General features: G+C 66.3%; 55 protein-coding genes and 1 pseudogene (1 of these 56 running past the window's edge). 20 read left to right on the top strand and 36 right to left on the bottom strand.

The annotated features are described in order from the left end of the window. A protein-coding gene (locus IU459_RS25995) for a selenium-binding protein SBP56-related protein (RefSeq protein ID WP_195132193.1) crosses the window boundary here: on the bottom strand, positions 1-1217 show its 5' portion. The gene continues 190 nt to the left of window position 1, outside the view; 1217 of the gene's 1407 nt are visible here — the first part of the coding sequence; its start codon is at positions 1215-1217; the stop codon falls past the left edge of the window. A 219-nt stretch (positions 1218-1436) separates the two neighbouring features. Next, complete coding sequence (locus IU459_RS39790; RefSeq protein WP_195132192.1) at positions 1437-2558, bottom strand: PucR family transcriptional regulator; 1122 nt, start codon at positions 2556-2558, stop codon at positions 1437-1439. A 238-nt stretch (positions 2559-2796) separates the two neighbouring features. On the opposite strand from IU459_RS39790, the gene IU459_RS25985 reads away from it, so the two are divergent. Both IU459_RS25985 and IU459_RS25980 read left to right on the top strand, forming a co-directional pair. Next, a complete protein-coding gene (locus IU459_RS25985) occupies positions 2797-3183 on the top strand; it encodes a nuclear transport factor 2 family protein (protein ID WP_195132191.1) in 387 nt (128 codons plus the stop codon). Positions 3184-4114: 931 nt separating this feature from the next. After that, positions 4115-4354 (top strand): hypothetical protein, encoded by a 240-nt coding sequence (locus IU459_RS25980; RefSeq protein ID WP_195132190.1) that lies wholly within the window; start codon positions 4115-4117, stop codon positions 4352-4354. A 42-nt stretch (positions 4355-4396) separates the two neighbouring features. Here IU459_RS25980 and IU459_RS25975 read toward each other — a convergent pair whose 3' ends face one another. From IU459_RS25975 to IU459_RS25965, 3 genes are all read right to left on the bottom strand, one after another. Beyond that, positions 4397-4987 (bottom strand): LppA family lipoprotein, encoded by a 591-nt coding sequence (locus tag IU459_RS25975; protein ID WP_195132189.1) that lies wholly within the window; start codon positions 4985-4987, stop codon positions 4397-4399. Positions 4988-5460: 473 nt separating this feature from the next. Then, positions 5461-5829 (bottom strand): hypothetical protein, encoded by a 369-nt coding sequence (locus IU459_RS25970; RefSeq protein ID WP_195132188.1) that lies wholly within the window; start codon positions 5827-5829, stop codon positions 5461-5463. A 220-nt stretch (positions 5830-6049) separates the two neighbouring features. Further along, on the bottom strand, positions 6050-6454 hold the full coding sequence (locus tag IU459_RS25965) for a DUF732 domain-containing protein (protein ID WP_195132187.1): 405 nt from the start codon (positions 6452-6454) through the stop codon (positions 6050-6052). Positions 6455-6813: 359 nt separating this feature from the next. Between IU459_RS25965 and IU459_RS38710 the strand changes: the two genes are divergently transcribed. The 3 genes from IU459_RS38710 (at position 6814) to IU459_RS25955 (ending at position 8794) form a co-directional block, all read left to right on the top strand. After that, positions 6814-7122: an IS110 family transposase gene (locus IU459_RS38710; RefSeq protein ID WP_228838520.1), complete on the top strand. Its 309-nt coding sequence runs from the start codon at positions 6814-6816 to the stop codon at positions 7120-7122. 13 nt (positions 7123-7135) lie between these two features. Further along, the gene (locus IU459_RS25960; RefSeq protein ID WP_324199027.1) at positions 7136-8050 is read left to right on the top strand and encodes a transposase; all 915 of its coding nucleotides are present in this window, start codon (positions 7136-7138) and stop codon (positions 8048-8050) included. Between the two features lie 156 nt (positions 8051-8206). Next, on the top strand, positions 8207-8794 hold the full coding sequence (locus IU459_RS25955) for a VanZ family protein (protein WP_195132186.1): 588 nt from the start codon (positions 8207-8209) through the stop codon (positions 8792-8794). Between the two features lie 5 nt (positions 8795-8799). Here IU459_RS25955 and IU459_RS25950 read toward each other — a convergent pair whose 3' ends face one another. Further along, complete coding sequence (locus tag IU459_RS25950; RefSeq protein ID WP_195132185.1) at positions 8800-9048, bottom strand: helix-turn-helix domain-containing protein; 249 nt, start codon at positions 9046-9048, stop codon at positions 8800-8802. A 174-nt stretch (positions 9049-9222) separates the two neighbouring features. Between IU459_RS25950 and IU459_RS25945 the strand changes: the two genes are divergently transcribed. Continuing rightward, entirely contained in the window at positions 9223-9375 is a 153-nt protein-coding gene (locus tag IU459_RS25945) for a hypothetical protein (RefSeq protein ID WP_195132184.1), read from the top strand. A 54-nt stretch (positions 9376-9429) separates the two neighbouring features. Here the strand turns inward: IU459_RS25945 and IU459_RS25940 are convergent, their stop codons facing one another. The 3 genes from IU459_RS25940 to IU459_RS25930 all read right to left on the bottom strand — a co-directional run bounded on the left by IU459_RS25940 (position 9430) and on the right by IU459_RS25930 (position 11749). Beyond that, positions 9430-10491 carry a DUF3068 domain-containing protein gene (locus IU459_RS25940; RefSeq protein ID WP_195132183.1) on the bottom strand — a complete coding sequence of 354 codons (1062 nt, stop codon included), beginning with the start codon at positions 10489-10491 and terminating at the stop codon, positions 9430-9432. A 545-nt stretch (positions 10492-11036) separates the two neighbouring features. Then, entirely contained in the window at positions 11037-11201 is a 165-nt protein-coding gene (locus IU459_RS25935) for a hypothetical protein (protein ID WP_195132273.1), read from the bottom strand. 296 nt (positions 11202-11497) lie between these two features. Then, complete coding sequence (locus IU459_RS25930; protein ID WP_195132182.1) at positions 11498-11749, bottom strand: hypothetical protein; 252 nt, start codon at positions 11747-11749, stop codon at positions 11498-11500. 18 nt (positions 11750-11767) lie between these two features. Here IU459_RS25930 and IU459_RS25925 point away from each other — a divergent pair, with 18 nt between their 5' ends. Then, the gene (locus tag IU459_RS25925; RefSeq protein WP_195132181.1) at positions 11768-12424 is read left to right on the top strand and encodes a hypothetical protein; all 657 of its coding nucleotides are present in this window, start codon (positions 11768-11770) and stop codon (positions 12422-12424) included. A gap of 189 nt (positions 12425-12613) precedes the next feature. Beyond that, positions 12614-13456, top strand: coding sequence for a glutamate ABC transporter substrate-binding protein (locus IU459_RS25920; RefSeq protein ID WP_195132180.1), 843 nt, complete (start codon positions 12614-12616; stop codon positions 13454-13456). Between the two features lie 368 nt (positions 13457-13824). On the opposite strand, the gene helR is transcribed toward IU459_RS25920, so the two are convergent. Both helR and IU459_RS25910 read right to left on the bottom strand, forming a co-directional pair. Then, positions 13825-16020 (bottom strand): RNA polymerase recycling motor ATPase HelR, encoded by a 2196-nt coding sequence (gene helR, locus IU459_RS25915; protein ID WP_195132179.1) that lies wholly within the window; start codon positions 16018-16020, stop codon positions 13825-13827. Positions 16021-16537: 517 nt separating this feature from the next. Next, positions 16538-17137, bottom strand: coding sequence for an SLATT domain-containing protein (locus IU459_RS25910; RefSeq protein ID WP_195132178.1), 600 nt, complete (start codon positions 17135-17137; stop codon positions 16538-16540). Between the two features lie 213 nt (positions 17138-17350). On the opposite strand from IU459_RS25910, the gene IU459_RS25905 reads away from it, so the two are divergent. Continuing rightward, positions 17351-17848 (top strand): DUF7161 family protein, encoded by a 498-nt coding sequence (locus IU459_RS25905; protein ID WP_195132177.1) that lies wholly within the window; start codon positions 17351-17353, stop codon positions 17846-17848. Positions 17849-17960: 112 nt separating this feature from the next. On the opposite strand, the gene IU459_RS25900 is transcribed toward IU459_RS25905, so the two are convergent. The 7 genes from IU459_RS25900 to IU459_RS25870 form a co-directional block, all read right to left on the bottom strand. Beyond that, entirely contained in the window at positions 17961-18497 is a 537-nt protein-coding gene (locus IU459_RS25900) for a F0F1 ATP synthase subunit B family protein (RefSeq protein ID WP_195132176.1), read from the bottom strand. Continuing rightward, positions 18484-18951 carry a F0F1 ATP synthase subunit B family protein gene (locus tag IU459_RS25895; protein ID WP_228838519.1) on the bottom strand — a complete coding sequence of 156 codons (468 nt, stop codon included), beginning with the start codon at positions 18949-18951 and terminating at the stop codon, positions 18484-18486. The genes IU459_RS25900 and IU459_RS25895 overlap by 14 nt, the downstream gene beginning before the upstream one ends. Positions 18952-18955: 4 nt before the next feature. Next, positions 18956-19216 (bottom strand): ATP synthase F0 subunit C, encoded by a 261-nt coding sequence (gene atpE / locus IU459_RS25890; RefSeq protein ID WP_067464659.1) that lies wholly within the window; start codon positions 19214-19216, stop codon positions 18956-18958. Between the two features lie 57 nt (positions 19217-19273). Then, a complete protein-coding gene (gene atpB / locus IU459_RS25885; protein WP_195132175.1) occupies positions 19274-19996 on the bottom strand; it encodes a F0F1 ATP synthase subunit A in 723 nt (240 codons plus the stop codon). After that, complete coding sequence (locus tag IU459_RS25880; protein ID WP_195132174.1) at positions 19993-20346, bottom strand: hypothetical protein; 354 nt, start codon at positions 20344-20346, stop codon at positions 19993-19995. The genes atpB and IU459_RS25880 overlap by 4 nt, the downstream gene beginning before the upstream one ends. Positions 20347-20607: 261 nt before the next feature. Further along, positions 20608-21849, bottom strand: coding sequence for a glycosyltransferase (locus IU459_RS25875; protein WP_324199026.1), 1242 nt, complete (start codon positions 21847-21849; stop codon positions 20608-20610). Positions 21850-21852: 3 nt separating this feature from the next. Continuing rightward, entirely contained in the window at positions 21853-23142 is a 1290-nt protein-coding gene (locus IU459_RS25870; protein ID WP_195132173.1) for a glycosyltransferase, read from the bottom strand. 115 nt (positions 23143-23257) lie between these two features. On the opposite strand from IU459_RS25870, the gene IU459_RS25865 reads away from it, so the two are divergent. After that, the gene (locus IU459_RS25865; RefSeq protein ID WP_195132261.1) at positions 23258-24247 is read left to right on the top strand and encodes a Gfo/Idh/MocA family protein; all 990 of its coding nucleotides are present in this window, start codon (positions 23258-23260) and stop codon (positions 24245-24247) included. Here the strand turns inward: IU459_RS25865 and IU459_RS25860 are convergent. Genes IU459_RS25860 through IU459_RS25850 form a run of 3 tightly spaced genes read right to left on the bottom strand, consistent with a single transcriptional unit; the run spans position 24230 to position 37748 of the window. After that, the gene (locus tag IU459_RS25860) at positions 24230-25306 is read right to left on the bottom strand and encodes an alpha/beta hydrolase (RefSeq protein ID WP_195132172.1); all 1077 of its coding nucleotides are present in this window, start codon (positions 25304-25306) and stop codon (positions 24230-24232) included. The two genes, IU459_RS25865 and IU459_RS25860, sit on opposite strands and share 18 nt — an antisense overlap. Beyond that, positions 25303-27651, bottom strand: coding sequence for a thioester reductase domain-containing protein (locus IU459_RS25855; protein ID WP_324199025.1), 2349 nt, complete (start codon positions 27649-27651; stop codon positions 25303-25305). The genes IU459_RS25860 and IU459_RS25855 overlap by 4 nt, the downstream gene beginning before the upstream one ends. Then, positions 27648-37748: a type I polyketide synthase gene (locus IU459_RS25850; RefSeq protein ID WP_195132171.1), complete on the bottom strand. Its 10101-nt coding sequence runs from the start codon at positions 37746-37748 to the stop codon at positions 27648-27650. Before IU459_RS25850 ends, IU459_RS25855 begins: the two co-directional genes overlap by 4 nt. A 254-nt stretch (positions 37749-38002) precedes the next feature. On the opposite strand from IU459_RS25850, the gene IU459_RS25845 reads away from it, so the two are divergent. Then, complete coding sequence (locus tag IU459_RS25845) at positions 38003-39331, top strand: cytochrome P450 (RefSeq protein ID WP_324199024.1); 1329 nt, start codon at positions 38003-38005, stop codon at positions 39329-39331. Positions 39332-39426: 95 nt separating this feature from the next. Then, positions 39427-39897, top strand: coding sequence for a YfbM family protein (locus IU459_RS25840; RefSeq protein WP_195132169.1), 471 nt, complete (start codon positions 39427-39429; stop codon positions 39895-39897). Between the two features lie 31 nt (positions 39898-39928). Here IU459_RS25840 and IU459_RS25835 read toward each other — a convergent pair whose 3' ends face one another. The 7 genes from IU459_RS25835 to IU459_RS25805 all read right to left on the bottom strand — a co-directional run bounded on the left by IU459_RS25835 (position 39929) and on the right by IU459_RS25805 (position 43741). Beyond that, positions 39929-40912, bottom strand: a complete 984-nt coding sequence (locus IU459_RS25835) for a hypothetical protein (protein WP_195132168.1) — start codon at positions 40910-40912, stop codon at positions 39929-39931. Positions 40913-40988: 76 nt separating this feature from the next. Beyond that, positions 40989-41225: a hypothetical protein gene (locus tag IU459_RS25830; protein WP_195132167.1), complete on the bottom strand. Its 237-nt coding sequence runs from the start codon at positions 41223-41225 to the stop codon at positions 40989-40991. A 22-nt stretch (positions 41226-41247) separates the two neighbouring features. Further along, positions 41248-41748 (bottom strand): metallophosphoesterase family protein, encoded by a 501-nt coding sequence (locus IU459_RS25825; RefSeq protein WP_195132166.1) that lies wholly within the window; start codon positions 41746-41748, stop codon positions 41248-41250. Positions 41749-41835: 87 nt separating this feature from the next. Beyond that, a complete protein-coding gene (locus tag IU459_RS25820) occupies positions 41836-42255 on the bottom strand; it encodes a VOC family protein (RefSeq protein ID WP_195132165.1) in 420 nt (139 codons plus the stop codon). A 170-nt stretch (positions 42256-42425) separates the two neighbouring features. Further along, a complete protein-coding gene (locus IU459_RS25815; protein ID WP_195132164.1) occupies positions 42426-42632 on the bottom strand; it encodes a DUF397 domain-containing protein in 207 nt (68 codons plus the stop codon). 27 nt (positions 42633-42659) lie between these two features. After that, a complete protein-coding gene (locus tag IU459_RS25810) occupies positions 42660-42866 on the bottom strand; it encodes a DUF397 domain-containing protein (RefSeq protein WP_195132163.1) in 207 nt (68 codons plus the stop codon). Continuing rightward, a complete protein-coding gene (locus IU459_RS25805) occupies positions 42863-43741 on the bottom strand; it encodes a helix-turn-helix domain-containing protein (protein ID WP_195132162.1) in 879 nt (292 codons plus the stop codon). The genes IU459_RS25810 and IU459_RS25805 overlap by 4 nt, the downstream gene beginning before the upstream one ends. 246 nt (positions 43742-43987) lie before the next feature. On the opposite strand from IU459_RS25805, the gene IU459_RS25800 reads away from it, so the two are divergent. The 3 genes from IU459_RS25800 to IU459_RS25790 are packed head-to-tail and all read left to right on the top strand — an operon-like array spanning position 43988 to position 44932. Beyond that, positions 43988-44470: a DNA-directed RNA polymerase subunit beta gene (locus IU459_RS25800; RefSeq protein WP_195132161.1), complete on the top strand. Its 483-nt coding sequence runs from the start codon at positions 43988-43990 to the stop codon at positions 44468-44470. Continuing rightward, positions 44463-44696: a hypothetical protein gene (locus IU459_RS25795; RefSeq protein ID WP_195132160.1), complete on the top strand. Its 234-nt coding sequence runs from the start codon at positions 44463-44465 to the stop codon at positions 44694-44696. The genes IU459_RS25800 and IU459_RS25795 overlap by 8 nt, the downstream gene beginning before the upstream one ends. Next, the gene (locus IU459_RS25790; RefSeq protein WP_195132159.1) at positions 44693-44932 is read left to right on the top strand and encodes a hypothetical protein; all 240 of its coding nucleotides are present in this window, start codon (positions 44693-44695) and stop codon (positions 44930-44932) included. Before IU459_RS25795 ends, IU459_RS25790 begins: the two co-directional genes overlap by 4 nt. Positions 44933-45030: 98 nt before the next feature. On the opposite strand, the gene IU459_RS25785 is transcribed toward IU459_RS25790, so the two are convergent. Next, complete coding sequence (locus IU459_RS25785; protein WP_324199036.1) at positions 45031-46554, bottom strand: esterase-like activity of phytase family protein; 1524 nt, start codon at positions 46552-46554, stop codon at positions 45031-45033. 275 nt (positions 46555-46829) lie between these two features. Between IU459_RS25785 and IU459_RS25780 the strand changes: the two genes are divergently transcribed. Further along, positions 46830-47456: a helix-turn-helix domain-containing protein gene (locus IU459_RS25780; protein WP_228838518.1), complete on the top strand. Its 627-nt coding sequence runs from the start codon at positions 46830-46832 to the stop codon at positions 47454-47456. Here the strand turns inward: IU459_RS25780 and IU459_RS25775 are convergent. Further along, positions 47438-48013 (bottom strand): dihydrofolate reductase family protein, encoded by a 576-nt coding sequence (locus IU459_RS25775; RefSeq protein ID WP_195132157.1) that lies wholly within the window; start codon positions 48011-48013, stop codon positions 47438-47440. The genes IU459_RS25780 and IU459_RS25775 overlap by 19 nt on opposite strands. 157 nt (positions 48014-48170) lie before the next feature. On the opposite strand from IU459_RS25775, the pseudogene IU459_RS39405 reads away from it, so the two are divergent. Next, a pseudogene (locus tag IU459_RS39405) lies at positions 48171-48284 on the top strand (response regulator transcription factor); the annotation flags it as partial. A gap of 119 nt (positions 48285-48403) precedes the next feature. On the opposite strand, the gene IU459_RS25765 reads toward IU459_RS39405, so the two are convergent. The 4 genes from IU459_RS25765 to IU459_RS25750 all read right to left on the bottom strand — a co-directional run bounded on the left by IU459_RS25765 (position 48404) and on the right by IU459_RS25750 (position 52359). Beyond that, positions 48404-48595, bottom strand: coding sequence for a hypothetical protein (locus IU459_RS25765; RefSeq protein WP_195132156.1), 192 nt, complete (start codon positions 48593-48595; stop codon positions 48404-48406). Positions 48596-49001: 406 nt separating this feature from the next. Beyond that, a complete protein-coding gene (locus tag IU459_RS25760) occupies positions 49002-50519 on the bottom strand; it encodes a CoA-acylating methylmalonate-semialdehyde dehydrogenase (RefSeq protein WP_195132155.1) in 1518 nt (505 codons plus the stop codon). Then, entirely contained in the window at positions 50516-51430 is a 915-nt protein-coding gene (gene iolB / locus IU459_RS25755) for a 5-deoxy-glucuronate isomerase (protein ID WP_195132258.1), read from the bottom strand. Before iolB ends, IU459_RS25760 begins: the two co-directional genes overlap by 4 nt. 5 nt (positions 51431-51435) lie before the next feature. Further along, the gene (locus tag IU459_RS25750) at positions 51436-52359 is read right to left on the bottom strand and encodes a Cgl0159 family (beta/alpha)8-fold protein (protein WP_195132154.1); all 924 of its coding nucleotides are present in this window, start codon (positions 52357-52359) and stop codon (positions 51436-51438) included. Positions 52360-52572: 213 nt separating this feature from the next. On the opposite strand from IU459_RS25750, the gene IU459_RS25745 reads away from it, so the two are divergent. Next, on the top strand, positions 52573-53307 hold the full coding sequence (locus IU459_RS25745; RefSeq protein ID WP_195132153.1) for a GntR family transcriptional regulator: 735 nt from the start codon (positions 52573-52575) through the stop codon (positions 53305-53307). Between the two features lie 38 nt (positions 53308-53345). On the opposite strand, the gene IU459_RS25740 is transcribed toward IU459_RS25745, so the two are convergent. Further along, positions 53346-54164 (bottom strand): SGNH/GDSL hydrolase family protein, encoded by an 819-nt coding sequence (locus IU459_RS25740; protein WP_195132152.1) that lies wholly within the window; start codon positions 54162-54164, stop codon positions 53346-53348. A gap of 198 nt (positions 54165-54362) precedes the next feature. Further along, the gene (locus IU459_RS25735) at positions 54363-54563 is read right to left on the bottom strand and encodes a hypothetical protein (protein ID WP_195132257.1); all 201 of its coding nucleotides are present in this window, start codon (positions 54561-54563) and stop codon (positions 54363-54365) included. A gap of 590 nt (positions 54564-55153) precedes the next feature. On the opposite strand from IU459_RS25735, the gene IU459_RS25730 reads away from it, so the two are divergent. Further along, positions 55154-56140, top strand: coding sequence for a DUF5996 family protein (locus IU459_RS25730; RefSeq protein WP_324199023.1), 987 nt, complete (start codon positions 55154-55156; stop codon positions 56138-56140). 202 nt (positions 56141-56342) lie between these two features. Then, positions 56343-57368, top strand: a complete 1026-nt coding sequence (locus IU459_RS25725) for a hypothetical protein (RefSeq protein ID WP_195132151.1) — start codon at positions 56343-56345, stop codon at positions 57366-57368. Positions 57369-57671: the final 303 nt, after the last annotated feature.

Genomic DNA, 57671 nt, shown 5'->3' with positions numbered 1-57671 from the left:
CCGTAGAGGGAGTTGGTGACGTAGACCCGCCGACCGTTACGGCTGATCTCGACCATTTGGGGGCCACCGGCAAGCGGCTGGTTCGGCGCGGCCGGGTGGGCGGTGCGGCCCACGATCCCGCCGAGCCGGACCGAGCCGGTCTGTTTCGGGTTGGCGGGATCCTGCACGTCGAACTGCGTGAGTTCGCCGGTACCCCAGCACGAGACATAGAGGAATGCGTCGTCGACCGACAAGTCGATGTCGCTGACCAGCGGTGGCACCGCGCCGAACGGTTTCAGCGCCGGCGGCAGCAGGTCTGGATCAGCCGGCTCGGCTGGGATGGTGATCACCTTGTCGACCGCCCATGTTCCATCGTCGCGGTGCCAACGCCACACGGAGGCCGACAAATCCTCGGTTGAGATCACGACGCCGACGAACCCCCAGGTGGCGTCCGGATCGTGCGAAGGACGCAGTTCGAGTGGCATTTGGTAGTGCTCGCCGAGATCGATCCGCTGCTGGTGCCGACCGGCGGCGAGGTCCCAGAAGTGGATGGCGTGGCCGTATTTGTTTTCCAGCAGCAGCTCCGGTTTCAGCCCGTCCTCGATCATCGACGGGGTGCCCCACTCGCTGCTCACCAGCGTGTTCTGGTTGAGATGCCACCAGGCGTCGTATGCGAGGTACTGCGGCCCACGATCCGTCTCCCATTGCCGCAGTACATCGAACGTGTCGTGATCGAGCAGCGCGATTCCGCCCGGCCCGTCGGATCCGTTCGCTGCGCCGAGGCACGTCATGAACACGCCGTCCGGCCCGCAGTGCAGCGTGTGCGGACGGGAGTAGCCGGCCTTCGCCGCGAGCTCGGAGCTGTCGACGATCTTGCAGAGGTCGGGCTGGCGCGGGTCGGGCTGGGTGTCGAATACGTACAGGAGTGACGAGCGCAGACCCGGCACGATCAGGTACCGCCGAGCCAGTCCCGCCATGTGGTGGCCCTCGTGCTTCAGGGCGCTGCTACAGGCGTTCCAGCCGAAATGGTGCAGCTCGTTGCCGAGGTGGGGCACCTCGGTCCAGCCCACCACCTGGCCGTAGGTGGCCGAGCCCGGCTCCACATCGATGACTGACAGCGCATCCGGCTTCTGCGCGGCGCGGTCGAACGCGACAACGTATGCCAGTCGCTCCGGTGGGGCGGCAGCCGCCTCCGCTGCGCTCCGATAGAAGGTCGGGTCCATTTCCGGGTGATTCATTTTCAGCCTCCTTCCTCTCGATAGGCGGAGACCCGCGCACGTCGCCCGATCCGGCGGATTCGAGGTCGGCGCCACTCGTGTGGTCGTGTGACGTAATGGCGCGGGCAGGCAGTAACCAGTCTCGGCCTTTCGACGTCGGTCGGCCAGGTACCGCCGGTGCGATGGCGAAGCGTGCGTCGTTCTCAGCTCATAACGGCGCACCGGAAGCAATAACGTCGATCACGACCGGTCGTTGGGCGCTCGGAGCAGCCGTGCTTGCAGCGCCAAATAGAGCAGCGCCGCGTCGGCTGGCACTGCGAACGCTGAACCGGTGAGCTGCTCTATCCGCTTGAGACGGTGCAGCACGGTGTTGCGGTGCAGGTGCAGGCGCTCTCCGACCGCCGACGTCGAGCCGCCGAGCTCGTACCAGGCCAGGGCGGTCTGCGCAAGAGTGTCGGCGTCGTCGGGGTGGAGTCGGTCGAATGCGGCGAGTACATCCGAGAGAATGTCCGCGGCGAGTTCGGGGTGGGCCGCGATCAAGGCACGCGCCGGAGATGAGGCGTACACGTGTATTCCGGTGTCCGCCGAGCTCAGACACCGGAACGCGATGCGCGCCTGGTCGAGCGCGGCGGGCGCGGAGACGAGGTCGGTGAACGGTTTGCTCGCACCGGCTCGCATCGCGGCGGCGTTCAGAGCTCGGTGCAGCGTGACCGGGGAGTTTGCGGCGGCCAGGGTTATCCGGTCGTCGGCGAGATGGGTCCTGACGGTGGTCACCCCGGCCGCCACGAGGCGGATGTCGCCGACCAAGACGACGAACGTGCCTCGAGCGGGCAGGCGCATCCTCCTGCACAAGTCCTCGCGCTGCGTCGGTGGTAGCTCGGGATCGAGCAGTGCGCGCAACAACCGGTGATCGGTTTGTTCGTCCCCGGCGACGACTATGCGCCGGTAGGCGTCAGCCGCCGCGACGGAGTACTCGTCGACCGTGGCCCACATCCGCGTGGAGAGCTGCGGCAGCGCGGGACGGTCATCAGGTTCAGCGCGTTCGACGATGACGTCCCAGAACGCCAATCCCGCGACGCGGAAGGCGTGCAGCAGACTGTCCAGCGGGATCCCTCGCTCGGCTTTGAGGCGTCCGGCTGTGCGTGCGGGCTCGAGCGAGTACGGGGTGTCGGCGAGGGCGTCCAATAAGGCTGCGAGGCTGTCGGTTACAAGAGTCGACAATTCCTGGTGATCGAGCGCGGCGGCGCTGTAGTCCTCATCATCATGCTCGATTCGCGCGGTCACCATCGCGGAGATCGCAGGCAAATCCGCGCGCAGCTCGCGAAGAACGCGCGGGCGCTGGATGTGCGTCTCCTGGGTCACTGCCGTCAACCTAGCGTCCGTTGTGCGTGCGCACAACGGTGGCGTTCGAAGTCGCGGCACGCGCCTGTCGCCACGGCTGACGAGCCCCAGCGACACTGAATTCCCCTGATCCACACGGATTGTCACTCGTCGATGGAGGACGACCAAGGGCGGAGCTACCTGAATCAGAGTGATCTCGCGGACGACTTCCCGGGTCACATCGACGACGACTGTATTACAACGATCGGAGTTTCCCATCATGACCACTGCCACCCGCGAACTGTTCGAGCGCTACCACGCTTGCTGGGTAGACCGCGACCCAGATCGGATCGCCGAACTCCACACCGCTGACTCGGTGCTCCATCTGCACTCCGGTCAGGAGCCCGCGCGCGGTCCGGCCGCCATCCGCGAGTTCGCGGCTGGGATGCTGGCCCTGGTTCCCGACCTGACATTCCACCTCGTCTCGCTGCGCGTTGGAGAGGACTTCTGGGTGGTGCAGTGGCGGTTGACCGGGACGGCGGCGACCGGCAACCCCGTGGACGTCGACCTCGCGGATTACGTCCTGGTCGAAGACGGCGCGGTCAAGGCAAAGCACTCCTACGTCGACGGGGTCGCTATGCAGGCCGCCCTAGCAGCCGCCCAATAGTGCGGCTGTTCGACCCGCTGCGCGCCATGATCACTCGCTGCTGGTAAGCCGCTCGGACGGCTGTATCGCCGCGGTGATGGGGTTTTCTGGACCAGCAAGCCGCTTGGTTCGGCACTACAGCGCAGCGGGCCGAGCGGGGCTAGCGGGGCTAGCGGCGTCAGCCGACGATGCCGATTGCGGCGGCATCGCCAGCGATCGTTCGTAGACCCATCAGCCCGGCGTCAAACCGCCGAATAATGTGACATGCGTCACAGGCGGCTAGCAAACTCCCTGGATGGGCGACAAAAGCACTGGCGCACCTGCGGTTTCTGGCCGCGGCTTGCACCATAGCTCTATGCATGGTTAACCGACCGTGCGTAAACTGTGACCAAGCTGATATCAAAACGACGGCCGGGAAGGCCGGTCGCCCAGTAGGTGCAAGTCGAAACGACACGCACATGCGGCAAGCGGCCGGCGAGGGTGGCGAGCGGAGGTCCGCAACCGACTCCCTATCCGCAAACTTCCCTTCGCGGTCCTCATATTGGAGATATCGAGACCTCCGCGACACCGCGGTGGTCAGTGATAACGAGACGGTAGCCGCACGATCGTGTGACGTTGCCGAAGTGCTAAAGCGTTTCCCACAACACCAGAACTGCTGCATCGGCGAGCCTCAGCGGCTCTTGCTCCCACGGTCCGTGCTGTCCCACCACGCTGCCGGAACCTGACCCGCCTCTTCGAGAAACCGATCCACAATGTCTGACCGCAGGCCTTATCCCCCCACCACGACTCGCATCGCGAAGGTGTCAATGCCGCCCTTGGCGCAAGGGGCGTGGTAGCCATGGCAGAAGTAGCGAACGCTCGTGACAGGCCGATCCAACTTCCGGTGAGGCGCGCCCTATTCAGAAGTACAGGTTGAGAAAACAAGATCACTATAGTCACCAAAGGAGTTGCTATGCGCAAGAAGGTCGTAGACGCACTACATCAGGATTTCAATCGCTGGAGTGAACTGGTCGACCGCGCCGCGCACGCGGACAACGAAGTCGAACGGGAGAGACCCGCCTTGGCCGCCGCAGAGCTGGAAACGAAGTGGATCCGCACTGCCGCCGACGACTGGAGAACACTGCACGACCAGTGGTGCGCAAAAATCGACCGGACGCAAGCGCGTGTGAACTCCGCATACGCTCTGCTTTGAGCCGGATTGCCGAATCGAACCGGTCGCCGTGGCGGCGAGCGTTTATCCAGTTGCCCGCACGTCTGCGGGCAATCGGCAGCCCACGGCAGCGGTGATCGTCATCGACCGGGCATCGGCGAAGACCGACAGCCTGGTGTTGCTGTCCCAGTCCGCAGCATCTCCGCCCTCGAAGGTGACGTGCCGGTCCGGCGACGAACTACTGCCGGGCAGCATGTCGGTAGCGCCGACGGACGCGGCCAGCTCGCGGGCAATCTCCTGAAACCCGGGCCACGCCGCCTCGGGGAGCCCACCGTCGGCTAGGTAGCGCGGCAGGGCGACACGCCTGCCACCGGTATGCGCGTACGGTCCGTAGCAGGGCCCCAGCACGCGGTCCTCGCTCCAGCTCCACCGCAGCGCCGGTTCGATCGCCGAGGCCGCGGCCGCGATCTGTTCGACGATCGACGTCACCTGCTGCTCCGTCACCTCAGAAGACGGCAGATCAGTCAATTCCGCTGTGGCGGCGGCGATCTCCTCCGCGGAAGGCGGCGGGTCCGGCTCGCCGAGCAGAGTCGCGCATCCACTGGCGGACAGAGCCACGACCGCGAACGCGGCGAGTCGGCGCAGTGCGGCGGGCGGCCATCGCAGTCCGGTCATGGGCGTCTCCCCCGCTTCCCGCGGCCGCACGTATCGTCAGCGCGCATCTCCCGCAATCTTATTCGGGACGAGTCGCGCGAGGGCAAGATGGTGAACCGCGCCCGGGGTCGAACGTCGTCGAGGATCGCTGCGACAAATACGCCGCCGAAGAGTCCTGCGGCAGTGGTCACCGACCATGCTTCTCGCCGGGTGGTCGGGCGTTGTTTGCGATTGGCCGCGATCGCGGTCAGCTCGGCCACCTCCGCGCGCTGATGAAATCAACCCGACTGGGGTCACGCTGGCTCTGTCCGTCATTTGTGGGATCTGGCCCACTTTCCGTGATCAGGTCTGGAGCCGCGGCCCCCGTGCGAGTATCCCGCCGCAATCCCATGGCTGCGAGCGAGCGAAGGTTCGTGCCACCCAATCGATCCGAGCCAGATTTCGGAGAGTCGACCAACGAGCGCCCAGCGGCATGAGCGGATATCTGGGGGCCGTCAGTTCTCGACTCCGTATGTCATGAACGCGTAGACCCCGGGAGAGCACTCCTCGACCCTCGCCGCCACTCTTGCGCCCTCCTGTTCCCAGCCGTGTTCCACACCGGCTCGGACTTCTTCAGGCATTCCGGCGTAGGCATACGAGGAGTACAGCAGGATTCCCAGCGACCTGGCCTCTTCCTCGTCGTAGCCATAGTTCGACGGTTCGACCGGAAACCCCTCAACGTCGGTCATTCTCAGGTCCATACAAACAGCTCGAACGAGCTCGAATACCTGCTTCTGCTCCTGCTCCGACAGATCCGCGCCGTCCTTCCGGTAAACGAAAAGCGCTGGACCATAAGCCGACATGAATACCCCTCCGATCAGCAAGGCCGCATTCAAACAGAAAGGGCCCGACCACGCCTTACTCAGCAGTGCCCCGCACCTCGGCACGATGGTGAGTTCGGCCGGGGGCAGATCAGCTCGGCCCGTTGATCTTCGCCCGGCCGCGCCGGCCGGTTCGGTCAGCGCGCCACGCGGCAACAGAGTGCGTTGCGAGAGCCAGCGAGGAAGAGGCGAACGTTCAGGGCGGGCCAGCCATGCACCGGCATCAGCCGGGGCAATAGGCAGTCTCGGCGGCGTTCACGAAGGCCATCGCCGAGCCGAACTCGCCTGTTCCCCCGCTCAAGAACTCGGCCAGACTGTGCTTCGATATGCCGTCCGCAAGCAGATCGCAGACGGCATGGCCGCCCTCGGTAATGCCCGGGAATTCCGAGATGATGTCGGGAAGTACCTGAATGCCATCCCGCTGGATGAGCAGGAACCCGAAATGCGCGTCCTGTAACGGGCCGTAGTTGTGGGCCCTCGCGACCGGCTGAAGCTCTGCCGACGGCAATGCCGAGGCGGGGGCGGCGAACAGAACAGCAGCGGCCGCGGCGGCGAGCCCTGTAGCGATCTTCGAGAAGAGCAAGACGATTCCAATCGTGGGACAAAAGCGCGACCAGGTGATCGCCACGAAGATCGTAAGCGAGGTCGCCGAACTCCGCCGGGCGTCAATTCGCGCTACGCCACTGGACCCCACGAGCTCCATCGAGGACTCACCCAGACGAAAGTACAACCGGCCAGAGCACACCCGCGGCATCAACCGCCGTCGAGGTCGCAACCTCCGACATCCCCTCCGATCATCGCCCAGGATGCTACGCACGCCGATCCTGCCCGGCGTCCGGTAATCGGCTACTTAAGACTGGTGTCAGGGCTTGATCCCGGCCAGGATCGAGTCCCAGGTGCCCGGTGGGAGGCTCCCTAATCGGCTGCCCCCGGCTTGTTTGGTGTGGCTCACTAATGGCTTGCGTCCCACCGGATTACCGTGCGGGCGTGGCTGGAAGGGGTCTGCCCTGGCTCGAAGTAGCGGTGCCCTTCCCGCACGGACACCCAGTTCGTTCGGACTTCTGGAAGGACACCGTGACGGTCATCATCGGAATGGACCCGCATAAACGCTCGGCCACCATCGAAATTATCGACCAGTCCTCCACCGTGCTGGCGACCGGCCGATATAGCACCGACACCACCGGGTACCGCAAGATGCTCGCCGCGGCAGGACAGTTCCCGGATCGGGTCTGGGCGATCGAGGGGCTGCAACGGCGTCGGCCGGCACCTGGCACACCGGCTGATCCACCATGGTGAGATTGTCATCGATGTGCCCGCCAAACTGTCGGCGCAGGTGCGGGTGTTCGCCACCGGCAACGGCCGCAAAACCGACCCGGTCGACGCCCATTCGGTCGCGCTGGCCGCGCTGCGGTCGCCGAACTTGCGACGAGTGCAAGCAGATCCGGAACTCGTCGCACTCGGGCTGCTGGTCGATCGTCGCGACGAACTCGGCCGCACACGCACCGAACTGTTGAACCGGATCCACCGGCTGCTCATGGAGCTGGTTGCCGGGGGAGCCAAACGGTTCCTGTCCGCGATGCAGGCCCGCGCCCTGGCCGAGGCCATCGAACCAGCCGATGCGGCGGCACGCGTCCGGCTGCGCCTGGTACTGGAGCTGATCGACGACCTCGAGGTCGTGGACCGGAAAACCAAAGCCGCGGACAAGGAACTGAAGCAACTGGTTGTGGACCGTGGCTCGACCTTGATGGACCTCAACGGCATCGGCCCCTCCGGCGCCGCGCGGCTACTCGCCGACGTCGACGATGTCCACCGGTTCGCGTCGCGGGATCGGTTCGCGTCCTGGAACGGCACCGCACCATTGGATGCTTCTTCCGGTCAGCAGCAGCGGCACCGGCTCTCCCGCGCCGGCAACCGGAAGATCAACCGCGTCCTGCACGTCATGGCGATCGTCCAACTACGCAACCCGACTCCTGGCCGCGTCTACTACGACGGCAAACGAGCCGCCGGGAAGACCTCGATGGAGTCGATGCGGGCACTCAAACGCCGATTGTCGAACGTGGTCTATCACCGGATGCTCGCTGACCAGCGGCGACGGGATGCGGCAAGCCCGGGAGGCATTCGGGAACGACAACTGACTCCAGCGCGACCGGCCCGACCCCGCACACCGATCCTTCGGACAAGCCACAACCCGGACCTACCTCCACACAGCCTAACGCCGAGCTGACCACCGCCTCTTGACATAAAGGGGAGCCACTACAGGGTTTGGCGCTCGCTTGACGTCAGGGACCTCCGCTGGGCGTGGGCGGCGATGAGTGCAGGCTGTGTGGGTGGGGATTTCGGCCAGGTCTGTGGCGCTGGTGATCTGGGTGATACTGGCGGTGTGAACGGGACATGGGAGGCGTGGGGTCGGGTCGTGGTGACCGCGATCGCCGCGATACCGGTAGCCGGTCTCCTGGCCTGGTGGCTGGCTGGGCGGCGCGGGTGGCGGGCGGCGCTGTGCGATGTCGGGATGGTGACGGGTACCGCGCCGTGGTTGTGGATGATCCTCACGCCGACCGGAAGAGGTCGTTCGCTGAATCTCGTGCCGCTGCGTGATCTGGCCGAGCAACTGGCCGACGACCGGGTAATCGAGCAGTTCAGCGGGAATCTGCTTGTCTTCGCCGCACTCGGCTTCCTGTTGCCGGTGCGCCGACCCTGGTTCGCCCGCTCGTACCGCATCCTGTTGGCGGGAGCAGCAGCTTCGATCGCGGTGGAGACTGCACAGTTCGCCCTCGCTATCGGCCGTCACTCATCCGTCGACGACGTGCTGTTCAACGCGGCCGGTGCATGCCTGGCGGGCCAGCTCTCACGACATCTGTGGGCGTCGCGCGCAATTACCGACCGTTCCGAGCCGGCATTACCCGAAGCGCCGGCACAGGGCATCGTCTCCGAGCGAGACGGCGTCGGCCAGCCGACCTTCCCCGAGTAGGGAGATCATCGAGAAGTGCGTGGCCGCTGGGTTGGGACCTGCTCGAGCGTCATCTCGACCACCTGCTGCACCTGATCCAGCAGGATCGACGGTGGCCGGCCCGGCCGGGGCTCATCGGCCAGACCAGCCAATCCGTACTCGATGAAGCGGCCCCGCCACTTCCGCACCGTCATCGCCGACACGCCCACCTCCGCCGCAACGTGGGTGTTGAACGCGCCCGGCTCGGCGCAGGCCAGCACGATCCGGCACCGCAACGCATATGCCTGCGTCGACGTCGCCGCCCGCGCACCCCGAACAGCTCCCGACGCTGCCCTCGGTCACCACCAAATCCGCCCCAGACCTCGGCCGCCCAGTCCTCCCCACCGCCGAATCCTACAATTAAGCAACGGATTTCAGGCGCGGAACACTAGTACCGCTATCACGGCGCGGTGATATTCGGAGCCGAAAGCCGAGCGGCCGTGGCCGATTTGCTCGGCACGGCGCAGGTCGCGGCCCTCGTCGAAGAGCAGCGCACAGCTTTCACCGCGGTGCACGCCTACAGCGTGGAGCGCACGGTGCCCGTCGTTCGCGCAGCCGGATAGTCACCCCGACTCGGCTGCGCTGCCGGAGAGGTGGCGGACTGTCCGGCAGCCGACTCACCGCGCAGCGCACCGACGCGATGTCCTCAGTCGCCAGACACCGAAGGCCAATGCGGCCATCGCTGTAATCGCGGCGGCCACGGGGGCATACGTGCGCAAGACAGCGATCTGCTCTCGCGCTTCCTGCGATTGTGTGACCATTTCTTCAATGGTCTGTTCGTCGAAGCGCAGGTTGCCCTCGAAGACGGTGACAGGGGCGGGATCGTCGACGGCGGTGGCCAGATACCGACGTTGATGCTCGCTCACTACAATGATCGCGCCGGTGATGGAGTCTACCCAGAAGTCGCGGATGGCGGAGTAGTACAGCGACATCGTGATCGATTCCTCGTCGCCGCTTCGCCCCACCGTCTGCGCGGGGAGTGTGAGACGCCCCCGTGTCGGCAGCAGGCCGGACAGCTCGGCCGGGGGTATGTCAACACGGAAATGCAGTAGCCGCAAGCCGTCTCGCACAGTGGCGTCATCGACGTACTGCAAGCGGGTCTCCTGTTGGGAGATGACGTCGAAGTAGGTGTAGTCGCGCTTGCCGGTGTCGAAAGGAAGCTTGTACTGCAAGCCGTTGCGTACCGTCTCGAGCGGGTCTTGACCGGGTTCGAAAACCGTTAGTGCTGGACGTCGTTGTGATGCGCCGCTGGCCCGGTTCATGCTCACCTGGTCGACCAGCGCATCGACAAGACTTGCCTGACCTGAGCGGTCCAGCCTCGTCGACTGCTGCGCGACGCGCAGTGTGACAATCTCGGAATTCGTTGGCGCGATGCTGGTTACCAAGGTCGATAGTTGGATCGGAACGTCGTGTTCGACGTGGAGTCGTCCCTGCAAAAGAAGATCGAGATCCAGCATCGTGCCCGTGCCGGACGCGATCGTCACCTGCCGTACCTGAGCCGGGAACTTGATCAACGTGTCTGCGACGTAGCTCGGCAGGACAATCGCGACCGCGGCGAGCAAGGCGGCGGTCGCGAGTGCGAAGTATCCGAGATATCGCTTGCGCGACCGATTCTTCGCGCTCGGCTGTGCACCCCGCTCGACGTCGAGATCCACAGGAAGGTAATCAGTCTTGGTCATAAGGATTCGCCTTTGAAGGTCATACAGCCGCTTCGCTGCAGGGGTTCTCGCAGAGGCGCCGTTCGGAAGCGGCCCGCGATTCCCGATACGGGCAGCGGCAGGTGGTCGGGCAGCTCGGCACGAACGAAACGAACGCGCAGCACCGCGCGGCGCGCTCGAGCTGGATGATCGAACCGAACCAGAGCGGCGCGGCGGCGCTGGATGTGCATCTCGGCGGCCAGCGGAGATCCAGTACGGCAACGAGCCGCCCTGCACCGCGCTAACCGGCATATGGATCGTGATAGTGGACGATCGACAGCTCCCTCCACGAGACTGACGATATCGTCACATACGACGCAGGCCTCAGTCAAGAGAAACTGACGAATTCGTCACAACCTGGATTGTCCTGGCTGGAGCAGGTTGATGCGGTCGGATTCCGTGGGACGAACAGCGGCAGCAGAATACGGCGTGGGGCGAACTGTGCGATCCGAATTACGATTCAGGTCGGCTTGCTCGAGCGCAGTGAAGCGTGCCGCCGGCCGATGCAGTCGAAATCTCCCTAGCCCTCATCGGTTGTGGTTGAACGGTTCGGTGCCCAGTACGAGCCGGAGTCCGGAGATACCGGAATGCGCTCGGGCGTAAGCGAGTTCCCGGTTGATGTCGCCGAGGTGATTGACGATGGGGATAGCGATGCCGAAAGTCGGCAGGGTGCCGACGGCACGACCGAACATCACGGCCTTGATGCCGACCCACGACTGCGCGCTGGCGACGAATTCTTCGACGCAGTTCTCTCCCTGGCATGAAATGGGCTCGGAGTCAGAACTCGAGGGGGATCGAGGGCAGCGGGGAGGAGGCGATTCGGCGGGCCTCGTCGCGTGGTATTCCCAGTGCGCAGAGAAGAAGCTCTCCCGCGCCGCCTCCGGCCTCGCGCCAGGTTTGGTGGCCTTCGAGGACCATCCACATGGCGCTGATCTAAGCATTCGGACTCGATCGGATGAACCCGAATTGCTTGCGCGGCTTGGCGCGCTCACTTCGCCATGCTTGACCGGCGCCGGAACCATCGCTGGGCATGCCCGCGGATACCGGCGAGAGTCCGCGGTTTCGGAGCGGTTTCGACGGCTTCCGGGGCCGATGCCGCCTGGGCGAATCGCACGTGCAGTTGTTCGCGGACTTGATCCGGGGTGTAGGCGCGGCGGCGGCGCTCGGCGCGCACCACCACGACACCGGTGGCTACCACACCGGCCGCACCCGCCAATCCCAACACCTTCCACCACCTCATACCGCATAGGCTACGACCATGACGGGGACGGGCATCAGTCTCGACCGAGCGGTCGAGGTCACCAGAACGGGTGATATCTGGCTTTTCCGAGGGCATTCGACAGCCGACCGGGTGATCCGTATGACGACGAACAGTCCGGTGAACCATGTCGGCATGTCGGTGGTGATCGACGATCTGCCCGCCCTGATCTGGCACGCGGAGCTCGGGAGATCCCTGCCCGACATGTGGTCGGGAAACACGCACCGCGGCGTCCAGTTGCACAACCTGCGCGATGCCGTGCTGGTCTGGGCACACCGCTATGGTCAGCAGGCCTGGTTGCGCCAGTTGGACCCTCCTGTCACTCCAGAGATGGAGGAAAGCGTGCTGCGCACCATCGCCCGGCTCGACGGCACCCCGTTCCCCTCCACCGCCGCCCTTGCCGGGCGCTGGCTGCGCGGCCGTGCGCGCCTCCCCCGCCGCAAAGCGAGTCGACCGGCCGCCCGGGAACTGGAGAACGCGTACTGCGCCGAAATCGTCGCTGCGACATACCAAGCGATGGGACTGCTACCGCAACACCGTAGCCCCGACTGGTACGACCCTGGCCGATTCTGGAGCGGAGACGGACTGCGGCTGTCCGGCAACTACGAACTGGGCGGCGAAATAGCCGTCCGAACACCCGCCGAGGTACTCGACTGACTCGACGGGGTATGTCGCGGCGCGACTGGCGGCAATCGGCGAGCAATCTCACCGGCGCGACCGACCGGTTTCCACTGCTGGGAAGACTTTCGATACAGCCGCTGGAGTTCCCAGGGAAAAATGACCTGCCGTCAGCACCTGGGCCTCCGATCGGGCCTGACGGCTCACCCTGAGAGGGAACCACATTCGATGAGGATCAACCGCACAATCCGCCTCGCCATCGGGGCGATCGCCGTCACCCTCGCCGCAACCGCCTGCGGTGGCGGTAACAGCAGCGACTCCGCGACCACCAGTGATCACGTGAGGGAGGGGAAGCTGACCATCGGCATCAAGTTCGACCAGCCCGGCCTGGGCTTTCGTGAAGCGGACGGCTCCTACCACGGGTACGACGTCGAGATCGCCAAGTATGTGGCGGGCAAGCTCGGCGTGCAGCCCGACGGCATCACCTTCAAAGAGGCGCCGTCGGGCAAACGCGAGACGATGATCATGAACGGCGAGGTGGACTTCATCGTCGCCAGCTACTCGATCACCGACGCCCGCAAGGAGAAGGTCGACTTCGCCGGGCCGTACTTCGTGGCCGGGCAGGCCCTGCTGGTGAAAAAGGAGACCACCGATATCACCGGTGTCGAGTCGCTGACCGGCAACAAGAAGCTGTGTTCGGTCAAAGGCTCCACCCCGGCACAGTACGTCAAGGACAATCACGCCAAGAGCGTTCAGCTGGTGGAAGTGGACACCTACTCGCAGTGCGTCGAAGCCCTGCGCAGCGGCTCGGTCGACGCGGTGACCACCGACGACATCATCCTCGCCGGTTACGCCGGGCAGGCATCGGGCGAACTGAAGCTGGTCGGCAACACGTTCACCATCGAGAAATACGGCATCGGCCTGAAGAAGGGCGATCAGGAGACCCGCACCAAGATCAACGACGCACTCGAGGCAATGATGGCCGACGGTTCTTGGAAGAAGGCGTTCGAGGACACGATCGGTCCGCTCCGCGACTCGACGCTGACGCCGCCGACCGTCGACCGTTACTGATCCGACTGCACCGACCCCCAGCGCCGGCACAGATCACCGGATCCGGCGGATCCCCGATGTCCGGCGAGGTTTCGGAGTAGGCGGCTGTATCCGCTATCCTATGCCCAGTCCACGGCGAAACGGCACAGCACGGTGCCTACACCATGGACTGGGCATCGGCCGGCGTCGAGGCGCCCGGCGGAGCCCAAGCCGGCGAAGCCTGCGCTGCAAGGAGAACAGGTTCCCGCCTCCCGCTACCCGAAGGCGTGCTCGCACTGCGTACGACCTCGATTCTGGCCCTGGCGACGTGCGGCAAACCTGTATGGCCTGCCGCAACCATTAACGGCGCCCTGGCGTCGGGTCAGGGAGGCTGCACGCGAACCCTACGCCTACCGGTGATTCCCCGCCTGGGCGGGTGTCCCGGTTCCGGCGAGTCCGGTCAGGGCCTGCGGCAGTGGGCCCTGGTGCAGGACACCGAGGCGCTGGGTCGCGCGGGTGAGGGCGACGTAGAGTTCGGCCGCGCCGCGCGGTCCGTCGGCGAGGATGCGTTCCGGTTCCACGACCAGGACGGCGTCGTATTCCAGACCCTTGGTCTCCGACGCCGCCACCGCACCTGGCACGTCCGGGGGTCCGATCACGACGCTCGTGCCTTCGCGACCGACTTCGTCGCGGACGAATTCCGCTATGGCAGAGGCCAATTCGTGCTCGGTGACCGGTCTGGACCATGGCCGGACGCCGCACGCGCGGACCGACTCCGGTGGCTGGACCCCTGGTGCGAACTCGGCGAGCACCGCGGCGGCGACGGTCATGATCTCCGCCGGGGTGCGGTAGTTCACCGATAGTGACCGGTAGACCCAGCGGCCGGGCACGTACGGCTCCAGCATCTGGTCCCACGATATCGCTCCGGCCGCCGACCGGCGTTGGGCGAGATCGCCGACCACCGTGAAGGATCGGGCCGGGCAGCGCCGCATCAGCACCCGCCAGTCCATTTCGGACAGTTCCTGGGCCTCGTCGACCACGACGTGCCGGTAGGTCCAGTCCCGGTCCGCGGCAGCACGTTCGACGAGTTCACGAGTGTCCCGCTCGAGGAAGCGGTCGGCCAGGTCCTCGGCGTAGAGCAGGTCCTGGGCGAGCAGGTGGTCCTCGTCGTCCATCAGGTCCGCACGGTCGATGAGAATGTCCAGCACGCCTGCGGCGTACTCGCCCTCGGCCCTGCGCTCCCGTTCGGCAGCCTGGTCGGCCGACTTGTCGCGGCCGAGCAGGTCGACCAGTTCGTCGAGTAGCGGCACGTCCGACACCGTCCAGGCATCGCCGTCGGTACGGAACAACGTCTGGTCGGCGCCTGCTGCTCGCAGCCGTTCGGGAGACATATACAGCTCTGCCAATAGTGTTTCGGGCGTCAGTACCGGCCAGAGCTCGTCGAGCGCGGCGGTGAACTGGTCGTTGTCCGCGAGTTCCGCGAGCAGGTCCGCCCGCAGCTGCTCCCATGCCTCGCGCTCGTCCCGGGTCAGCCAGCCCCGGCCGATCCGGGCTATCGCTCGTTCGGTGAGCACCCAGGTGACGATCTCGCGGAACACCGCGCGGGCTTCGTTGTGCGGCAGCCCGCTCGCGCGCGCCTCCTCCCGGCCCCACTCCGCGGTCTCGGCGTCGATGCGCACGGTGACGTCGGTCAGTTCGATCGGCAGCGGATGCTCCGGCAGCCGCTGCCGATCGGCCACCGCCGCCGCGAGCACGTCGAGGATTTTCAGCGAGCCCTTGAGCCGCGCGGCGTCCGGGGTGTCCTCGGCGGTGACGCGCAATCCGGGTACGAAGTCGCCGGTGGTCATGAACACCACGTTGGTTTCACCCAGGGACGGCAGAACACGGCTGATGTGGTGCAGGAACGCCGGATTGGGCCCGACCACGAGTACACCGTTGCGTTCCATCCGCTCCCGCTGCGTGTAGAGCAGGTACGCGACGCGGTGCAGCGCCACTACAGTCTTTCCGGTGCCCGGTCCACCCTCGATCACCAGCACCCCTGGATGATCGAGCCGGATGATCTCGTCCTGTTCGGCCTGGATCGTCGCAACGATGTCGTGCATCCCGTCACCGCGCGGCGCGTTGACCGCCGCGAGCAGCGCTGCGTCCCCTCGCTCGCCACCACCCGGGCGGCCGAGTACCTCGTCGGTGAAATCGACCACTCGACGCCCCCGGGTGTGGAATTGACGGCGTCGGCGCATGTTTTCCGGGCTGGCGGCGGTGGCGACGTAGAAGGCGCGCGCCGCTGGCGCCCGCCAATCGAGCAACAACGGTTCGTACTCGTTCTCCTCGTCGAAGAGTCCGATCCGGCCGATGTACATACGTTCGCCCGAAAGGGTGTCCAACCGGCCGAAACACAGCCCGTTGTCGGCCACGTCCAGCCGCTTGACCTCTTTGGCCAGCGCGCGCACCTCGAAATCCCGTTCCATGAGCGTGCCGCCGTTTCCCCGCAACGCCGCGCTGTACTGCCCCTTCGCTCGTGCGCGATCGGCATCGAGCCGCGTGTAGAGCCCGGTCACGTAGCTCCGCTCGGACCGCAATTCGTCCTCATACCCCTGAGTTGACACGCACCCTCACTCTCCCACTCGCTCGACGACGCGAAATCCTCACACCCGCCGCTGCGCGTGAGTGTCCGCCACTACCCCATTTCGGTAGTTTCTGGCTTCGGTCGGTGATTTTGCGGCATGACCGGGGTCTTGCCGCAAGCCCCCCGGTGCGCTATATGTTGAGAGTGGAAAGGCGTACGTAGTCCTTCCCCTTCATCGTCCGCTGTGGACGGACAACCTCCTCGCGAAGCCGCACGGGCCTCTGGGCATGTGTCGATATGCGGTGCCACATCGTCAGGTGGGTAGGTCCCATCGAGACACGCGGCCACACGGAGTTCGCGGATACGGCGAATCTGCGCCGCGTATGCAAGCTTTCACAGACGCCGTCGACAACGGTGGAGGCGGCCGGATGACCGGAGGGACCAGGACGAGTAGGGCGTGACCGCGGCCGCGCGTCGGCCACGAAATCGGATCGGTCGGTCGTCCTGACCGCGTGCGGGGCGGTCAGGACGAACTCGGGCGCAGGAGGCTACCTGTCTTACCTCCGATCGAATCTGCTCATCCGCGCTTCCGTCGAGAACGGAAATTGCGCCGTCCAGGTATCCGTTTCGCGTGCGATCACTTCGTTGACCCGGTGGGAGAAATCTCTGAGCAGTCCCATCCGCCGGTCTATCTCGCCATTGGAATTGGCGGGCGCCCTCGAGACGGACGCCCACTCGAGTTGGAAGTCACACAGCATCGCGTTGATCGACTGCGCGCTTCGGATGTCGCGCAGCCATGCGGCCGAAATGCCGAAGAATCGGTCGAATGCCGCGCATCCGGCGGCGCAGGCGAGCAGTGCGTAACCCCAACTCGGGTTGATGGCGTCGACTCCGGCGGTCGTCAGCAGTGGCACCAGAATTCCGAGTAAGCCCAAAGTGATCATAGCCGCGGTCAGGGCTAGGCTGGTTTGCCGCTTGGTTAGTTTGTCTCTCGTGTACCGATCGCGTGCGTCTATGGCATACGTCTCCACACGTTGGAACAGCCGGGCAAGGGTCTCATCGGAACTCGACCAGTCGGCGGCGCGGAGGTCCAGCGAAGGCGGCACTCCGAGGTCCTGCGAGCGATCCCCGCCGATGGGCGATCGGTGCTCTGTCACGGCGGTACTGTATCGCCCCGCGCCGCGCGTTGATCATCTGATCGACTCTTCCGCAGGTAGAGCGAGCGGCGCGGTGGCGCCCAATTTGCTTGCGACTCGTGCGATGCGGTGCCGCAACGGGTTTCAGACCTGTGGCGATGCCACACCATGCGCTCCCCAGCTGCCGCCGGTGCGAGGTTCGACGAGTGAACTAGAATTACCAGCGATCATCACATGAGCGAGAATCAAGGTCTCACACCGCTGCGACCCGACCAGTCGGGCCTGCGGGGAAGGCTGGCCCGGGTACTCGTCGAGGAGCCCACCGATGAGATCGATTGGCCCGCGGACCTGCCAGCCGGGATCGATACTGTTGTGATCGTCGACGACGAGCCGAATCCGCATCACACACTGCGGGTGCACCCACCAGGGGATCCCACGAACATAGCCTTGGTCGTGTTCGACCAGCTAACGCTCTGCGAGGACCAGCGACAGATGGACCCGCGACGGATCGAGCTCAATCGTCGGCACAGCCGGGAGATGGGTGTGCTGTTCCAGCGATTCATCATCGCCCATCCGGACGTCGAATCCGAAGTCCACGGAGCACAGATGACCGCAGCACAAGAGGCCGCATGGACTGCATTCAGCGCGGCGCTACTTGCTCGGCATCAGGCCGAGCGATCTGCTCTTGCCGCCGAAATCGAAGCCGAGCAGCAACAGCGCGACGGCCAGTAGACGGGGAGCACCTCGGCGAGCCAGCTGTCGAGGTTGCGGGACACCCACGGCCAGCGCCCGGGTCGCGAGCCGACCCGGGCGCTGGGGGACATCGCGTGGTGGGACACCGAGGTTACGACGAGCTGGGAAGTTCGTCGGCGAATCCCGCCAGTTCGTCCAGGACTCGGTCGATGCTGTCCGATCTGGCACCTGGTGAATCGAGGCGTTCGCGCACCATGAACTCGGCACGATCGAGCACCGTGGTGGTGAGGTCGTGCCCGAGTTCTTCCCGCAACTGCCGACGCACCTGCTGGAGGTGGTCCAGACCGTGTCGACGCACCCGTTCCACTTCGGCGGCAGCCGTTTCCCGCAGTTCCGCGAGTATCCGCTCGGCATCGGCGTGTGCTTCCCGGTGGATGCGGGCCACCTCGATGCAGGCCATTGCGTCCGCTTCGGCGAAGGCACGTTCGGCGGCGGCCAATCGGGCCGCGGCCTGCGAGCTCTGCTCCAGTTGTTCCCGAATTGCGTGCTGCGACCGGTGCATCATCGCCTTTGCCTGCGGCGCAATCCATTTGACGAGCGCACCGACAATGACGGCGAAACCGAACAGCTGGCTCAGGAATACCGGCCAATTCCACGTGATGTCGTAGATACCGTCACGTTCGTTCAATGCCTTCACCTCCGATCACGCGGTCTGCCAGATCACCGGCCAGCGGGTCGACGTGTCCGCGCAGCCGCACCGCTGCCGCGTCGGCGTGGGCCCGCAGCTCGATCGTGGCCTCGGCCGATATCCGGTCCGACTGTTCCTGTGCCCGCTCGCGCGTCGAGATCAGGATCGCGCGGCCTTCGATTCTGGCCTGTTCGCGCCGCCGCGCCGCCTCGCCGCGAGCCTGTGCCACCGAGGACCGATACCGTTCCCCGGCCGCCTCGAGGACTTCCCGCGCCCGTTTCCCATCGGCGGCGGCCTTGGCGACGCGTGCCTCCCGCTCCGCGAGCACATCGCGGATCGGCGGCACCACGAAGAGCCAGATGACCGCGAGCACGATCAGGAATATCGACAGTTCGGCGAGGAAGGTGCCATTAGGGATCAGAAAATTCTGTCCCGCCATGGTTTTCGTTTCCATGGCGTCACTTGCCCGGCGCCGCGAAGGCGAACAGTGCCATGAATGTCAGATTGATGAAGTACACGGCGTCGACCAGGCTGACCGCCATCAGATAGTTGCCGCGCAGCCTGCCTTCGGCCTCGGGTTGCCGGGCCACGCCATTGATCAGCGCCGAACCCGCCATTCCATTGCCATAGCCTGCGCCGATCGCACCGCCGACCATCATCAGTCCGCCCGCGAGCAGGGCCGCCGCCTGGACGATCGTCGCGTGGGTCACGTCTGCCATTTGTTTTCCTTTCCCCGTTGAATAGGAATGTGGTGGTCATGGGATTGGTGCTACAGCTCAGTGCCTTTCGCGCTCGAGCGCGGTGGCCTGACCGAAGTAGAGGATGGTCAGCAGAGCGAAGATGAAAGCCTGGATGAGCCCGACGAAGAGGTCGAACAGCTTCCAGACGGCGTTCGGGCCCCAGCTCAGCCAGGCCGGAAGCAGCGCGATCACCGAGATCATCACCCCGCCCGCGAACATGTTGCCGAACAACCGCAGCGCCAGTGAAAGCGGTTTCGCGAGTTCCTCGATGACGTTGATGAAAATCATCGGCCCCCAGCCTGTATGCCCCTTCAATACCTGCTTCATATGTCCGATCGGGCCGCGTCGCGCCATACCTGCGGCCTGGTAGCAGAGGAAGACGAACAGCGCGAGCGCATAGGTGAAGTTGACATCCGCGGCGGGCGGTTTGATCAGCTCACCGTCGCCGTATTGCACCGGCAGCACGGACAGCCAGTTCGACAGCAGAATGAAGACGAACAGCGTCACCGCCAGTGGCAGGACGAAAGGAGCGATCCGCAGTCCGACTGCGCTTTCCACCTGACCGCGCAGCTGCACTGTCACGGTCTCGAAGAACAACTGCACGCCGTTCGGAACCCCGGAGGTCAGTTTGACGCGCAGATAGAGCGCGAGTCCCACTACGACAACTGCCGCGACCACGGTCGCAAGGATCGTATCGACGTGGAAATCCATACCGAGGACGTGTGCGGTTTCATGGTGGCCGACTTCGACTTTCGTCATCGGGCACCTCGCAACACCGGCATTGCCACTCGTAGCAGTAGGGTGATCTGAAAGGCCACCAGCCCGAAGAGAATGCCGAACCCATCGGGGCGAGTCAGGACGCTGACGACCAACGCGAGCGCCGTAACGCCGAACAACCGCACCCCGCTCGTCGCCGCCAAACGTTGTTTTCCGGATCCGGGATCATGCGAAATCCACGCGACGGCAACCTGGGTGAGCCACGCGTTGACATAGCCCAAGGCCATTCCGGCACAAACGAATACACCCAATAGCAGCCGATCCAGCAACCCGGCCACCGCGAGAACCACGATTCCCGCTCCGGCGGAGACGATGATCGGACGGCGGTCCACGCTGACCGTCATATGCCCTCCCATAGTGATGGCGTGACGGTATGTAGCAGAGCCACTACATACGGCCACAACATCATTCTTACTTACTACGGCCGGTAGTACAAGAGATCGGGACAAATCGGGCATAACGGTCCGGATTGTCAGGTGCGATCGGGTCGGCTGATCGGCCTGTGTGGCCTCCCCCGGTGACCTCGGCGTGCTCGTCGGACATGGCCGGATGTCAGCCGGGTTCATGCCCCGGGAAACGTCAAAGACTCATTCTCAGTCGCTGGCGAATCCGTCCGGCGTGGAGAGCAACTCGGCATAGACCGACAGAATTCGGGTGGTATGCCTCGATTGGCGTGGTTCATCGGCGTGTGATGCCAGTGCCCGGCGCATCGCGTGCAGCCGGGTTCGGTCCTGCGCGAGGGCCTTCAGCACGGTGGCCAGCGATTCCACCGACCGGTCGGGGGCGCGGACGCCGCCGGTGTCGGGCACGGTTTCGGAGAGTTCGGGGTCGCAGTACACGACCGGCAGACCCATCGCCATCGCTTCCAGCAGCACCATGCCCTGGGTGTCGCAGTCGGAGGTGAGCAGCAGGAGGTCGTGGGTGCGCATGGCGCTCAGGCAGTCGGCTTGGTCGACCTCGCCGTGCAGGTGGACACGGTGTCCCAGATCCGCGTCGGCGACCGCCGCGCGGGCCCGATCGGCCAGTGGCCCGCTGCCGTAGACGTCCAGCGTGCATTCCTCGACAAGGCGCGCTACCTCGATCGCTTCGAGCGGACGTTTCTCCACGGACAAGCGACCGCACCACAGGGCGCGTAGCGGTGCGTCCGTATTCGTCGCCACGCTGTCGGTGCCGCGGGCACGCTCCAACAGCCCGTCGTCAATTCCGTTGGACACTACGCGAATCGGCCGGTTTACGCCGCGTGCCGCCAACCGGCGGGCGAAGTGATGGGTCGGTACGATCACCCGATCGGCCGCCTGGGCTTGCGCCACCATCGGGCGCCACGCCAGCCGGGCGATCCGGCCGTCGCCGTTGTGTGCCGGGTTTCCGCGCATCGGGACGAACCAGCCGTGCACCAAGCGCATGGTCAAGGCGGACAGATACGGTGCCGGTGAATACTTTTCGATGACCGTTTCGTCACGGCTCTGCATGGTCTGGACGACCGGAATGCCGTGCCTGCGGGCGGCGCGTGCGCCGGAGATCCCGCAGCCGTAGGTCGTCAGCGCGTGCACGATATCGAACGGGCCCCGCTCGGTGAAGGCGGCATCGATCCTGCGTTGGTTCGCCCGAGTGGGAAGGACGACCGGCAGCCCGTTCGACATCGAGATCGGCAGCGCCCCGAGCACTACGGTGTCGGCATCCGGCGCCACGCTTCCCGGTGCGGGAGCACAGAATACGGTGACTCGGTGACCGAGCCGCCGAAGTCCGGCGCACAGTGACCGCATCGCGGTTTGGACGCCACCCAGCGTTGCCGGGTGAAAGTCGGTGAAGATCGCGACGTGCACGGATTCGGCCACGGTTCAGGCCGATGCCGAGACAGCGAGTCGTTCCACCGCGTCCGCCGTGGCGCGGACACCGTTCTCGGCGGATACCGTGCGGCCGAGTTCCTGGGCACGCCTACGTGCCTCGGGTGTCAATGTCCGGACCAGCGCGTCGTGCAGCCGGTCCTCGGTCAGCGAGGGATACGGGAAGTCGGCTCCGATCCCCAGCGATGAAATCCGCCAGCCGTAGAAGAACTGGTCGCTGTGCACGCCGATCACCACCGCGGGCAGGCCGGCGCGCAGCACGTCGTGGGTATTGCCGCTGCCACCGTGATGGACGACCGCGCGACACCGCGGCAGGATCCGGTCGTAGTCGAAGGAATCCAGCACGAAGAGTCTCCGGTCGTACCCGATACCGCGGGGATAGCCTTCACCTCGCACGGTCACCAGGGCGCGGGCTCCCAGCCTGCGGCAGACGGCGGCGATGAGGTCGCAGCACCCGGCGGGATCGAGGATCGGCATACCGGTCATACAGAAGTAGATCGGCGGCTCCCCCTCGTCGAGCCATTCGGTCAGCGCCGGATCGACCACCGCTTCGCCCCACGCGTCGCGCAGGCGAGCGGGCAGGATGGGCGCACCGACGACGGTCGACCGGTCCGGCCAGTCCCGCGGCTTCGGCAGCAGCACCGGACTCACCATGTGCACCAGCGGAACATCGTCCTCGCGCATGCGCCGGAATGGATTCCGTGGCTTCCCCGGCAACTCCATCATTTCGCGCACCCGCCGATCCACCCGTCGATAGGCCACGCCGTACGCCACTTCGAATGCCGAGTAGCTGGCCAACCGCAGTCGCCGCGATGCGATCATGTGCTTGACCATGAACGACGACGGGAACTCGCTGGTGCGTTCGAGCGGATACGGCAGGCATCCGACCACTCTCTGCCCGGTCTTCTCCCCACGCTCCATCGCCCAGGGCAGAGTCGACGCGCAGGACACGATCACTTCGGCCGATTCGCAAGCGCCGCTGAGGACCTGGTGCATCCGCTCACCACGCTCGCCCGCCATGATCTTGACCGTATCCAGCATGATCCGCACGAACGGCAGCGTCTTCCCGGACGACAGTGCGCGCTTGGCCGCGGGCGATTCCAGTAATTCCGCCGAGTTGAACGGGATGACGTGCGGCTCGAAGCCCGAGCGCCGCACCACATCGGCGTAGTTCTCGGTGGCGGTCATCTCGACCTGGTGTCCGCGCGATCGTAGCTCGTCGGCCAAGGCGAGATACGGCTGATGATCGCCACGGGTTCCCGCGGTCAACAATGCGATACGCATACCCTCGACTTCCGTTCGTAATCCGCTGTGATTCGACCGCATTCAGGGTTCGTCCTGCTGTCGGAGCAGCCCAGCCGTGCGGTGCCGATGTTAGTGTCTGCCGGTGACCGAAGACATGCGCTCCGGGCTCCGTATCGGGATTCTCGGTGCGGCCCGCATCGCGCCGGCGTCCCTGATCAAACCAGCCGAGCGGAACCCGGAGGTCGTCGTCGCGGCGGTGGCGGCCCGGGACCGGTCGCGTGCGGAGGGGTTCGCTCGCAAGCACAGCATCCCGCAGGTCTACGACAGCTATCAGGCGCTGATCGATGCGCCCGATCTCGACGCGGTCTATATCCCGCTGCCGAACGGCTTGCACGGCCGCTGGACCCGCGCTGCCGTACAGGCCGGAAAACATGTGCTGTGCGAGAAGCCGTTCACCGCCAATGCCGCCGAGGCATCCGAGATCTCTGCCCTGGCGAGCGCGTCCGATCGCGTCGTGATGGAGGCGTTCCACTACCGCTATCACCCGCTGATGTCGGCCGCCGAACAGGTCATCGCGTCCGGCGAATTGGGGACACTGCGACGGGTGGAAGCCGCGCTGTGCTTTCCGCTGCCGAAGTTCTCCGATATCCGCTACGACTACGCCCTCGCAGGCGGCGCACTGATGGACGCGGGCTGCTACGCCGTGCACATGGCCCGGGTGCTGGGTGGCGAGAACCCGGAAGTGGTTGCCGCGCAGGCCAAGTTGCGCGAACCGCGGATCGACCGGGCCATGACCGCCGAACTGCGCTTCCCGTCCGGACACAGCGGCCACATCCGCTGCTCGATGTGGTCGGCGGACGTGCTGCGCGTCGGCGCCACCGTTATCGGCGAACGCGGGCGGATGCGGCTGGTCAATCCGGTGCTGCCGCATCTGGGACATCTGCTGACGGTCCGCTCCGAGGGCGGCGGGCGGGTGCGCCGGTTCGCGCATCGGGCCTCCTACGACTATCAACTCGACGCCTTCGCCGCCGCGGTGCTGCGCGGCGAGCCGGTCGCCACCGCGCCGAGTGACGCCGTCGACACCATGACCGTCATCGATGCCATCTACCGGACCGCAGGCCTGCCGCTACGCCAGCCGAGCTGACGTCTCGTCGAAGAAATCGACGATATGTCCGAACACGTCCAGCGCCGCGCCGCGGCCGAGGAACGTGTCGAGGTGGCCGTAGGAGGGGATCTCGATATAGCGGACATCGACCCCGGGATTTCGCGCCGAAAGCACCTCGTAGCAAAGCTTGTTGGAATCGAGCCAGGCCTCGTTGCGACTGCCGGACAACAGCAGCACCGGACAATCGATTCGATCGGCGTGGTCGAGCGCGTTCTCCGGGAGGGCGCGGTAGCGCTCGTCGTCGACGTTCCACCGGACCGCGGCGTGCGCCAACTCCATCTGCCGCAGATGAGGCAGTACCGACAGTGGTATCGCGCCGAACAATTCGGCCAGCCGATCATGGGTGCGCGCATCCAGATGGTCGTGCTCGAACAGCCTGGCGCCCATCCCCCACCCGTGCTGGACCATGCGGCAGGTCGGGTCCGGGCAGCCCCCCTTGCGCGACAGCGCCGCGTACAGCAAGGTGCGCCGGGACCAGAGCCCGACCTTGCGGAAGTCGGATTCGATGTGGCTGACCCGCGAGCCGATCAGTTCGCTGCCGAGCAGCACCCGCATGCGCGTCGACGTGCTGACCTTGGGGGTCAGGAAGACGCCCTGTGCGACCACGCCTGCCAGTCCGGGCAGCAGTCCGGCGGTCATGCTCAGCGAGAGGGCCAGCGCGCCGATGCAGTGCGCCACGACGAACAGCGGACGGTCCGCGATTCGCTCCCTGATCTGTGCGACCGCGGCGGGCAGGTCGTAGAGCGCGACATCGTCGAAGGTGTAGGCCGGTCCGGATTCGTTGTAGGGCAGGCGGCAACTGCCACGCCAGTCGAGCAGCCAGGACTGGTATCCCGCATCGGTCAGTACGTCGGTGACATTGCGAATCTCGGGAAGTGCGAACATCTCCGATGACACCCCGTGCCCATGTACCAGCAGCACCGCGGGTGCGTCGGCGGGCCCGATTCGACGCAACGCGAGGTCGAGACCGTCGGTGGTTCGGAAGGAAATCGCCTCTTCCGCATCGAGTTCCGGCACGGTCGATCGTAAATCGGTCATCGGCGGTGCTCCTTACGCACTGCTCGGCGCAGATCCAATAGATCGACACCGACCCGGAGGATCGGTTCCAGCAGACCTTTGCCGAGCTGGCCGCCGAACCAGCTGAGCCACAGCAGTTTCGCCAGCCGCTGCTGTCGTTCGGGCAGCCGTGGATCGACCTGGATGCCGTCGATCTGGTCGGACAGGTAGGTGTGCATCGGCACGGCGACCTCGCCGTTGTACAACGCGGACTCCCCGGTGCGTCCGATCTCGATCACCTGTGTTCCGAGTTGCCGGACCATGCGTCGCCGCGCCGCGGCGAACTTGTATCCCTCCAGCCACCAGGTTCCGCCGGAGGAGTCACGCAGCGTCAGCCGGTAATGCATGATCGGATGCCGCACTTCGTGACGCAGCGGTATCCCGTCCTGCGGCCGGACCGTCGCCGTGCCCTCGACGGCGAGCGGCTCGTCGCCCAATCCAGCGCAGGTGAGCTCGCCGGTGACGTCGATGGTCCGAGCGGTGAACATCTGCGCGCTGCTCGCGACGGCCAGCGTCAGCCGGAGATCGCAGGGGATATCGGCGGCCTCGCCGATGGGTCCGATCGTCCCGGTGAGTGTTTCGTTGAACCGCAGATAGGGCTCGTCACCGGGCTGTGGTCCGACGCTGGGCAGGGCCGTGAGCATCCGGCTGCGTGCGGCCGGACCGGGTGTCGCGGGCGCGGGCAGGCCATTGGCGGACACGAACGCTTCAGTGCGCACGGCCGATGCGGGGGGTGCGGTGACCATCGCCGCCAGCTGACGCCGGGCGACGGGACTCTGCAGCACCTGCGCCAGCGATTCCAGTTCCGGTACCGGTTCCTCTCTGATCGAGCGGACCACGTCATCGCACCACTGCTCCCAGTGCTGCACGCGAATACCCATACCGGCCAGCGAGGTTTCGGCGACCACCTGCTCGAGTGAGGTCGGCGCGCCGGTGAGGTGATAGGTATGGCCCCAGGCGTTCGGCGTGCCGACGATCTCCGCGGCCACCCGGCTGACCCAATCCACCGGGGCGGCATTGAGGTACCGGAATCCCGGTGCGGTGCGGAATCGCATCAAGGCCGCAGTGATTCCGGCGTTGAGGTCTCGCGGATTGTGGGCACCTGTCTCCGGGTGGCTGCCGATGCCGCCCGGTCGGAGGATGGTCACCACGAGTCCGTGTTCGCCCGCACGGCGCAGTAGCGCCTCGGCCGCCCATTTCGATCGGTCGTAGCCGATGGGCAGCGCGGCGACGTTGGCGGTCGGATCGTCCTCGCCCAGCGTGGCGGCACCCGATCCGTTGAACACTGCCAGCGAGGAGATGTGGTGCACCGGTTTCGGCCGGTCGGTGCAGGCCAGCTCGGCGAGGGTCAGCGGACCGAGGACGTTGGTCCGGCGCAGCGACGGATAGCCGCGCAGGAAATCCACTGCGGCGCCGGCGTTGACGATCGCATCCACGTCCGCGGCGAGAGTCGTCCACCGGTCGTCGGACAGGCCGAGCCGGGGTAGGCGCAGATCGCCCGCCAGCGGCGTCACGCGCCGCAGCACCTCCCGGCTCCAGGGCAGCGCGAAGCGCCGTAAGGCTTGCTCCAGCCGTTGGGCGGCGGCGGCATCGTCGTCGGCGCGGATCAGGCACACCACGTGGGCGCCGCTGTGCCGCAACAGGTCGAGCAGGAGGTGACTGCCGAGAAAGCCGGTCGCACCGGTCAGCAGGATGCGGCGCGGCGCGACCAGCTCCGGCGCGGCCACCAGCGGCAATCGGTCGGCGCCCGCGAGATCGGCGAAGAGCTGCGCGAGGTCATCGGTATCGGCTTCGGCGTCCGGCCGCGGCAGTGCGGGTTCCGGGTGGTCGGCCAGCCAGCGGTGCGCCAGCCTGTGGGGTCGCGCGTCGAAGAACACCGTGTCCAGATCCAGGTGGACATCCAGCTCACGCGCCAGTGCCGCGACGAACTCCACCGCGGCGATGGAGGTGCCGCCCGCATCGAAGAAATCCGTGTCCGCGTCCATGGTTGTCGCGGTGAACCGATTCGCCACCGCGGTCACCGATGCGGCCAACGCCTCGGCATCCATTCGGAGCATGCCCTGTGCGGTGTCGGCTGCAGGCGCGGCGCCACCGGTTTGGACGAGCGGCATGTGTCCACCGTTTTCGACGAGCGGCACGTGTCCATCGGTTTCGACGAGCGGGGCACGTCCATCGGTTTCGGCGAGCGGGGCCGTGCCCTTGCCGCCGGCGCGGGCGAGCAGCGCGGCGACGTCCAGTCCGCCAGCGCCTCGTTCCAGGGTTTCGCCGCGCACACGACGGTCGACGTTCGGGTTGCGGACCTTTGTCGGCTCCTCAGGAGCGGTCACCCTGTCACGTCCTCTCCATTCCCCAGCGTCTCCCAGGACCGGAACTCCCGCAGGTGATCCGGTGTCGCGGACACGTCCAGCCGTTGATCGCCGGAGGCGCCGCCGAGCAGGCGCGCGGCCAACCGGCGCGCGGGCGCGTTGCGGACGGTGTGCTCGACCGACATCCGTACCGTGGCGCAGCCGAGCGTATCGGCCCGATCCGCCACCCAGCTCAGCAGCCGCTCCTCGACGCCGCGTCCGATGGCCCGGCAGCTCAGTTGCCAGCCGCTGATCCACAGATCGTCCGCATCCGCCCGTAGTGCGAGTACCGAGATCAGGCCGTAGTCGCCGAACCGGTCACGTGCCGTCGCGGTCCAAACCTCGCCCTCGTCGCGCCACCTGTCGAGATCGTCGACCGTGACCTCGGCGAGGGTGAACTGCGTGGTCCGCCGCACGAGTTGTCGTGCACGCTCCATGGTGGCGTCGGTCAGCGGCGCGATGTCGACAGCGAGGTTCAGCTGCTCGAGGAATTCCGCGAATTCCGCCGTGGCGCGCACACGGTCGCGCTCCTGGTCCTGGCGATAGAAGTCGGCCCGCGCGCGGTCCTCGGCCGTCGCGGCGACCGGAACCATCGGCCACAATCGCGCCAGGAACGATTCCAGTTCACCGGCGGGAGGACACGTCACCGACAGCACCTCCGGCAACAGTGCCCGCATACGCGCCACTTCCACCGGGTTGTCGTCGAGATAGCAGAAGGTGTCCAGTCCCAGCCCCAGTGTGCGAGCGATCGCCTCCAGCCGCTCGGGCTTACCGCTCCAGCCCGCCGAGACGGCGGCGAAATGTTCGCGGTGCAGCGGGCTGTCGGACCGGTCCAGGATTTCGCCGACGATATCGTCATCGTTGTTGGTCACCAGCACCAGCAGCGTTCCCGCCGCGCGCCACTGCACCAGCCGCCTGGCCAGTGCTCGGCGGGGCTCATCGAAAGCCACAGCGGCGGAGCCGATCTCGCCCGCCGTCCCGCTCCACAAAGTGTCGTCGCCGTCCACGGCGATCACCTTCGGCGCGGGCTCCGTCACGGCAGCGGCGGTCGCGACGAGGGTCAGGGCGACCGCCGCCTGGAATTCCGGTGTGAAGGGCAGGTGCGCCAGGATCTCGGTCCGGTCGTCGAAGGGGTTGTCCACCGGATGGTGGCGCGTCCACTCCCGCGGTTCCAGCACCGCGACCCCGGGGATGTCGCGCAGGCGTTCGGCGACGAGCCGCTCCCACGCGAGCAGCCGTTCCTCCGTGCGGGCCGAGGGCAAGATGCCGACAATGACCGGCCGGTGCGTGCGTTGGGCCACTTCTCGCACCGCCGCCGGATATTCGGCGGCGAGCTCGGCGAGCAGGTCATCGGAGACCGCGCCGAAACGTTCCAGATCCGCCGCGCGCAGCAGCACGATCCCCAGTGCCGTCGACGGTTGCGCGAAGACACCCGACGGGTCACGCAGGCAGGACAGCACATGGTGATACGGCGCCTCCGCGATGGTGATCGCCGTGGCATCCGAGGATGCCGCTACCAGGAGTTCGGGCAACCGGCCGAGCGCGAAGGTCGCGCCCAGCGCCGCACGGAGACCGGAGACCAGCTGTTCAGTCGTGCCGGGCCGGGCGGGCGCCCCGGGGTCGGCGACCGCGGCCGCGACGGTGTCGAGGTATTCCGCGCCGAACTCGGCGCAGGTACCGGCGTCGATGATGTCGCTGTTGTAGGTCAACCACACTCGGCCGGTATCCGGCAGCACCGCCACCATGAGATCGAGATCGGAATAGCCGGTGCTCACCGGGACGATCGCGGCTTGTGCGACCGCCGAATTGGCGCGCAGGTAGTTGAAGTACACCTCGATCAACGGCGCGTTCTCGCGGTACAGGCCCTCGGTGGCCAGCGCGGCGAGCACATCCGCGAAGCCCGCGCCGGGCGCGAGCAGATTCCGCAGCCGCTCACCGGTGCGGCGCAGCACGTCGCCGACGAGGTCATCGGCCTCCACGGCGGCCGGAAATGGAACGGGCACACCGAAATACCCGACGGCGTCGGTCGCATCGGCGTGCATGCGGGTATCCACCGGAACCGCGAGGGCGAACCGGTCGACCTGCTGCCGTCGTGCCAGCACGACGGCCAGCGCGCCGAGGAATACCGCGGCCGGGGTGATGCCGAGGTCGCGGGCCCGGTCGGCGACCCGGTCGTGCAATCCGGCCGGCATCTCCAGCGCGACCGATCCCGCACCGTAGCTGCGCTCAGCCGGACGAGGCCGCGCCAAGGTCAACTCGAGCCGGCGAGATCCGGCGAAGGCGTCGCGCCACCGGGTGATCGCGGTGTCCTCGCCGTCGCGCCTGCTCGACTGCGCGGCGAGCAGTTGATGCATATCGCGGTTGGTCACGGCGTCGGCGAGCTGCGCGCCGGACAGTTCCGCGGCGAGTTCGCCCGCGACCAGCAGCATCGACTGCACATCGCTCATACTGTGATGCGCGCCGAAAAGCAGTACCGGATCAGCGGTTTCGGCATTGAGAAGTTCGAAGCGCCACAGCGGGCCGGTCGCCAGATCGAAAGGCAGCGCCATCAGTTCGCGGAAGCGCTCCTGTACGACGGCGTCATCGAGACGGTCGAGGTCGCGCCAACCGGCCAGAGTGCCGGGTTCGCGGCGGATCTCCAGCTGCCGTCCGTGCTCCTGGCTGGGCCGGATAGTGGTGCGCAGCGCCGCATGCCTGCGGGCCAGCCGCGCCAGCGCCTGCTCCAGCTGGGGCCAGGTGATCGGCGCGGGTAGCCGCACGGCGACGCCGCCGGTCTGCGCGGCGGCGGGGATACCGAGTCGTTCGGTCCGCAGCAGACGCATCATGTCGCGAGTCACCGGCAGCACTTCTACTTCGGGTACTTCGGTGGCCGCGGCGTCGGGCGCGTCGGTGCCGGTCTGCCGCAGTATCTCACCGACGAGGTGGTCGGCGAGGTCTCCGAGGCTCTGCCCGGCGAGGATCGTGCCGAGCGGCACCGAGATTCCGGTGTGCTCGCGCACCTTGTTGCGCAGCTCGACCGCCATCAACGAGTCCAGACCCAGACTCTGGAAGGGCTGCTCGGCCGCGACCGTCTCGGTGCCCGCATGGCCGAGCACATCACCGGTCCACTCGACCACCGCGGCGAGCGCCATGGCGGTGGCCTCCGCGCGCGGTACGGCCCGCAGTTGTTCGGCGAAGCGCGATCCCGAGGCCACGTCGACGGTCGCGCGGTCGGCCACGGCCCGGCGCGGCGCGCGGCGCACGAGCCCGCGCAGCAGCGGCGGGACAGCCTGTGCGCGGCGCAGCACGTCGGTATCGAGCAGCAACGGGACGAGCACTGGATCACCGGCCCGCAGCGCGGCGTCGAAACAGGCCATCCCCTCCGGCACTGAGAATGCGCGGATGCCGGCACGCGCGATGCGCCGGATATCGGCTTGCGCCATGTGGTCGTGCATGTCAACCTCCCACGCGCCCCAGGCCAGCGACTGTGCGGGGAGACCGAGCGACCGGCGACGAAGTGCCAGCGCGTCGAGATAGGCATTGGCAGCCGCGTAGTTGGCCTGCCCCGGTGTGCCGAACAGGCTCCCCGCCGCGGAGAAAAGCACGAAGATCGAAAGCTCCCGATTGGCCGTCAGCTCGTGCAGGTGGTATGCCGCATCGACTTTCGGACGTAGCACGGCGTCGAGCTGCGCGGGTGTCAACGAGCCGAGTGTGCTGTCGTCGAGGACGCACGCCGCGTGAACCACACCGGCCAGCGGCATACCGTCGAGCAGTTGCGCCAGAGCCGACCGGTCGGTGACATCGCAGCGCGCGAATCGCACACGCACCCCGCGGCTCTCCAACTCCTCCCGCAAGTCGGCGCTGCCGGGGCCATCGATACCGCGGCGACTGACCAGCACCAAATCTCGGGCCCCGTACGCATCGGCCAAGTGCCGGGCCAGTGCCGACCCGAGCCGTCCCGGAGCCCCGGTGACCAGCACGGCGCCCTCCCCCAGTGGCACCCTGCCTTCCGATGCTCGTCCCGCGCTCTCCGGCAGTCGAGCCAGCCGCGGCACGAACGCCACACCGTCGCGCACGGCGATCTGCTGCTCCTTCGTGGCGAGAAGCGCGGCGATATCCACCTCGGCGTCGGCTGTGTCGACCAGCATGATCCGACCGGGATTCTCCGACTGCGCGGAACGCACCAGCCCCCACACCACCGCGCCCGCCGGATCCGGACTGTCCGCACCGGGCAATGCGACAGCGCGGCGGGTTCGTACGACCAGCGTCGTCTGCTCGAATCGACTGTCGGCCAGAATCGTTTGCAGCCCCGCCAGAATCTGCTGGGCCGTGTCGTGCACCTGACTCGGCGACCCGCCTTCGGGCACCGGCAGCACGATCGCGTCAGCGGCCATCGGGACCGCGGAGTCCCATTCGGCCAAGGTGAGCGTCCGGCCCGGCGCGGGCAGCGGAAGCTCCGACCAGTCCATCCGGAACAAGCGACGGTACGCGGGCGCGATCGAAGCGGCACTCCACTGCGCTGCGGCGACCGCACGCGACAGCACCGAACCCACCGACACCACCGGCCGTCCCGTCCGGTCAGTCGCGGACATGGTGACGGTGCCGGGCCCCGACCGGGTGAGCCGGACGCGCAGCGCGGTGGCGCCGGATGCCCACAGTGCGACATCGGTCCACACGAACGGCAGCAGGGCATGCTCGCCATCGGCGGCGAACAGCGCGGTGGCGTGCAGGGCGGCATCCAGCAATGCCGGATGGATACCGAACTTCGCGGCATCGCGGTGAGCGGATTCGGGCAGTTCGACCTCGGCGAAGATTTCGTCATCACGTCGCCAGGCCGCCCGCATCGCCTTGAACAGCGGACCATAGTGGTGCCCGCGCGTGAACAGCTCGGCGTACAGGTCGTCGACGTCGACGCGCACCGCTTCGGCTGGCGGCCACTCCGGCGAATCAGTCTGCGTGGGAAGAGGTTCGGGCTGCTCGGCCAGTGTGCCGTCGGCATGGAGCGTCCACTGGGCATCCGGATCGTGTTCGTCGCGGGCGTAGATGCGCACCGCGCGGCGGTTGTCGGCGTCGGCGCCGCCGACCACCGCCTGGATCTGCAATGCTCCGCGATCGGGGACGAGCATCGGGGCGCGCAACACCAGCTCCCGTACCACCGGGCTGTCCACTTCGTCACCGGCGCGGACAGCCAGTTCGACCATCGCCGCACCAGGCACCAGCACGGTGTCGAGGCCAGCGTGATCGGTCACCCACGGCTGCTGTTGCCGCGACAGCCGCCCCGTCAATGTGACGCCGCCCGACTCCGGCTGCGGCACGCCCGCGCCCAGAATGGGGTGCGCGACGTCCTGAAGCCCGAGCGAAGCGGTGTTGCGGTTGACGGGGTCGGTCCAGAACCGCCGCTCGTCGAAGGCATAGGTGGGCAGGTCCACCCGCCCGTATTCGGGAACCAACCGGGTCCAGTCGAGTTCGTGGCCCGCGACATACAGTTCGGCCTGCGACCTGGCCAGGCAGGTGGGACCATCCTGGTCCCGTACCAGCGAACCCACGGCCACCACCTCGCGCGCGAGTTCCTCCGCCACCGTCCGGACGGCCGCGGTCAGCGACGGGTGCACGCCGAGTTCGACGAAATACCGGAACCCGTCACCGATCATGCGCTCGATCGTGGCCGCGAACCGCACGGTCTCGCGTGCGTTCCGATACCAGTAGTCGGGTGCGATCGGTTCGTTCGGCATCAGTTCGCCCGAAACCGTCGAATACCATGGTGTCGCAGGTGAATCCGCGGTCATACCGGCGAGTTCCGCCGTCAGAGGATCGCGGATGGACTCGATCAACCGGCAGTGCCCGGCGAATCCGGGACCGGCGGCGCCGAGCCGCGTGTAGATTCCCGCGCGGTCCATCTCGGCCAGCAGCTCTTCCACCGCCGCCTGCTCGCCCGCCACGATCGTCGACCGACGCACATTGACCGCCGCGATCGATACCCGGCCGTCGAACTCCGCCAGCCGCGGGCTGACCTCGGCCTCGGGCAGGCCGATCATCGCCATCGCGCCCGGGTCGGTGATGCCCTGCATCAGGCGGCTGCGGGCCATGACGATCTTTGCGGCGTCGCTCAATTCGATGACACCCGCGCAGTAGGCGGCGGCGATCTCGCCCTGGCTGTGGCCGATCACCGCATCCGGGGTGACGCCCGCCGCCCGCCAGGCCGCCGCGAGCGCGGCCATGGTCGCGAACAGCAGCGGCTGCACGACTGGGAAATCACCGAGGTCGGCGGCGGTCATGGTGGTCAACCTGTCGCTCAGCGACCAGCCGAGGTGTGCGTTGAAAGCCTTGTCGCACTTCTCGAATTCGGTGCGGAACTCCTCGGAGCGAGTGAGCATATCGCGCGCCATGCCCACCCACTGCGTGCCCTGCCCGGGGAAGACGAATGCGGTCTTGGCGTTGGTGAGCACCGGACCGGCGCCGACGACGGCATTCGGCGACGATCTGCCGTCGACCAGATCGCGCAGCGCGCGGACCATCTCATCCCGATCTTCCGCAACCACGGCCGCACGTCGCTCGAACTGGGTGCGCTGCAACGCCAGTGCGCGCGAGACCGGCCCCGGTTCCAACTGCGGATCGGCGACCACCAGGCCGAGCAGCCGTTCGGCCTGACCGCGCAGCGACGCCTCGCTGCGGGCCGAGATCGGCAGCAGCGCCACGCTCCGGTCGTCGATCATCGTGCCGGACACGACCGCGGGCTCGGACGGAGCCTCCTCGAGGATCAGGTGCGCGTTCGTGCCGCTGAGCCCGAAAGCACTCACACCGGCGCGCCGGAGCCGATCGCCCCTTCGCCACGGCATGGGTTCGGCCTGCACCGTCAAGCCGCTTCGCTCCCAGTCGACCTGCGGTGACGGCACACCCGCATTCAGAGTGGCGGGGATTCGTTCGTGTTGCAGTGCGAGCACCAGCTTGATGACGCTGGCCACGCCCGCCGCGGCCTGAGTGTGCCCCACGTTGGATTTCAGCGACCCGATACCGAGCCGCCGCTGCGGGTCCCGATCCGGCCCGAAAACCCGCGCCAGCGCGCGCGCCTCGATCGGATCACCGAGCGCCGTACCCGTGCCGTGCGCCTCGACATAGTCGATATCGTGCGGCGCCAGACCCGCGACGCGAAGTGCCGAGCGCAGCACCTGCTCTTGGGCAGCGCCGTTCGGCGCGCTCAGCCCCTGGCTGCGGCCGTCCTGGTTTACGGCGGAACCACGAATGACGGCGAGGACCCGGTCCCCGTCACGGCGTGCGTCACCGAGACGCTTCAACAGCAGCAGACCGGCGCCCTCGGCCCACACCGTTCCGTCGCCGTCGGCGGAGAACGGCGCACACCGACCCGTCGGCGACAGCACACCCAACCGGCACAATTCGATATGGGCGGTCGGTGACATCAGCAGCGTGGCCCCGCCGGCCAAGGCGAGATCGCACTCCCCCGCGCGCAGTGCCTGCATCGCCAGGTGCATCGCGACGATCGACGAGGAGCAAGCCGTGTCCAGCGTGACCGCCGGACCGTGCAGCCCCAGCGTGTAGGCGATCCGGCCGGACGCGACACTCGGCGAAAGTCCCGTGCCCACCTGACCGTTCAGCTGTTCCGGCGCGGCGTCGGCCAGATAGCCGGTGCTGTACACGCCGAGATAGACGCCGGTCGCGCTGCCGTGCAGGGTGCGTGGATCGCGGCCCGACCGCTCGATCGCCTCCCAGCTGAGCTGCAACATCATGCGCTGCTGCGGATCCATCACCGCGGCCTCACGCGGGCCGATGCCGAAGAAAGCGGCATCGAAGCGATCGATGCCGTCGACATATCCGCCGCGGAAGGTGTACGCCTTGCCTGTCGCGGAGGTGTCGGGGTCGTACAGCCCGTCGATATCCCAACGGCCCGGGGGTACCTCGGTGAGCGCGTCGCCGTTGCTGTCCAGCAGCCGCCACAGTGCCTCGGGTGAATCCGCGCCGCCGGGCAACCGGCAGGACATCGACAGGATGGCGATCGCGTCGTCGTCCGCGTCGTCAGCGGCCGCAACCGCCTCGGCACCGGCCGGGCCCGACTCGTCCGGTGCGGCGTCCGCCGGACGCCCCCCGGAGGCCAGTGCCGTGGCCACTTCGTCGATCGTGGGATGGTCGAAGAACAGATTCGTGTCGATGAAGCGTCCGAGGAATTCCGACAGGTCGACCACCAGCTCGACCAGATCGGCCGAGCCCAAACCGAATTCGACCATGGGCCGATGCACATCGATGCGTTCCGGATCCAGCGCTGCCTGCCGCGCGATCGCCGTCACCAGCCAGGATCGGACGGCCTCCGCGGACGGCTCCGCCGCGGACGCCGCGTTCTCCGGTCCGGCTTCGTAGTCGTCCAGCTCGTCCTCCGGCGACCGCACCGGACCCGCCGAGAGCGCGAGCAACTCGCCGGACAGGTACGCCGCCCGGCACGCCGAACGCTGGATCTTCCCACTGCTGGTCTTGTAGATGGTGCCCGGCCGGATCAGCAGCACGGCAGCGAGTGTGAGCCCGTGGTCGGTCGCCACCGCCGCACGCACGGCGCCCTCGATCTCGGCCAACTCGCCGGGATCCTCGCAGCGCACCTCGGCCACCACGACCGGCTGCTCGCCGCCCACTCCGATGTCGACGGCAAAGGCCGCGACGCAGCCGGCCCGGACATTGTCGTGCGCCGCCTCGACGGTCAGCTCGATGTCCTGCGGATAATGGTTGCGGCCGTCGACGATCAGCAGATCCTTGCGTCTTCCGGTGACGAACAGCTCGCCACCGGAAAGGAATCCGAGGTCCCCGGTACGCAGGAACCGGCGATCGTCACCGGGCAGCGTCGCCCCGAACACCTCGGCGGTGGCCTGCTCGTCACGGAAATATCCCGCGGCCACGCTGTCCCCGGCGACCCAGATCTCACCTTCGTCCCCGTCGGCGCGCTCGGTACCGCGCTCGGGGTCGACGACCGCGATCGAGAGCCCCTCGGGCGGCTGCCCGACACCGACCAGCTCCGCGCCGCGCGTGCGCTTCGAGGCACCGGATCGTCCGGCGACCTCCAACAGCGTCGGTGTACCGGCGGTGGACGACGCGGTCACGATCAAGGTGGCTTCGGCCAGACCATAGACCGGCTGGAGGGATTCGGCGCGGAAGCCGGCCCGAGCGAAGGTCTCGGTGAACCGCCGCACCGTCGCGGCACGCACGGGCTCGGAGCCATTGAACGCCACCCGCCATCGGCTCAGGTCGAGCCGATCGATTCGTTCCGGCGAAATCCGGCGCAAGCACAGTTCGTAGGCGAAGTTGGGTCCGCCGCTGGTGTGGGCGCGGTACGTCGAGATCGCCTCCAGCCACCGCTCAGGGCGCTGGAGGAAATGCAGCGGCGACATCAGCACCGAATTCCCGCCGAGGTAGACCGTCTGGAGTATCGGCGCGATGAGCCCCATGTCGTGGTACATCGGCAACCAGCTGGCGAACAGCGCACCGTCCCAGGATTCGATCACCGCGCGGTCGTGACCGAGCCCCGCGGCGATCGCACGCTGGTTGTGCAGCAGATTCCCATGGGTGAGCAGCACACCCCGCGGCGTGCTGGTCGAGCCGGAGGTGTACTGGATGAAGGCGATCGAGTCGGGTCGCAGCTCCGGCTCCCGCCACTGCGGTGCTCGGTCGTCGGCTATCTCGTCGGTGGCCAGCCACGGCAAGCCGGCCAGCTCGGGAATCTGCGCACGCAGCGCGGCGGAATCCGCGACGATACGCCGCGAGGCCAGCACCACATCGACATCCGCGTGCGCCACCATCCGCCGCAGCCGGTGCAGCGACCGGTTCTCCCATTCCGGCAGCGGCGCGGGAACGGCGACCACTCCGGCCGCCAAGCATCCGAAGAACGCCTCGATGAACTCCGGGCCTGCCGGATACAACAGCAGCGCCCGCCGCGGCATCGAGTCCTGGAGTGCGGCGCCGATCGCCCTGGCACGGACACCCAGGTCGGCGTACCGCATTTCGCGGACGACACCGTCGACGTCACCGCTGTCGAGGAACCGGTACACCAACTCGGTTGGCCGATTCCCGACTTGGGCGAAGAGTGTCTCGACGAAAGTGTTGTGCACGAACTACTTCCTCTACCGGTGAAACTCGAGATTCAGCCGGTCCTGGTTCCCTGAAGTACGGAGGAACGGCAGGCGGCGCGTTCTGACTGACAGCGGACACAATATATCCGTCGTTACACCTCTCACCGGTGCAGGCAATGTCGGGACCGCCATCGCGTGTGCCCCGAATTTTGGGGGCAGCAACGCTCGACACCCATTGCAGCTGTGGGAATTTCACATTTGCGAGTCGTCGGGCAGCCGGTGAGGATGGCTACGTGTCACACACCCCGGTATCGCTGCGCGCACTCCCCCGACTACGCACCCGTGACTTTGCGCAGATCGGTGGGCTGCTGCGCCCCGGCACCCACCGTTCCCCCTTGCTGGAATTCGGGGATCGGTTCGTCGTCTCCCCGCCGGGATTTCCGACCATGCTCGTCACCCACGACATGGACGATGTGCGAGAAGTGTTCGCCAACCACGACGACTTCTCGATCGGGCAGGTGCTGAGCCGACTCTCCAGCCACGACGTGATGTTCGGCAAGCAGACATTGATCTTCCTCGACGGTGACGAGCACCGCCGCGAACGCCGGCTGTTCGCTCCACCGTTCCAGCACAAGGCACTCCAGTCCTACGAAGATCTCATGGTCGAGGTGGTCGAGCGCGAGCTTCCCAGCTGGCCGGTCGGTACACCGTTCGAGTTCCTGAAGGTTGGTTACGACCTGGCCATCGGTGTGCTGCTCGGCGTCGTCTTCGGTGACGTGGCTCCGGCCCGGAGGGACCGGCTGAAGCAGGCGGTGAGCCGGTGGTTCGGGGAGATCGAAAGCCGGGGTTTTCTCGCCGTCACCTTGCTCACCCCGCTGTTCGGCGGCTACACGCCGCCGTATCCGCCACTCGGTCGGCGCCAGTCCGAGGTCGACGCGATCATCATCGAGGAGATCGCCGCACGCCGGGCCACGCCCCAGGACGGGAACGACCGGAAAGACGTGCTGTCCCGGTATGTCGGCACCGAACTGGATCAGCACGACGACGCCGCGCTGGCCCGCAACATGCGCGGCATCCTGCTGGGCGCCTACGAGACCACCGCGATCACGCTCGGCTGGATCGCGGCCATGCTGGCCGGCCATCCGCACGCGATGGCCGAAGTGGACGCGGCGGCCGACGCGGGCGACCAAGCCCGGCTGGACGCATACCTCGACGCCGTGGTCGCCGAAACAATGCGGCTGCGCCCGGTGTCCCCGTTCACCGGACGGCGAGCACTGCGCGACACGGTGATCAACGGTGTCCACATTCCAAAGGGCGCCATCGTCATAGTCCCGATCCTGCTTATTCACGAATCTCCCCGGCACTACACCGATCCGATGGCCTTCCGCCCCGAACGCTTCCTCGACGAGCGCCCCAAGGGCCACACCTGGCTGACCTTCGGCGCAGGCCCGCATCGCTGCCTGGGGGCCAACTTCGCGCTCCTGGAAGCGCGGATCCTCTTCCGCACCGTCTTGCAGCGCCGCCGCATCGACTCCACGCCCGGCTCCGTCGAACCACCGCGCCGGTACCACACCGGCCTCAGCCCCGCGTACAACGCGCGGATCACACTTCGTCCGCGCTGAGGTATTCGGTTGGGAATCTTGTCGGCATGCCCGACTACATTTCCCGATCAGTGAGGGCGTCCAACCGGGATCCGGTGGTGCCTATTCTTCGAGCAGTGGGAGTGCCGATGGGCGTGATCCTGTCGTTCATCAAGGTCACCGGCGAGCAACTGGACCAGTTGGCGAAGGCGGAGGCGGAGACGGAAGAGCTGTGGGACCTGGAGACCGCCGACGGTGATCCCAGCGGTTATCTGGACAAGTCGTGGGACGGCCTGCGGTACTTGCTCGAGGCGGCCGAGGTGGAGGTGGACCTGTTCTTCGACGGAAACCTTCTCCACGACGAGTACTACGGGTGGCCTGCGGATCTGGTCCGGGCGACGGCCGAGCGTCTGAAGGCGACGCCGTTCGACCTACTGGCCGCGCACTACGACGGCACCGCGATGGACGACGCGGACGTCTACCCCCGCATCTGGTCCCGCGACGGCGACGAAGGCTTGGACTACCTGCGCTACCACTACGGCGTCCTGGTCGCCTTTTTCGACAATGCCGCCCGTTCCGGTGCGGCGGCGGTCATGCACTTCGGGTGATCCGCATCCGTGCGGCGCACGTAGAGCGCGACTACACCCACGGGGCCACGGGATACCACGGGATGATGTCGCGCATGGCCAGCAGGCGCACGTCCCAGTAGAGGAACGTGAAGACGCCCACGATGAGCAGTGCACCGGCGCTGAGGACGCTGACGCGACGCGGATCGGCTTGGAACCAGCGTTGCAGGCGACCACCGACGAGGACGGTGAGGGTCAGCAGGACGGCGAGGATCAGGATATTGCCGATGGACTGCAGGACGAAGGCGCCCGCGGCGTAGAGCGGGTTTCCCTCTTCGGCGACGTCGCGGAACAGCTTGCGAAACAACGGGAACGGGCGTCCGATGAGGAAGGCGCCGATCAGCCCGCCGAAGAAGATCAAAGGTGCGTTGGGGAATCGGGCGGCGATGCGGGCGAACGGATCGCGCACCAAGCCGAGCACGGCGAGTCCGAGATAGATCATGATCAACCCGATCACCCCGAACACCGCCATGGATTGCACGAGGCGCGCGGGCATCTGGCCCGGTTGGCTGGGCGCGGTATCGAATTGCGGCATGTCGGTACCAATGATGCCGACGACGACACCGTAGGCGGCGGACACGACGACCATCCCTGCCGCCATCCACAGCAGCGGCCGCAGCACCGCCCGCACGCGGTCCCACCAGCCGCCCGCGCTGCCCGCCAAAGGAGCCACCGCACCGAACACGGCGATATTGCACGCGGTGAACGTACCGGCCAGGCCGGAGACGAACGCGAACACCACACCTGCGCCGATGCCGGTGATCGCGGTGTCCTCGGCATCGTGACCGAGCAGCCCGTCGGCCACCGTGCCGCCGATCGCGCGGTCCACGAACGGCGCCGACCACACCACGGTCAGCAGGAACCCGCCGAGCACGCCGAGCAGCAGGACCACCCCGCGCCGCCGCGGATAGTGCCCGTTGACGAACACACTGGTCGCCTCGGAATGTTCGAGTACTGGCGAAGTCATTGCGGTAGAAGGGGATTCGAGATTGGTCATCGGGATCTCCTGTCGGCAACGCACCGGCGGCGAAACACCGGGCGTCCTCATTGTCGGATATCCGTGACCGCGAGTTCTACTGATTGACCGACAAGAACACCAATCGCACCGCGGTCCTGCTGTTCTCGCCTGGAGTCTGCTCGGTCGATGACCGCGACGTATCCGGCCGGCGGGCGTCGGCATCGGTCCTGGGCACCAGCGCGCGTTCGAAGTCGGCGACGGACCGGGACGACTCGGTGACCGACGCGCCGCCGCTGTCGGCGGCGTGGTCGCCGACAGAACGGTAGAAGGTGGCGTTACGCGACGCGGCCATGCCGACTTGGGTCGTGAAAAGGTCAGGTTCCCGAAATGGTGTGCAGTGTTACCTGGCTCAGTTGCCCTGACTGTATTCGGGCGGTCAGGTAGGTGTGGTGCGGCTGTCGGCGTCGATCCGTCGGCGAGCCGGGATTGAGCAGCCGCAAACCGGTGTCGGTGACACTATCCCAGGGGATATGACTGTGTCCGAAGACCAGCACGTCGGTGTCCGGGAAGTTCCGCGCGCACCGCTGCTCACGGCCCTTCGCGGGTCCGGTCTCGTGTACCACCGCCAGCCGCAGGCCATCCAGTTCTGCGCGGGCGATCTCCGGTAGCCGGGCACGCAGTTCGGGTCCGTCGTTGTTGCCGTATACGCCGATCAGGCGCTTGGCACGCGCTTCGAGCCGGTCCAGCAGCGCGACCTCCACCCAGTCGCCCGCGTGCACGACAACGTCGGCGGCGTCGACCTCGTTCCATACGACCTGCGGCAGATCCCGCGCGCGCTTGGGCACGTGGGTATCGGAGATGATCAGCAGCCGCACGGACTCCGGTGTATCACGCCGCGGAGGCTGGCCCGCGCGGAAACGCAGCGTGGTGCGCGGAATGTCTGCGGCGGCGGCCCACCCGGCTTACGTCACACAGAACTCGTTGCCCTCGGGGTCGGCCATGGTCACCCAGGTGTACGGCCCCTGCCGTCCCTCGTGCAGGACCTTCGCTCCGATGCCGACCAGACGCTCGACCTCGGCCGCCCGGTGCTCGTCGCCAACCCGGATGTCGAGGTGCATGCGGTTCTTGACCGTTTTCGCCTCGGGGACCAACTGGAAGAGGACACGCGGCCGGTCGGGATGGCGGATCGCTGTTCCCACCTTCCACACCAGCTTGCCCCGATGCGTAGTCGTCTCGTCCTCCGACACCCGCCCCTGAGCGACCATGCTGCGGATGAACTCCTCGTCTTGAGGCTCCACATCCCAGCCCAGCGCCTCGGCCCACCAGTCGGCAAGCGTGTGTGGGTCGGCACAGTCCAGGACAACCTGAAACTCGAATCCCATACCCGGGACCCTAGACCCCACGTACGACAACTCCAGGTGGGCGCGCGCTGAACCGTCATTGCCGGCGTGATTCGCGGGGAATCAAGCACCCCAGCCTGATGCGACAAGCCCGACAAGCCCGGTCCGATATGCCGCTGTCAGTTCGACGTGCGGGGCTTCACGTTCCGTGCTCAGGGGCGGTTGAACTCCCCATCCGCCACACCTACGGTGAAAACGTCCCAGGCATTGGGCGCGAACGTCAGTGCCGGGCCGGTCGGGTTCTTGCTGTCGCGGACGCCAATCAGGCCCCCGTCTAGGAACGTGACTTCGACGCAATCCTGACTTGCTCCGCTGTGGGTGCTCTTGAACCATTTCACGTTGGACCGGTCAACGTTCACTGTCGTGCTCCTTGATCTGGAATCGCACTACTGGCAGTTGAATTCGCCATCCGTCAAGGCTTCGGTGAAGGCGTCCCACTCGCCGGGCGTGAACACGAGCGCCGGGCTGGTGGGGTTCTTGGAGTCACGAACTCCGACGTGCCCGCCGTCAAGAAATGCCACCTCGACACAGTCGCCATGCCCTCCACTATGGCTGCTCTTGAACCACTGTGCCCCGGACAAGTCGGTGTTCACCCTGAATACTCCTTCACCATCTGCCGTAGCAGACTCCTGCTTGCTTGCGCGTCCAGCGCGGAGCGGTGGAGGGTCGTGGACGCGCTGTTATATATTGCGACCTCCGCGTCCTCCTCAAAGTACAGGTTGCTGGTGAAGGACTCGACATACACCACGGGCGGATCGGCCTCGAACGACAGGATCGAGAAGGCACCGGTAGCTGTCCCTGCTGGATAACCGGCGGTGAACGGCAGGATGCGGATGCTGATGTTCTCGCGGGTGCTCATGTCGGCGAGATGGGCCGCTTGTGCGCGCATGATCCGCCGGTTTCCGACGACCCTGTGCAGTATGGCCTCGTCCAAGACCAAGTTCACCTTCAAGGGTTTGGTCTTGCGGGTCAGGCTGGCTTGGCGCTGGAGTTTGAGCTCGATGCGCCGGGCCTGTTGCTCTTCGGAGTCGTGCGGGAAGAACAGCTGGTTGAGCGCCTTCGCATAGTCGGCAGTCTGGAACAGGCCGGGTACCAGTTCGGATCGGTAGATGTCGATCGATCGTGCTTCGGACTCCAGCCCGACGTACACGTCGAATCGTTCTTGCATGACTTCGGTGTGCTGCTGCCACCATTTCTTCGGTTGCGCAGTCGCCTCCTCGAGCAGGGCGATCAACGCTGCCACTTCGTTCTTGTCGTCAATACCGAGGACTTCGCACAGGTCGCGTACGTCACGATCGTTGAGGGTGCCGAGATACCCTCTCTCGATGCGCGATTGAGTCGGGACGCTCCAGCGCATCGCTTTCGCAACATCTGGCTGCCTGAGATTCGCTGCGTTGCGAGCCTCGCGGATGTGGTTGCCAAACCGGCGTCGTGGTAGCGACGGTGGCGGTGTGCTGTCCTTGGCCATCTGTCCCCCTTGCACTTTCAGAATGAAAGATATTGTCCAATAGCTTGATAGATTTCCAGGGAGTTTTCGGCAATCCCTTGATATTTTCAGATTGATGCCGTCAGCGCGCGAGATCGGTGGTCTCCTGGATGTGCGCCCGGTTGGGGAGGTTGCCCGAGTTGCTCTGCCCGCTCCCCGGTTCCCCTTACATCTGATCGGACGGGGCTGGGCGCACCTTCAGCGACGAGTGTGAGCAGGGGATCACCGATGGACTACGGAGCATTTGCGGACACGCCACTGTCCCGCGTCAACTACTACCGGCAGGTGTGTGATCTGCCTGCGGTCATCGATCCGCCGTGCATGGGCCGGATCATCATGCGCGCAACCCACGTGTGGGGCATCGTCATGCCCGCACCGCTCGGCGCGGCGGTCAGAAACCATATGCGCCAGCAATATTCGATGATCGGGCCGATCATGTCGCACCCGCGATCGAAGCGGTGGACGATCCTCACCAGACCCGACCTGCCCAACGATGTCCCGCTATTCGCGGAACTGTTTCGGCTGAATGTGTCCATCGTGCGAACCGGAGGAACAATCGCGCTTCCGAGCCCCGATAACCGATCGGCGCATGTGCGACTGTGGGTCGAAGCACCGAGCTGCCCGTTCCGCCCGTCCGGTCGGGTCGTGGTCGACGCCATCCGAGCCTGCGCCGGCCCGGGCAAGCCTCCAAGGGCGGCGGCGAATGTCTGAGTCGGAACTGCGCAGATCGCTGCGATTGTCGGAGTGCATCGGCGCTGTCTTCCGGAACACGACCGACACGCTGATGTACGTGGGCTGTCCACAGTGTCGCCGCGTCGCACCGGTGCACAACGACGTGATCGGCGAACACGTCGGCCTGTCGGGCTGTGAATGCCCGGCTGCCGGGCTGCGCGTGGTCGACGACAGGTCCGATTTCGTCATCGGTGGTGGCCGTTGACCGGCAGCGGCAAACCCACAGACGCCCACGCGTCCCCCCGGCCGACCGAAGCCGATGTCCGCCTCAGCGTGTTCTGGCACGGCCTGCATCTCGAATTCGCTGCCTGCACCACAGCCGCGCACGCATTCGTCAAGGAATGGAGATCCGCCCACTACGGCGACGCGGTGGAAGTCTTCCCGGACGGCGCGGAAGTCCTTCCCCGCCTTCCTTGCGAACGGCTCTATCTCGACCCATGATCCGAGCAACCAGCTGGCCGGTTCGTAGACCCACCTGCCGGTACTCGTCGATGTTGGTGACGATGATCAGAATCTTCAGACCGGCTCGAACCCAAGCCCTACTTCACGGTGACCGTGATCGTCTTCGTCTGTGTCTTGGCGGGCAGCTTGGTGGTGTCGACCATCAGCACCTCACCCGAGTCCTGCACGCCGTTGGCGAGGATCTTCGCCTTCAGTCCGAACGGTGGCTGGTCGCCGGTGGCGGCCTCGATGCCGAAGTCGCTGTCGTTGGCGATGTAGATGGTCGTGCCGCCGTCACGGGTGGCGACGCCCTCGATCTTGTCGTGGCCGAAGAACTTGCCGTCGGCGTTCAGGCCGTCCAGCAGGCCGCCGAGGTCCAGGTTGGACTTCTTGGTGACGGGGGTGATGCCTGCCTTCTGCAGCGTGGCGACGCCGTCGGCGGTGGGCACGGCGCCGACCAGCAGCTCCAGCGGCTTACCGTCGACCAGCAGGCCCTTCTCCGGATCATATTGCGCACCCTGAACTTTCGCCTGCGGGCCGACATCGGTGGCGCCGGTGATGTCGATGGTCCACAGCTTCTTATTGGCCCTGGGCGTCTTGTTGCCGTCGCGCTCGTCGACCAGGAAGGTGGTGTTGCTCAACGCCGTGATCTCCGAAACCGCGAGCTTCTGCTTCGGATCATCCAGCGGATACACGAATTCCTTCATACCCCGGGTCTTCAGATCCACGGTGACGATCCGGGTCATCGGTACCTCACGCGCCGACGCGACACCCGGCTGGTTCAGTGCGCTCTGCACGATGCCGACCAGCGTGTTGCCGTCCGGCGTGATGGTGAGCCCTTCCATGCCCTGGTTGGGGGTGCGCAGCGAAGGTTCGTTGGGCAGACCGCGTCCCGGCACCAGCCGCTCCAGCTCGGTGCCGTTGGCGTCGAAGTGCACGATGAACGGCCCGTACTCGTCGGATACCCAGAAGGTGCCGTCGGGCAGCGCGACGAGCCCCTCGCTGTCGATGCCGTGATCGGTGGGCGGCAGGACGTTTCCGTTGAGGTCGCGGATGGTCTCACCGGTGCTGGCGGAGGTGTCGACTTGGCCGTTGAACGGCTGGCCGGCCGGATTCTTCAAGGGGATTGTCGCTTCCAGCACCGCCGTGGTGCCGACCATCTTGAACTTGGCGATGGCGGGCGTGAACGTCGGCACGGGCGCGAGCTTCTCGTTCTTGGCTTTGCCGTCCACGTTCGGACCGCGGTCGGTGAGACCGTAGAACTCGTCGGTCGATCCGGGCACCGGCGTGAACGCCGACCCGTACCCGCTGCCCGGCAGGCTCACTCCGCCGAAGTCGCCGAGCGGCGGAATGTCGGTGGTGAACAGCTTCACAGCGTCGGTGGTGGTCACGGTGATGCTGTCGGACCCGGTGTACCCGGCCGCCGGTGTGTACACCACCGCACCGTCGATTCGCCGGGAGATCGTGCCGTGCTGCGGATCTGCGATCGCGACCGCGGCGCTGCCGCCGGTCTCGGCCAGCAGATCATTCAGCGAGATCACCAGCGGCTGATCCTTGGTAGCGGTAAAGTCTCCATCCGAGCTCGACGACGAGCAAGCGGACAGAACGGCGGTCGCGCACACGGCAACGGTGACGAGTGCGTTTCGGGTACTGCGGCGAATTCTCACCAGCGATGCTTACCATCCGAGCTCGACCACCAGTTGACGTCGAGCTGAAAAGCGGCGGTCGATCCGCGGAACCGTCCCGGGTCGCCGCCTCTGCCTATCGCTGTCGGCGACAGGTGCGGCTGCGTGCTCGGCTTAGAATCCCGACGGTGGGACTGCTGTTCGATACGCGTGCGTCGGATTCGCCGTGGATCGCCTCTGTGTGGACATGCCGGAGCGAGCAGGTCACGGAGATGACTTCCGTCGCGACCGAGACCTGGGGTTTGGTCTTCTGGGAACAGGAGGGCACGGCGTACGCGGGCGTCACAGGTCCCGAGAGCCGCACCGGCACCGCCCCTGTGCCGGAAGGCGCGACCTTCGTCGGCATCCAGTTCGCGGTCGGCACGTCCCTTCGCGCGGTGGCCGCTCCCTCGCTGGTCGACAGTGGGATCGTCTTGCCCGATGTGACCCGCCGGGCTTTCTGGCTGGATGGTGCCCGCTGGGAGACGCCTCATCCGGACGACGCCGAGGCGCTCGTCGACCGATTCGTCCGAGACGGAGTGGTGGTCCACGATCGCTTGGTCGCTGAGGTTCTGCGGGGCCACCGTCCAGCGGTCACCGATCGCACGCTCGAGCGCCGCTTCCGGGCGGCGACGGGCCTCACCCGAGGCGCGGTGCGGCAGATCGGGCGCGCCCGCTCCGCCGCGGCACTGCTGAGTTCGGGTGAGGCCGAGAGCGATGTCGTCAGCATGCTCGGGTACTACGACGAACCGCATCTCGCCCGGGCGCTGCGACGGTACGTCGGGCGTACGGCACGGCAGCTCCGCGAGGGGCTCGGCGGTGCGATCGCGCTCGATCCCGCTCAGCGCACGACGTCGTAGACGAGCTTGGCCACTCCGTTGGAGTAGGTCGCGGACTCCCTGAGGCGCAGCCTCTGCTTGTCCCGGTCCGCTCTGCCGAACAGGCTCTTGCCTGCCCCCAGCAGTACCGGGAACACGAGCAGGTTGTACCGGTCGATCAGATCGGCGTCCGACAGACGTCGGGCCAGTTCGGCGCTGCCATGGATGAAGATCGCGCCACCATCGCTCTGCTTCAGTTCGGCGATATCGTCGATCGACCGCAGGATCGTGATCGGGCCCCATCCGTCGATCACGGCATCGTCGGTAAGAGTGGTCGAGACGACGTACTTGGGAAGCTCCTTGTACGCGACGTGATCCTCCGAATCGCGCCAGATCGGAGCGAACGCCTCGTAGCTGCGGCGGCCGAACATCAGCGCTGTCGTCTCAGCGAGTTCCTCCGCCTTGAGCGAGAAAGCCTCGGGCACGAACTCGGTGTCCAACACCCAGCCGCCGCTGCGGTGCCCTTCGACCTTGCCGCCCGGCGAGTCCACCACTCCATCGAGCGACATGAAGCCCGTGTAGACCAGTTCACGTGTCAAAGAATCCTCCTGAGAATGGACGGCGGAAGCTGGCGGTGGCCAGCTGATACAGGCGGCCCAGGCGTCAGCTCGACACCCCGCCTCGGGCCGCCGCTCGCCAGCCTAGGGCCAGGTGGCGCTGCCGTCTTGGACGAAACCGACACTGCTCCGCGCGGGCGCCGCCGATCTCAGCAACCGGCAGATCGCGGAACGGCTCGTGGTATCACCGCGCACCGTCGACCGGCACCTGGAAAGCATCCTCGGCAAGCTCGGCTTTTCTTCGCGGACACAGCGCGAATTAGAAAGCCGTGGCATCGGAGGGTTGCACACGCGGCGGTGGCGACTCCGGACTGGGAACGCGCAATCCTGCGTACCACGAACGGTATCCACCGCCGCGTGCAACTCGGCTGGTTACAGGCAGATGCTGAGCTCGATTTGGCCGACCGGGATGGGCAGGCACACTTCCACCGAGCCCGAGACGTCCACCGAACCCGAGACGGGGGTGGCCGTGGTGGCATCCGCGGAGGCGATGCCGCCGCTGAGAGCTGTGGCGGATAGTGCGAGCGCGGCGACAGCGAGCGGACGGATAATTCTGGAGGTCATACAATCATCCTCGGTTGTACTATGTGACGCGTCCCGGATTCGGAACGAGCCAATCACATCACGGGGCCATGGACGGCGGCTCCCCCATTTGGACGATTCGGTGTTTTTCAAATCGTTATATACAGACCGCGAAAATTTCTTGGTGAATGTTCACAATGAAAGTCATGAATATGCACAATATCCATGTTGATTAGTTGCTTGTTCTTCGTTCGACATCGAGTACTGCGCGGGCATGTCGCGCCACCCACCCGTACAAACTTCCTCATCCCACCTGCCTCACCTGTTCGATCCAGGTCCAGATGGCGCGGGATGAAAGTGAAGGCGTCCTCGAACGTCCCGGACGCGACCGGGACGGCGAGGTACCCCAGGCCCGACAGTGGCCCGGGACCGGCTGGCATCAGAGGTGTCAGGTGTTCTGGGGGAAGCCGAGATTCACTCCGCCGTGGCTGGGGTCGAGCCAGCGGCTGGTGATCGCCTTGGCGCGGGTGAAGAACCGCACCCCTTCGCTGCCGTGGGCGTGGGTGTCGCCGAACAGGGAGTTCTTCCAGCCGCCGAAACTGTAGTAGGCCATGGGAACCGGAATCGGGACGTTGATGCCGACCATGCCGACCTCGACCTCGTTCTGGAAGCGGCGGGCTGCGCCGCCGTCGTTGGTGAAGATGGCGGTGCCGTTGCCGTACGGGTTGGCGTTGACCAGTTCCAATGCCTGGTCGTAGGTCTCGACCCGCACGACCGACAACACCGGGCCGAAGATCTCGTCGCGGTAGACACTCATGTCCGGGGTGACGTGGTCGACGAGGGTGGGGCCGAGCCAGAACCCTTGGGAAACATCGATATCGGTGCCGCCGTCATCAGCGGCGACGTCGCGGCCGTCGACGACGAGAGTGGCGCCGTCGGCCTCGGCGGACTCCACGTAGCCGCGGACGTTGTCGCGGTGGGCGGCGGTGACCAGTGGACCCATATCGGCCTCGGCGAGCCCGTCGCCGACACGCAGGCGGCGGGTGCGTGCGGCGATCTTGGCGACCAATTCGTCGGCGACATCGCCGACGGCCACAGCCACCGAGATCGCCATGCAGCGTTCCCCCGCGGAGCCGAATCCGGCGTTGACCATGGCATCCGCGGCCAGATCGAGGTCGGCGTCGGGCAGGATCACCGCGTGATTCTTCGCGCCGCCGAGGGCTTGGACTCGTTTGCCCGCAGCGGTCGCGGTCGAGTAGACGTACTGCGCGACCGGGGTGGAACCCACGAAGGACACCGCCTTGACTGCCGGGTTGACCAGTAGTTCGTCAACAGCGGTCTTGTCGCCTTGCACGACATTGAAAACCCCGGGCGGCAAACCCGCTTCGGCCCACAGCTGCGCCAGCCACAGCGACGCCGACGGATCCTTCTCACTCGGTTTCAGCACCACGGTGTTCCCGGCGGCGATCGCGAGGGGGAAGAACCACATCGGCACCATGGCGGGGAAGTTGAACGGAGAGATGATCGCGACCGGGCCGAGTGGCGCGCGCACGGTGTATGCGTCGACGCCGGTGGAGGCGTTCTCGGTGTATCGACCCTCGAGCAGATACGGTATGCCACAGGCGAATTCGACGACCTCCTGGCCGCGGGTGACCTCGCCGAGCGCGTCGGAGAGAACCTTGCCGTGTTCGGCGGTGATGACGGCGGCCAGTTCCGGCTTGCGCGCGTTGAGCAGCTCGCGGAAGCGGAACAGGATAGCGGTGCGCTTGGCCAGCGAAGTGTCGCGCCAGCTCGGGAATGCTGCCGTAGCGGCGTCGATGGCGGTGCGGACGTCGGCGACGTCGGCCATCCGGACCTGTCCGGTGATCTGTCCGGTGGCCGGGTTCGTGACCGGCGCGGTCACCGACGCGGTTCCGGTGAAAGGCTTTCCGTCGATCCAGTGGCCGATATCGCGGGTATTGGTCATGGTTCCCTCTCGGGGCGATCAGGCGCGGTGGCGCGCGATGTAGTCGGTCGTGTGCAGGGAAGCCGCGGGTCGACGACCATGTCCGGCCAGGTGTCGCGCAACCACGCGTGGGCCGGGTCGTGGCTGATCCGCCAGGCCCGCTCCGGTCCGGGACCGGCCATGATGTTCAAGTAGTACATGTGGTGGCCGGGGGCGGCGATCGACGGTCCGTGGTAGCCGTGCGGCACCAGTACCACGTCGCCGTCGCGGACTTCTTCGAGCACATCAATGGGGTGCTCGGGCGTGCCGTAGACCCGGTGGTAGCCGAACCCCGGCGAGTCGTCCGCGCCGCGGGCGAATTCGAAGTAGTAGATCTCTTCCAACGGGGTCTCGGTCTCGGTGAGTTCGTCGTGCTTGTGCGGCGGATACGACGACCAGTTCCCGCCAGGGGTGATCACCTCACAGGCGATGATCGACTCGGCTTCGAAGGTGTCGGCGGTGGCGAAGTTGTGCACCTGGCGGCTGCAGTTCCCGGCGCCGCGCAGTTCCACCGCCACATCCGCCGCCGCGACGTATCGGAACGGCAATTGCCGGTGTGCGCGGGCGCCGCCGAGTGCGAAACGCCCCCCTGCCGTGCTGGAGACCGTGTAGGAGCTGCCGCACCCGACGTAGGCGAAATCGGTCGGTCCATCGAAAACGTTTGCGCGGCCGACTAATTCGTATGAGTCGCTGCCGCAGGAAACTGTGCACGAGCCGGAGAGCGGCACCACGACCACCTCGTCGTGGTCGGTGTCCGCCCGATACCAATCTCCGGCGCCGAGCTCGATGACGTGCAGGCCGGCGTGGTCCCAACCGGCGGATTCGGGCGTCACGGCGACGAGATACGGGGAGCTCGCGGTACCGCGGGCGGGCAGGTAGTGCTTGCTGCGCATCGCGGTCACCGCACCAAGGACACGGCTGTGTCGACGGCCCCGGCGACGTCGCCGTCGCGTGGATACAGCAGTGCGCGACCGACGACCAGCCCCCGGACACCGGGCAGGGCAAGGGCTTTCGCCCAGCGGGCGTAGGTCGTCTCGGGCGCGGTCTGTGGGTCGCCGCCGAGCAGCAGCGTGGGCAAGGTGGTCGCGTCCATGACGCGTTCCATCTGCTCGACGACGGGCAGCTTCAACCAGGTGTAGGCCGAGGTGGAGCCGAGTCCCTGCGCCAGGTGCATGCTCTTGATCACCGCATCCGGCGACAGGTCGTTGACGACCCCGGCGCCCGGACCTCCGGGGCGGTGCGACATGAACGGCTCCAGCATCGCGACCAACCCGTGCGCGGCGAGTTCATCGATGGCGGCAGCGCTCGCGGTCATCATCGACAGGGTGCCGGGGTCGGTGAGATCGAACCGGTTGAGCATCTTGGCGCCGTTGAGGCCCGCAGCCGCGGTGGCGGCGGCCGTGTAGGCGGTCATCCGGTCATCGAGTTCGAAGTCCGCGCCCGCCAAGCCACCCCGGTTCATCGAGCCGAACACGACCTTGTCTTCCAGTGCTCCGAGCAGCAGCAGGTCCTCGATGATGTCAGCGGTGCCGAGAACGCCGTCCACACCGGGCCGGTTCAAGGCCATGACCAGCCGGTCCAGCAGTTCTTTGCGATCGTTCATGGCATGCGGGTCGCCGGAGGCGGACAGTGCTCCGCGCGCGGGATGGTCGGCCGCGATGATCATCAACCGGCCGTCGCCGCGCACCAGTTCCCGGCTCTTGCGCGCCTCGAATGCGCGTGCGATCGCCCCGGGATCGGCGGCGCGGACCTCGGACAGTTCGGCATATGACCGGATCGGCGGCGTGATCGTTGGAGGGGCGGCCAGCGTGGCTTCGGTCATCGGATCAGGCCTTTCCAGTCAGCGACGGCGCGAGCTTCAGGTTCGGGTGCACACGAGGACGGCGTTTCCGCTGCTCCGACTGTGCGCCCCGACATTCGTGGTTGTCAAGGCTTTGTCCTGACATACTGACTTCATGACAACTTGGCACCTGAGCGGCCTGAAAGACCTACGATGAACCCGCCGGAGCCGACCGCTTTCCCGAGGAGCCACCCTATGTCCGCGCCCTTGGATATCCCCATCGACCGCAACAGCCCGGTGCCGATGTACTTCCAGCTCGAGCGAGCCGTCGAGCAAGCGATCATCGAGGGGCGACTGACCCCGGGCGACCGGATCGAAAACGAGGTCGCACTGGCCAAACGCCTGAATGTATCCCGCCCGACGGTACGCCAGGCGATTCAGTCCCTGGTCGACAAGGGGCTGCTGGCGCGCAGGCGAGGGGTGGGCACCCAAGTGGTGCAGAACCAAGTTCGCCGCCCCGTCGAGCTGACCAGCCTCTACGACGACCTGCTCACCGCAGGCCAGGAGCCGACCACCGAATTGCTCGATTACCAGCTCGGTACGCCGGACGCCGATATCGCCAAGGAGCTGGGCGTGCCCGCGGACGCACGTTTCGTGACGTTCCGCCGCCTGCGTCGTGCGGGCAGTGAACCACTGGCGATCATGACCAATCACGTGCCCGCGGAATTCGCACCGGCGCCCGACCAGCTAGAAGCGCACGGGTTCTACGAATGCCTGCGCGCCAAAGGAATCCACATCGCGCTTGCGCGGCAGCGGATCGGCGCACGCAGCGCTACCCGCGCGGAGGCGCAGCTGCTGGACGAGCGCACCAATGCGCCCTTGCTCACGATGCAGCGCGTCGCCTTCGACGACTCGGGGCGCCCCGTCGAGCTGGGTCGCCACGTCTATCGAGCCACCCGGCACTTCTTCGACACCACGGTGCGGCACTGAGGTCGGATTTGTCCGGACAAAGCGTGCCGCCCGTGTGGTCACGGGCGGGGCAGGTCGGCGGTCATCGCATTGCCCGGGCTGCCCTCCAGGTCGCGCACCGGCAGTAGGTCGGGCCGCTTGGCGGTGCGGCCGTCGCCGGAGGACCGTCCGGTGAGGCGGCGTCCTATCCAAGGTCCGAGAAAGGTCGCTGCCCAGCGGAGTTCGTCGGCCAACGAGCCGGGCACGGGTAGGGGCGGTCCCAGGGGCCTGCTCCAGCTGTCATCGCTGCCGGGCAGTTGCAGGGCGTGGGCGAGCGCGTCGGCGATGCGCTGATGGCCTAGCGGGCTGGCGTGCAGCCGGTCCGGACTCCACAGCCGCGGATCGGTGACGACGGCATGGCGGGCGGTGTCGGCCACGATGACGCCGTGGCGCTCGGCGGATGCTCGAATGCGCTGGTTGAGTGCCGTGACGCGGCCGCTGATCAGGCGGGCGAGCGGGGTGATCCGCGCGCCGTCCGGGAAGGTCACGGTGGCCACGACCGCACCGTGGGCGGTGAGTTCGGCGAACATCGCGTCCAGGTGGCCTGCGACCTCGTCGGCGTCGAACCCGGGGCGCAGCAGGTCGTTGACGCCGGCGGCGACGGTGGCCAGATCCGGGCGCAGGCGCAGTGCGGCTTCGAGTTGCTCGGCACGAACCTGTCCAGCGAGCTTGCCGCGGACGGCGAGGTTGGCATACCGCAGTTCGGGGTTGGAGGCCGCAAGACGTTCCGCCAGGCGGTCGGCCAAGCCGCGCAATCCGGTTTGGTCGTCGCCGTCCCCGACGCCTTCGGTTTGGCTGTCACCGAGAGCGACATATCGCGAGTATGTGCCGTTGGTCATGTGGCAGGGGCCGTTAGGTGCTGATGGTCGGCTGGCATGCCACTAAAATAAGACACGCTAGACTAATTGTCTAATATGGGTCGGTCGGTGCCGCTGATCCCGGGCGCGGCACGCTGCCGAGCGCATGCCGGAAGCGCTTGTCGAATCGTCGGCCGAAGACCTGGTCGGGCTCCGGCGGCCCTGCCCGAGACTCGTTCGCTACGGACTCGGCTGGGGCACATTGCAATCCGTGACCTTGGGATTCAGGCCCAGGTAGTTCAGTGGACCGGCGACGACCGTCAGCGCGATCGAGCCGAACCCCGCGCAGTTGATCGGGCCGCTGTCGAAATAGTCGCGCTGGCCCGCCGCGATTATCCCGACGATCAACCAGGCCAGGATCAGCAGACTGCCGAGGCTCATGTTCTTCACGTGCATCGTTCCGGTCCTTCTTGCGTGGATGAACCGAGTATCCGTCTCAACCGGCGACACGCCCGCAACTTCGCACTCCGATTGCGTGCCGCTGCTCCCCTGCGCCGATGCCGTCCCCCGGTCGCGTGCGGAACACGACCGCTCCCTTCGGTACGTTCCACCAGGGGCCGCTCGTCTCGCTCGACAGATCGGCCGGAGTGAACACAGCCCGATCCGTGCGGCCCACACGATCCACCGCGCACCTCCTCGACACCGACTTCGGTGCCGCTTTGCGGCGGTGATCTCGTGACGCAGATTGCCCGCCCGATTCAGGCCGGACACCAATAGGTCGCAAGCTGTGCAGACCTGAACCGGACAACCGACGATGGCGGTAATGGGACTGCCGGGGGCAGACGATCACAGCAACCCGTACCGATGTGGTGCCGGTGGTTCCTGCATTGCAAGGTTCAGCGTCCGAGGCAACCGTTCAACAGGTACGTTCATGGGAAAGAGCGCTGCACAGTAGATGCGGCGACGAAATCGTGAATGGCGGCGTGCGGGCCGCCCGATTATCGAAGGGACGCTTTCCGAAGAACAAGGAGGTGGGTGCAGCAGTGAAGGACTCGGATTTCACTCCCCGACTGCGGGCGTGGCCGGCATTGCGAGTCGACGACTGGACTCCGACACGCGAAACCTTGCATATGTGGACGCAGATTGTCGGAAAAATCAGGCTCGCCCACGCTCCCTTGGTCAACCACTGGTGGCAAGTCACGCTCTACGTCAGCCCGCGTGGACTGACCACCTCTGCTATTCCGCATGCGGCGGGTTCGTTCGACATCGAGTTCGACTTCGTCGACCATCAGCTGCACGTCCGGTCCAGCGATGGCCGCACCCGGCAGGTTGCGCTCGAACCCAAACCGGTCGCCGTCTTCTATGCCGAAACCCTCACTGCACTCGATGAACTCGGAATTACCACGCGGATCCAAGCCAGACCCAACGAGGTCGATCCGGCGATACCCTTTGCCGACGACTACGAGCATCGATCCTATGACGCGGTGGCCGCCACCACGTTCTGGCGGCAATTGGTCGCCGCCGACCGCGTCATGCACGAGTTCCGGTCGCGTTTCATCGGCAAGGTGAGCCCGGTGCATTTCTTCTGGGGAGCGATGGATCTGGCGTGTACCAGGTTCTCCGGGCGGACCGCGCCACGGCATCCGGGTGGTGCTCCCAACTGCGGCGACTGGGTGATGGTCGAGGGTTACTCGCATGAATTGAGCAGCTGCGGATTCTGGCCGGGCGGTGGCGCGGAGGGCGCCTTCTACGCCTACGCCTATCCGGAACCCGACGGATTCGCCAATTACCGCGTCGGGCCGCGGGACGCGTTCTACAGCAAAGACAACCGGCAGTTTCTGCTGGCGTACGAGGCGGTGCGCACTGCCGCGGAGCCGGAGCGGGCGCTACTCGAATTCCTCGACACAACATACGCGGCCGCCGCCGAACTCGGCCACTGGGACCGCGCGGCCCTCGAGGCCGACCCCGAACGCTGGAACCACGAGCGCCGAAGCTACACAACACAGCAGCGTCCGTGACCTACCGCCCAGATGTACCAGCCAGCGAGTATTACCAGGCACAGCGTGTCCCGGGACTGGTATTTGCACACATGCGTACGTATCAGAGATCGCGCGCAGCCGCTCGATCCGCCGCTGGGCGAGGTGAGCGGCGAGTCGCTCACGCAGCTGACGTTGCTGGAGGCGTTGCTGTACTGCCGGTGCTGGGGAGATCACCGATACCTTGGTCGAGTTGCTGAATCCCACGGTGCACCGGATCAACGCCCGCGCGGCGGTGCGGGTCACCAACGAGCTGATCAAGGAGTTCAAGCGGGTCACCGGCAAGGAGAACTTGCTGTTCAAGGTGGCCGAGGCAACGGTGGACGCAGGCGACAAGCTGGTGCGCGACACGGGTGTTCCCGGTCGCGCCGCGAGGGGTGTTGCGGGATCTGGTGGCCGAGTTCAAATCTTCGGGGCCGACGTATCAGCGCACGGTGAAGGGCACGCTGCGCTCCTCGTACACCAATCACTACCGGGCCGGGCTGATCAAACTGCTGTCGGCGCAAGCTTTCTCGGTGTGCCAGACCTGGTGGTAGGCGTCGATCGCGAAGGCGGGACCGGCGCTGGTGAGCGGACCGCCATGTACGCTTCGTTCATGCGTTCGATACCCAAAATCGCGACCGGAATCCGGCAAAAGGGATTATGGCAATGGATCGGTGGCGCGGTGAGCATCTTCGTGATCCTCGCAGTCACGGCCTGCGGCGGGATCACGAATTCGAGTTCGTTCCCAACCCCGTCAACCCGAGAATCTGCCCCGCCAACCCCAACCAAGCCGCTCACGCCTTCGCCTCCCCGGCCACAATGGGCTGCTGTTGGCCAGCCAATCGAATTCGCGGACACCTTTGACATGCGGGGCACCAGCTTCGACGCCCTGCCACGCATCACCATGACGGTCACCTCAGCACAAACCACGAACACGGATCCGCACATCCCCGCCGAATTCCGGAAGGCGGGAGAGCAGTACTTGATCCTGACCGTCAAAACAAATTCTCCCAACCCCACTCATGTTCCTTCAATGGGGCATTTTCAGCTGGTGGCACCGGATGGCGCGACATTCGAACTGAATGAAAACGTGGCCTACCGGCCGGACGGTTATGAAAATGGGAACGGTGTCCTGATGTACAATGTTCCCGCGACTGGAATCCCCAAGGGCACCAAGGTGCAAGTGGAACTGTACCGTGGGCAGCCGTTCGGCTGGGTGGTCTCGTAATCCTTATTCCACAGATGTCTTCGCAGGCCATCCTGCCGATACTCCCGTCTATCGCCAAGCACGACCCAGCGGCGATCTCTGCCGAGTAGGTAATTCACGGTACTCGCCGGATCACTTCCAGAGTTTGGTCCGATTCGACGTTCCGCTACAGGGAGGAGGTGAGTTGGATTGAGTTACTTAGACCATGTCTCACATGGATGTAATTCGTTCTTGGCGCATTGAGATCGGTTGTGTTGCATGATGTTCGGTCGTGGTGGATGCGTTGTCGCGGCGGCTTGTGCCGGACGAGTTGTGGGATCTGGT

This window comes from Nocardia amamiensis, assembly GCF_015477605.1.
Taxonomy (GTDB): domain Bacteria; phylum Actinomycetota; class Actinomycetes; order Mycobacteriales; family Mycobacteriaceae; genus Nocardia; species Nocardia amamiensis_A.
The sequence above is the reverse complement of the archived record's forward strand: the minus strand, read 5'-3'. Positions and strand labels throughout refer to the sequence as shown.

Bases quoted from the DNA above. Each gene is read 5' to 3' on its own strand.
- IU459_RS25865 (WP_195132261.1), top strand. From the start codon at position 23,258: ATGCGCTCCGGGCTCCGTATCGGGATTCTCGGTGCGGCCCGCATCGCG.
- IU459_RS25800 (WP_195132161.1), top strand. From the start codon at position 43,988: ATGGACTACGGAGCATTTGCGGACACGCCACTGTCCCGCGTCAACTAC.
- IU459_RS25760 (WP_195132155.1), bottom strand. From the start codon at position 50,519: ATGACCAATACCCGCGATATCGGCCACTGGATCGACGGAAAGCCTTTC.
- IU459_RS25820 (WP_195132165.1), bottom strand. From the start codon at position 42,255: ATGGGATTCGAGTTTCAGGTTGTCCTGGACTGTGCCGACCCACACACG.
- IU459_RS25905 (WP_195132177.1), top strand. From the start codon at position 17,351: ATGAGCGAGAATCAAGGTCTCACACCGCTGCGACCCGACCAGTCGGGC.
- IU459_RS25975 (WP_195132189.1), bottom strand. From the start codon at position 4,987: ATGACCGGACTGCGATGGCCGCCCGCCGCACTGCGCCGACTCGCCGCG.
- IU459_RS25830 (WP_195132167.1), bottom strand. From the start codon at position 41,225: ATGGCCGCGTCGCGTAACGCCACCTTCTACCGTTCTGTCGGCGACCAC.
- IU459_RS25920 (WP_195132180.1), top strand. From the start codon at position 12,614: ATGAGGATCAACCGCACAATCCGCCTCGCCATCGGGGCGATCGCCGTC.
- IU459_RS25980 (WP_195132190.1), top strand. From the start codon at position 4,115: ATGCGCAAGAAGGTCGTAGACGCACTACATCAGGATTTCAATCGCTGG.
- IU459_RS25860 (WP_195132172.1), bottom strand. From the start codon at position 25,306: ATGACCGATTTACGATCGACCGTGCCGGAACTCGATGCGGAAGAGGCG.
- iolB (WP_195132258.1), bottom strand. From the start codon at position 51,430: ATGCGCAGCAAGCACTACCTGCCCGCCCGCGGTACCGCGAGCTCCCCG.
- IU459_RS25805 (WP_195132162.1), bottom strand. From the start codon at position 43,741: ATGGCCAAGGACAGCACACCGCCACCGTCGCTACCACGACGCCGGTTT.
- IU459_RS25795 (WP_195132160.1), top strand. From the start codon at position 44,463: ATGTCTGAGTCGGAACTGCGCAGATCGCTGCGATTGTCGGAGTGCATC.
- IU459_RS25735 (WP_195132257.1), bottom strand. From the start codon at position 54,563: ATGAGCCTCGGCAGTCTGCTGATCCTGGCCTGGTTGATCGTCGGGATA.
- IU459_RS25940 (WP_195132183.1), bottom strand. From the start codon at position 10,491: ATGACCAAGACTGATTACCTTCCTGTGGATCTCGACGTCGAGCGGGGT.
- atpB (WP_195132175.1), bottom strand. From the start codon at position 19,996: ATGACGAAAGTCGAAGTCGGCCACCATGAAACCGCACACGTCCTCGGT.
- IU459_RS25780 (WP_228838518.1), top strand. From the start codon at position 46,830: ATGACTTCCGTCGCGACCGAGACCTGGGGTTTGGTCTTCTGGGAACAG.
- IU459_RS25835 (WP_195132168.1), bottom strand. From the start codon at position 40,912: ATGACCAATCTCGAATCCCCTTCTACCGCAATGACTTCGCCAGTACTC.
- IU459_RS25765 (WP_195132156.1), bottom strand. From the start codon at position 48,595: ATGACCTCCAGAATTATCCGTCCGCTCGCTGTCGCCGCGCTCGCACTA.
- IU459_RS25930 (WP_195132182.1), bottom strand. From the start codon at position 11,749: ATGAGGTGGTGGAAGGTGTTGGGATTGGCGGGTGCGGCCGGTGTGGTA.
- atpE (WP_067464659.1), bottom strand. From the start codon at position 19,216: ATGGCAGACGTGACCCACGCGACGATCGTCCAGGCGGCGGCCCTGCTC.
- IU459_RS25745 (WP_195132153.1), top strand. From the start codon at position 52,573: ATGTCCGCGCCCTTGGATATCCCCATCGACCGCAACAGCCCGGTGCCG.
- IU459_RS25935 (WP_195132273.1), bottom strand. From the start codon at position 11,201: ATGTTCGGTCGTGCCGTCGGCACCCTGCCGACTTTCGGCATCGCTATC.
- IU459_RS25740 (WP_195132152.1), bottom strand. From the start codon at position 54,164: ATGACCAACGGCACATACTCGCGATATGTCGCTCTCGGTGACAGCCAA.
- IU459_RS25985 (WP_195132191.1), top strand. From the start codon at position 2,797: ATGACCACTGCCACCCGCGAACTGTTCGAGCGCTACCACGCTTGCTGG.
- IU459_RS25925 (WP_195132181.1), top strand. From the start codon at position 11,768: ATGACGGGGACGGGCATCAGTCTCGACCGAGCGGTCGAGGTCACCAGA.
- IU459_RS25750 (WP_195132154.1), bottom strand. From the start codon at position 52,359: ATGACCGAAGCCACGCTGGCCGCCCCTCCAACGATCACGCCGCCGATC.
- IU459_RS25895 (WP_228838519.1), bottom strand. From the start codon at position 18,951: ATGGAAACGAAAACCATGGCGGGACAGAATTTTCTGATCCCTAATGGC.
- IU459_RS25870 (WP_195132173.1), bottom strand. From the start codon at position 23,142: ATGCGTATCGCATTGTTGACCGCGGGAACCCGTGGCGATCATCAGCCG.